The sequence below is a fragment of the Streptomyces sp. NPDC047081 genome (assembly GCF_040643775.1).
Taxonomy (GTDB): domain Bacteria; phylum Actinomycetota; class Actinomycetes; order Streptomycetales; family Streptomycetaceae; genus Streptomyces.
This window is the reverse complement of record NZ_JBEYUY010000017.1, coordinates 1-55,277: the sequence shown is the minus strand read 5'-3', so window position 1 is coordinate 55,277 and position 55,277 is coordinate 1. Positions and strand designations below refer to the sequence as shown.

The following is a 55,277-nucleotide window of genomic DNA, read 5'->3' as shown; positions in this document are numbered from 1 at the left end:
CCTGTTCGAGGTCTCCGGCACCCGTTCGGCCCTCAACTCCCTGAACCTGCACCGCCATTGGCGCGACGCCCGCACCCACACCCTGCACGACCCGACGCGCTGGAAGGTCCAGCACATCGGCCGATACGTGCTGAACGGCACCCGACCACCCCGCCACGGCCTCCTCTAGCTCCACCCGCGACACCTCTGATCGGAGACCCCACGTGTCCCTCACCTTCCACTGGTTCCTCCCCACCAACGGCGACAGCCGCCACGTGGTCGGCGGCGGCCACGGCACCCCCGCCACCGCCTCCGGCCGGGACCGGCCGCCGACGGTCGCCTACCTGAGCCAGATCGCCGGGGCCGCCGAGGACCTGGGCTTCGTCGGCGCGCTCACCCCCACGGGCGCCTGGTGCGAGGACGCGTGGCTGACCACCGCCATGGTCAGCCAGAACACCGAACGCCTGAAGTTCCTGGTCGCCTTCCGCCCCGGCTTCGTCTCGCCCACCCTCGCCGCGCAGATGGCGTCCACCTTCCAGCGGCAGTCCGGCGGGCGGCTGCTCCTCAACGTCGTCACGGGCGGCGAGAGCCACGAGCAGCGGGCCTACGGCGACTTCCTGGACAAGGACGCCCGGTACCGCCGTACCGGCGAATTCCTGGAGATCGTACGGGGGTTGTGGGAGGGGAAGACGGTCGACCTGAAGGGCCAGTACCTCCAGGTCGAGGACGCCAAGCTGGCCCGGGTGCCCGACCCGGTGCCCGAGGTGTACTTCGGCGGGTCCTCGCCGGTCGCCGGAGAGGTCGCCGCCAAGTACGTCGACTCCTACCTCACCTGGGGCGAGCCGCCCGCGCAGGTCGCCGAGAAGATCGCCTGGGTCCGGGGGCTCGCGGCCGAGCAGGGCCGCACCCTGCGCTTCGGCATCCGGCTGCACGTCATCACCCGCGACACCTCCGAGCAGGCCTGGGCCGAGGCCGACCGCCTCCTGGCCGGCTTCGATCCGGAGACCGTGAAGTCCGTGCAGGCGGGACTCGCCCGCAGTGAGTCCGAGGGCCAGCAGCGGATGCTGGCCCTGCACAGCGGCGGCAGCCGCGACGGCCTGGAGATCCACCCCAACCTCTGGGCGGGCATCGGCCTCGTACGCGGCGGCGCGGGCACGGCCCTCGTCGGCAGCCACGAGGAGGTCGCCGAGCGGATCAAGGAGTACCACGCCCTGGGCATCGACGAGTTCGTGCTCTCCGGCTACCCGCACCTGGAGGAGGCGTACTGGTTCGGCGAGGGCGTACTGCCGCGGCTGGCCGCGGAAGGCTTGTGGCAACACCCGTTCGCGAGGGAGGCCGCACCGTCGGCCCAGGTGCCGTTCGCGAGCTAGCGGATGCGTGCGCTGTCGACGCGTGGCGCGCTTGGATGTGGGGAAGCCCGAGCGTGCCGCGTCGGCAGAGAGGAACAGCTCCGTGAGCGATTGGCCGCTGACCAGGACCTTCCGCAGTTCGTCCGGAGCCGTCCACTGGGACAGCCTCGGCGACCCCGGCCGGGACCCGGTCGTCCTCCTGCACGGCACCCCCTTCTCCTCGTACGTCTGGCGCGCCGTGGCCCGCTCCCTGTCACGCCGCCACCAGGTGTTCGTGTGGGACATGCCGGGCTACGGGGCCTCGGAGAAGTTCGCGGGACAGGACGTCTCCCTGGCGGCACAGGCCAAGGTCTTCACCGAGCTGCTGGCGCACTGGGGTGTGGACCAACCCCTCGTGGTGGCCCACGACTTCGGCGGTGCCGTCTCCCTGCGCGCCCATCTGCTGCACGGAGCCCGCTACAGCGCCCTCGCTCTCGTCGACCCGGTCGCCCTCGCGCCCTGGGGCTCCCCGTTCTTCCGGCTGGTCGGCGCGCACTCCGACGTCTTCGAGCAGCTGCCGCCCGCACTGCACCGGGCCCTGGTGCGCGAGTACGTCGGCTCCGCCAGCAGCCCCGGTCTGCACCCCGCCGTCCTGGACCGGCTCGTCGAGCCCTGGCTGGGCGACCCGGGCCAGGCGGCTTTCTACCGGCAGATCGCCCAGGCCGACCAGCGGTACACCGACGAGATCCAGGACCGTTACGGCGAGATCGGCGTCCCGACCCTGGTCTGCTGGGGCCAGGACGACACCTGGATCCCCGCCGCCAAGGGACACGAACTCGTCGCCCGCATCCCGGGAGCACGCCTCGAACCCGTCGCGGGCGCCGGCCACCTGGTCCAGGAGGACGCACCGGCGGAACTCACCGCCGCGCTCATCACCTTCCTGGGCGCGCTCTAGGCCCGCGCGGCCAGCGCCCTGCGGACCGCGCGGGTCACGATCGGCGGCAGCAGGTCCCGGCCGAGGCGGCGGGCGCGGGAGGGGCGGTGGCGGGGTGCGGTCGCTGGCGTCGGCGGGGCCGGGGGCGCGACCGGCTCGGGTTCCGTGTAGTGGCGGGAGTGCGGGAAGGGCGGCGGCTGCAGGCCCTTGTGGGCGCGGGTGCGGACCAGGCAGTGGCCCGCGGCCTCCTGGACGCTCAGGCCGACGTCCGTGCGCTCCCTGAGCATGGCGAGGAGCTCCTCCTGGACCGGCTCCGGATCGCCCCAAGTGCCGTACAGCTTCTGTGTGCTGAGGCAGATCGGGCGCAGTCCGCGGTTGAGCACGGCCTCCCAGGTGGCGACCGAGACGCCGGGGGTGTGCTCGGAGCGGAAGTCGTCGAGGACGACGATGCCGTCGGGCAGGAGAAGGTGGTGGGCCGCGCCGATGTCGTCGCGGACGTGCTCGTACAGGTGCGAGGCGTCGATGTGGACGAAGCGGCAGCTGTCCGGCGCCAACTCCTGCGGGATCACGGAGGTGGGGGCCTCTATGACCCTGGGCAGTTCGTCGTGGAAGGAGAGGTAGTTGCGTTCGAAGGCCTGTCGGGTGAGCGAGGAGTACGACTTCGCCGTCTCGGCCCGGTTGGCCCCGTCCGGCGCCTCCCCGCCGAAGAGGTCGCAGACCGTGAACTCCTCGCCGTCCTGCCGGTGTCGGCCGAGCAGGATGGCGCTCTTGCCCATGTACGCGCCGAGCTCCAGCAGGTCGCCCCGCCGGCCACCGGCCTCCTGCCGTTCGAGGAACCAGGTGAACAGGAGCTGGTCCAGCGGCGGAAACCAGCCGGGGACGTCCTTCAGCTCGCCGGGCTGTTTCATGTCGGTTGCCTGTGCGGTCGCCATGAGGCGAGTCTGCTCACTGGGCGGGGCCCAAACCGACCCTCGGCTGAACGTCCAGTGAACAGCAGAGCGCGCCCTGGATGTCCGCCAGCGCGTCCAGATGCGCCCGCCGCACCTCGGCCGTCTGCCCCTGCACCAGCAGGAACAGGCCCTCCCGCGCGAGTCGCTGGGCCGGGCTGCCCAGGTCCATCGCGCGACCGCCCTGCGCGACGACCGCCGCCGAAGTGGCCGCGCGCATCAGGTCGTACGACCGCGTCTTGAGCGCCAGCCGCTCCTCGATGCGCTCGTGCGGTACGGGGTGCTCGGCCAGGGCGTACACCCGTCGCCGCACCTCGTCGAGGCGCCCGCGCAGCACCCGCGCCGGCTCCGCCTCCCCGGCCTGCTCCACCAGCCGGAGCGCCGCGTACGCGACCCCGAACACGGCGGGGGAGGCGTTGGTGTTGCGGGGCCGGTCCACCAGGGCGAACTTGTCCTGCGGGGTGCGCAGCACCACCGACTCCTCCGGCAGCCACAGCCCGTCCAGCTCCAGCGAGACCGTGCGGGCCGCGGTGAGCGCCGCCAGCCGCATCGGCGGCGAGGGCCGCAGCCCCGGCTGCTCGCGCGCCTCCGTGAAGGCGAACACCACCTCGTCCGCGTCGGTCACCCCGGCCAGCAGCATCACGTCGTTCAGGCCCCAGCCCGTGTACCAGGGCACCCTGCCGTCGAAGCGCCACCCGTCGCCCTCGGCCGTCGCCCGCACCGGCACCCGCGGGAAGGCGCGCACGTGCGCGAACGCGATGCCGGCCAGCAGCTCACCGGTCGCCAGCGGCCGCAACAGCCGCTTCCGGACCGGCAGTTCGGCCTTCGCCAGCATCTTGACCGGCGTGTGGTGCTGCGTCTGCACGAACCAGGTCGAGCAGCAGGCTCCCGCGAGGATCTCCATGATCTCCCGCGCCACCGCGTCGGGGGCGCCGGCACCGCCGTACTCCTTCGGAGCGCTCACCCCGAGCAGCCCCGACCGTCTGATCGCCGCGATGTGGCTCTCGGGCACGCCCTCCTGGTCGACCCTTTCCGCGTGCGGGGCGAGGAGGTCGTCCGCGAGGGCCTGGGCGGTGGCGACGAGCGGGTGCGGTGCGGTCATGGAACAGATTCTCCCGATCTCGTCGTGCGCGGTGTCGATCCGGGGGTGTGCCGTTCGTGTAGGAGGTGAGACAACAGCTACCTAGGAGGACGTGATGACGTACTACCTGCTCAGCGTGGTCACCCCGACCGACGGCACGCCGCCCGGGCCCGACGAGATGGCGGAGATCATGCGCAACGTCGAGGCCTTCAACCAGGAACTGCGCGACGCCGGCGCCTGGGTGTTCGCCGGCGGTCTGCACGGCCCGGAGACCGCGACCATGCTGCGGCCCAAGGGCGCCGACGTGCTGATCAGCGACGGTCCCTACGCCGAGGGGAAGGAGTACCTCGGCGGACTGAGCCTGATCAAGGCCGACGACCTGGACGCGGCCCTGGAGTGGGGCCGGAAGGCAGTGCGCGCCATCGGCCTGCCGGTCGAGGTCCGGCCCTTCGTGGACAGCCACTAGTGACCGAGCCCGACACCCCGGACGTCGAGGCCGTGTTCCGCGCGGAGTACGGCCGCGCGGTCGCCGTCCTCGTCCGCTTCCTCGGCGACATCGACCTCGCCGAGGAAGCGGTCCAGGACGCCTTCACCACGGCCGTGCAGCGCTGGCCGGAGACGGGCGTGCCGCCGAGCCCGGCCGGCTGGATCATCACCACCGCCCGCAACCGCGCGATCGACCGGCTGCGCAGAGAGGCCAAACGGGACGAGCGACACGCCGAGGCCACCCTGCTCAACACGCCCGACGCACCGGCCGAGGAGGGCCCCGTGCGCGACGACCGGCTCCGCCTGATCTTCACCTGCTGCCATCCCGCCCTCGCGACCCCGGCGCAGGTCGCCCTCACCCTGCGCCTGCTCGGCGGCCTCACCACCCCGCAGATCGCCCGCGCCTTCCTGGTCCCCGAACCGACGATGGCCCAGCGCCTGGTCCGCGCCAAGGCCAAGATCCGCAACGCCCGCATCCCGTACCGCGTCCCCCGGGACGCCGACCTCCCGGACCGGCTCAGAGGCGTCCTCGCCGTCGTCTACCTGATCTTCAACGAGGGTTACGGTGGCACACCCGAGCTGTGCGCGGAGGCCCTGCGCCTCGGCCGCCTCCTCGCGGAACTCATGCCGGACGAGCCCGAGGTCACCGGCCTGCTCGCGCTGATGCTGCTCGTCGACTCCCGCCGCGCCGCCCGCCAGGACGAGCAGGGCGAGCTGGTGCCGCTGCCCGAACAGGACCGCGCCCGCTGGGAGCCCGAGCAGATCGCCGAGGGGCAGGCCCTCGTCCGCCGCTGCCTGCGCCGCAACCAGCCCGGGCCCTACCAGATCCAGGCCGCCATCCAGGCAGTGCACAGCGACGCGCCGACCGCGGACGCCACCGACTGGGGGCAGATCCGGCAGCTCTACGACCAGCTGATGGCCCACGCCCCCAGCCCGGTCGTGGCCCTCAACCGCGCGGTCGCCGTCGCCGAGACCGACGGCCCGGGCCCGGCCCTCGACCTCGTCGACGCCCTGGACCTCGACGGCTACCACGTCTTCCACGCCGTACGCGCCGACCTGCTGCGCCGACTCGGCCGCGACAGCGAGGCGCTCGCCGCGTACGACGCGGCCATCGGACACACCGAGAGCCCTGCCGAGCGCGCCTACCTGGAGCGCCGTCGGCGGGAACTGGAGCGAGGGTGACGGCCCGGTCGCGGAAAGTAGTGCGGCGCTCGCCGGAATTTATTTTGGTGTATGAAAGGTTGGCATATACACCTGACAGTCGAGACCGCATCCGCGCGCCGCGAGGCCGCACCGCACCAGCAGCGAGGCACCGTGAACCAGCCCATCCCCGAGCAGCCCGCCGACGTCGTCGCCCGGCTGCGCGCCACCTTCCGCACCGGCCGCACCAAGCCCGTCGAATGGCGCACCGCCCAGCTGCGCAGCCTGCGCGACATGCTCACCGAGAACGGCCCCGACCTGGCCGCCGCCCTCCACGCCGACCTCGGCAAGAGTTCCGCCGAAGCCCACCGCACCGAGATCGACTTCACGATCCGCGAGATCGACCACACCCTCGACCACCTCGACGGCTGGCTGCGCCCCGAGCCCGCGCCCGTCCCGGCGCACCTCGGCACCGACGCGAGCGCCTGGACGCAGTACGACCCCCTCGGTGTCGTCCTCGTCATCGCCCCCTGGAACTACCCCGCCCAGCTCCTGCTCGCCCCGCTCGTCGGCGCCCTCGCCGCCGGCAACGCGGTCGTCGTCAAGCCCAGCGAGCTGGCCCCCGCCACCTCCGCCGCGATCGCCCGGCTGCTGCCCGCCCACCTCGACACCGACGCGGTCGCCGTAGTCGAGGGCGGCATCCCCGAGACCACCGCCCTGCTCGCCGAGCGCTTCGACCACATCTTCTACACCGGCAACGGCACCGTCGGCCGCATCGTCATGCGCGCCGCCGCCGAGCACCTCACCCCGGTCACCCTCGAACTCGGCGGCAAGTCCCCGGTGTTCGTCGACCGCGACGCCGACATCGACGTGGTCGCCGACCGGCTCGTGCGCGGCAAGTTCCTCAACGCGGGCCAGACCTGTGTCGCCCCCGACTACGTCCTGACCGACCCCGAGACGGCCGCCGCCCTGGAACCCGCCTTCAAGCGTGCCGTCGAGTCCCTCTACGGCACCGACCCGGCCGCCTCCGGCGAGTACGGCCGGATCATCAACGAGCGCCACTTCGACCGGCTCTCCGGCCTGCTGGACTCGGGTCGCGTGGTCGTCGGCGGCGGCAGCGACCGTACGACGAAGTACATCGCGCCGACCGTCCTCGCCGACGTCGACCCCAAGTCGCCCGTCATGCAGGAGGAGATCTTCGGCCCGATCCTGCCCGTCGTCACCGTGTCCGGCCTGGACGAGGCGATCGACTTCATCAACGACCGCGACAAGCCCCTCGCCCTGTACGTGTTCACCGAGTCCGACGCGACCAAGTCCCGGATCGCCGCCGAGACCTCCTCCGGCGGCCTCGGCCACGGCCTGCCGCTGGCCCACCTCACCGTCTCCGACCTGCCGTTCGGCGGGGTGGGGGAGAGCGGCATGGGCAGCTACCACGGCCGCTACTCGATCGAGACGTTCAGCCACCGCAAGGCGGTGCTGGAGAAGCCGCTGGGTTGACCTTGTATCGTCCGCTGCTTATATAAGCAGTAGCTGATATATTGCTCCGCATGCATGCCTTCGACGTGCTCGGCGATCCGATACGCCGACGGATCCTGGAGCTGCTGGCCGACGGAGAGATGACCTCCGGAGCGGTCTGCGAGGTCATCGGGGAGGAGTTCGGGATCTCGCAGCCCGGCGTGTCGCAGCATCTGAAGGTGCTGCGGGAGAACGGGTTCGCGACCGTACGCCCCGAAGGAACCCGGCGGCTGTACGCGGTCAACGCCGAACCCCTGCAGGACATCGACGCCTGGCTCGGCCGCTTCCGCCGCTTCTGGACCCCGCACCTGGACGCACTGGCCACCGAACTGGCCCGCGGCAAGCGAGAGCGCCGACTCCGCGGCGCCGAGGAAAACCCGAGGAGCACCTCATGACCGACGTGACCCATGACATCAACGACGTGCGCCGACAGGTCGGCAGGCGCGCCTTCAAGGCGGGCGAGGCGCGTGTCGTCACCGTCTCGAGGTCGTACGACGCCCCGCTCGACGACGTGTGGGACGCCTGTACGAACCCCGAGCGCATCCCCCGCTGGCTGATGCCGGTGTCGGGAGAGCTGCGGCTCGGCGGCCGTTACCAACTGGAGGGCAACGCCGGCGGAGTGGTCGAGCACTGCGACCCGCCCAAGACCTTCACCGCGACCTGGGAGTACGGCGGCGAGGTCAGCTGGATCGAGCTCCGCCTCACGCCCGAGGGCGGCGGCACGCGCTTCGAACTGGACCACATCGCGCACGTCGACGACACGAAGTGGGCGGAGTTCGGCCCGGGCGCCGTCGGCGTGGGCTGGGACCTGATGATCAGGGGTCTGTCCCTGCACCTCGGCAGCGGCGGCGCCACCGTCGACCCGAAGAAGTTCATGGCCTGGCTGGGCTCCGACGAGGGCCGTCGCTTCATGACCGACAGCAGCGAGGCCTGGTACGCGGCGAACCTCGCGGGCGGCGAGGACGAGAAGACGGCACGCGAGGCGGCGGACCGGACCATTGCCGCATACACGGGAGCCGACGGCGGCGGGGAGGGCGCCGAGGGCTGACTTCCCGATCGGGAAAGGGAGTTGGCTGGTCTATACCCTTGACTGGTACAGACCAAAGCGGTTGAGTGTGCCTCCACAACCCCCCACCACGGCCGTACCCCTTGTCGGGTGCGGCCGTGCTCCGTGAAGGAGTTGAACGCCTCTACTGCCGGCGACGCTTTCTACGCCATGGTGACATGCACCTGATCACCCGTCTGATCGTTCCGAACGTACTCGGAAGGGCATCACCATGCGCACCCCCCACGTCCTGCTCGCCACGGCCGCGGTGCTCGCCGCCGCGCTCGTGGCACCCTCGGCCGACGCGACCGTCGCGGTCCCGGCGCCGGGCTCCTACTACCTCCAGAGCGCCACGACCGGGCTCAACGCCGCCGACAACGCGGGAGCGGTCGAGCAGCACAGACCCAAGGGCGACGAGGACCGCCAGCAGTGGAGACTGACGGCGAGCGGATCCTCGTACGTCCTGGAGAGCACCGACACGGCCGGCAGTTGCCTCGGCCGCTCCGGCGACCAGGCCCGCACGGTGTCCTGCACCGCCGTCGACGCGGCCTGGGAGATCGCGCCCAGCGGTGACGACCAGTACACCCTCAAGGTCCCCGGCGCGGACCGCTATCTGACCGTGGCCGCCAAGCCGTCCGGCGCCAACTACCCCGCCCAGCTCGCCGTCGGCGCACCGGGCGTACTCGCCACCTGGTACCTCACCCCCGTCTCACCGGCGACCAGCCCCATGCCGCCCCAGGACCAGCGCACCCTGGACCAGGTCACCTTCCTCACCGCGCACAACGCCTACGCCAACGGCGTCGACGGCGGCTTCGCCCCACCCTTCGTCAACCTCGTCCCGAACCAGACGCGCGGCATCAACCAGCAACTCGCCGACGGGGTACGGGGATTCATGCTGGACATCCACCAGACCCCGGACGGCGCGATCCTCTGCCACAACAGCTGCACGCTCGTCAGCAAGCCCGTCGCCCTCTGGGTCGACCTCCAGCGCATGGTCGACTTCCTCAAGGCGCATCCCGACCAGTTCGTCACCGTCTTCCTGGAGGACTACGTCGATCCAGGCGTCCTGCGGTCCGAACTCGCCCGGGTCAGCGGCCTGTCCGACGTCCTCTACCGGCCCGACCACACCGGCGTCCGGCAGAACGGCTGGCCCAGGCTGGCCGACCTCATCGCGGCGAACCAGCGGCTGCTCATCTTCACCGACCACAGCCGCGCCGCCGACGAGTCCGCGGGCCTGACCCGGGACAGCTTCGGTGTGATGTACCAGCGCGAGTGGACCGTGGAGAACTACTGGTCCATGGGCTCCGGCATCGGCTCCTCCGACTGGTCCTGCTACAGCCGCTGGTACGGAGCCGACACCAACATCCCGCTGACCCGCACCGAGACCGGCTTCCGCCCGCTCTTCGTCATGAACCACTTCCGCGACGCCACCATCGCCGCGACGGCGACGACGGACAACACCAAGCTCGCCGACCGGGCCCAGCGGTTCTGCCAGCCGGCCGCCCGCAAGAAGCCGAACTTCCTCGCCGTCGACCGCTACGACCTCGGCAACCCGGCCTCCGCCGTCGCCACCCTGAACTCGTACACGTATCCGTAAAGTCCGCGCGGCACGCCATCCGTCGTGTGAAACTCCGCCGGTGACCTCCGAAACGATCACCGCGGACGCCGCGGGCACCTGGAAACTGGGCGACCTGACCGTCAGCCGCATCGGCTTCGGCGCGATGCGGCTGACGGGCAGCGCGGCCTTCCACCTCGGCACACCGAGCGACCGGCAGCGCTCCATCGCCGTGCTGCGCAGGGCGGTCGAGCTCGGCGTCGACCACATCGACACCGCCGCCTTCTACTTCTCGCAGCTGAGATCGGCCAACGAACTCATCAACAGCGCGCTCTCCCCGTACCCCGACGACCTCCTCATCGCCACCAAGGTCGGCCCCTACCGCGACTACCACGGCGAGTGGGGCACCTCGGCCCGGCCCGACCAGCTGCGCGGCCACGTCGAGGAGAACCTCCGCCAGCTCGGCCGGGACCATCTCGACCTGGTCTATCTGCGCCGGATGCACCAGGAGTCGGTCGCCGAGCACTTCGGCGCGCTCGCCGAACTGCGCGAGGCGGGGCTCGTACGGCACCTGGGGCTCTCCGACGTCGAGCCCCGGCACCTGGCCGAGGCGCAGGAGATCGCGCCCGTCGTGTCCGTGCAGAACCGGTACGGGCTCGGCGACCATGCGCCGGCCACCCGCGAGGTCCTGCGGCTCTGCGGTGAACAGGGCATCGCCTTCGTGCCGTTCTTCGCGGTCGCCGGGCAGGGCGGGGCGCGCGGTGCGACGACCGCCCACGACGAGGCGGTGCTCGCCGTCGCCCGCGCCCACGACGCGAGCCCCGCGCAGGTCCGCCTGGCCTGGACCCTGCACCAGGGCCCGCACGTCCTCGCCATCCCCGGCACCGGCAACCCCGACCACCTCGCCGAGAACATCGCGGCGGGCGCGCTGCGTCTGACGGACGAGGAGCTGGAACGTCTCAACACCCTGCACCGGGCGGCGGATTGACGCCGGCGGCGGTTGCCGCCCAGCACCGACACGGCGCACGGACGGCGGTCGCGGATCGTGTCGGCCATGACCGCACGTCGCTGGTGAGTTGTCGTACCCGATGGCTGCGATCGGAGTTCCGCAGGTGAACTCGTGCGCATCGCAGCGGGAGCGCGCGAGCCCGGGTACCCGGTGGCGTGAGAGCTTCCCTCGGGTGGCGAGGAGTAGTAGAAGCCAGAGTGGACACACCGGCCGTCCCGCGGATGGCCGACCGGGCGCCCCGTGCCGCCCTCGACCTTTCGGCGCGCGCGGCAGGGCCGGAGCTGGTGTGCTGGTTCAGGAACTTTTCGCACCTTCCCAGGAGCAGCGGATGAGTACCTATCGAGTCGCCGAGGTGACCGAGGCCGGCGGATCCCTGCGGATCGTCGAACGCGAGGTGCCGCGGCCGGGCCCGGGCCATGTGCGGATCGCCGTCGAGGCATGCGGGATCTGCCACAGCGACGCCGCCTTCGTGAACGCCGCACTGCCGGGCGTCACTTTCCCGGTGGTCGCCGGGCACGAGATCGCCGGGCGGATCGAGGAACTCGGCGACGGAGCGGGGGAGAAGGGCTGGCAGCCGGGCGACCGAGTGACCGTCGGCTGGTTCGGCGGCAGCTGCGGTCACTGCATCCCTTGCCGCCAGGGCGACTTCATCGTCTGCGACAACCTGAAGGTGCCGGGCTGGGCCTACGACGGCGGTTTCGCCGAGAAGACCATCGCGCCCGTCGACGCGCTGGCCCGCATCCCGGAGGCCTTCTCGGCCGTCGACGCCGGACCCATGGCCTGTGCCGGCGTCACCGTGTTCAACGGGCTGCGGCGCAGCTCCGCCCGCCCCGGCGACCTCGTCGGCGTCCTCGGCCTCGGCGGCCTCGGCCACCTGGGAGTGCAGTTCGCGGTCGCCATGGGGTACGAGACCGTGGCGATCGCCCGCGGCGCCGACAAGGCCGACTTCGCGAAGCAGCTCGGCGCCCACCACTACGTCGACAGCACCACGGACATCCCGGTCGCGGAAGCGCTGCGGTCCCTCGGCGGCGCCAAGGTGATCCTGGCCACCGCCAGCAACTCCGCCGCCATCACGGCGACCGTGGACGGGCTCTCCCACCGCGGCGAGCTCGTCGCCATCGGCGCCGATGCCGAGGCCCTGGGGATCAGCCCCAACCAGCTGCTCATGCGCGGCCGGATCATCCGCGGCCACCCCTCCGGCACCGCACAGGACGTCCAGGACACCCTGGCGTTCGCCGCGCTGCACGGCATCCGCCCGACGACCGAGACCGTCCCGCTGGACCAGGCCGACGAGGCCTACCGGAAGATGCTCGCCGGCGCCGCCCGCTTCCGCATGGTCCTCACCCCCTGACCGGCTCCCTCAGACCGCCCAGACGCCGTCCCGCATGAGATGGCGCCCCCGCAGCTCGTGCGTCCCGTGCCAGGCCTGAACGGCGCGGGGCCGCACCCGGAAGAACGCGTACGAGGCGCTGTCCGCAAGGGGATCCCACCCCGTCTTCGCCACGAACGCCTCGACCGCCCCGACGGGCACATCGTCCCGCCCGAACACCTCCACGTCCCCGTCGACCAACACCACGTCCTGCGTGTCCCCGAGCGCGAGCCGGGTCCGCCCGCCGTCGCGGAGATTGCGCCCGGTGGGATTGCTGTTCCGGGTGCACACCCACACGAACGCCCCGTCCCACACGAACCACAGAGCGACGAGACACGGCAGCCCGTCCCCGTCGGCGGTCGCCACCCAGACGTCCATCTCCCGCTCCAGCCGGGCCAGTACGTCCCGCTTGCGCTGCTCGGCCCCACGCGGCCCCCCGGCGATCTTCATGCCGACGACGCTACCGGCCCACACACCGGCGCACCTCGGGCCACGGTCCTCGTCCCCGGGCCCTAGGACGGCCCCGAGCCCAGCTTCGAGGGCCCCTGCGACGCCACCGACAGAGCGGACTGGCGCACGCGAGGTTTTACGTATAACCTCACCCGTCAACCGCCCCCTCCGAAAGGTCACGATGAGACGCATCGCCCTGGTCACCCTCGTCGTCGACGACTACGACGAGGCGATCCGCTTCTACACCGAGGCCCTCGGGTTCCGGCTCGTCGAGGACACCCCGCGCCCGGACGGCTCCCGCTGGGTCGTCGTCGAGCCCGGCAACGAAAATCAGGGCACCGGCCTGCTGCTGGCCCGGGCCAAGGGTGACGCCCAGAGCGGCCGGGTCGGCGACCAGACCGGCGGGCGGGTCGGGTTCTTCCTGCACACCGACGACTTCGCCCGCGACCACGCCCGTATGCTCGCCGCCGGAGTGACCTTCCTGGAGGAACCGCGCCACGAGCCCTACGGCTCGGTCGCCGTCTTCCAGGACCTGTACGGAAACCGCTGGGACCTGCTCCAGCCTGCCGACTGACCGACCCCCACCTGCTCCCCACCGCCCCGCCGAGGAAAGACCCGCCATGACCGCTACGCGTGTAGACGCCGACACGATCCGCCGCCTGCCCAAGGCCGTCCTGCACGACCACCTCGACGGCGGCCTGCGCCCCGCCACCGTCGTGGAGCTCGCGGCGGAGGCCGGCCACACCCTGCCCACCACCGACCCCGACGAGCTCGCCGCCTGGTACTTCGAGGCCGCCAACTCCGGTGACCTGGTGCGCTACATAGCCACCTTCGAGCACACCCTCGCCGTGATGCAGACCCGCGAGGGCCTGCTGCGCGTCGCCGAGGAGTACGTGCTCGACCTCGCGGCCGACGGCGTCGTCTACGCCGAGGTGCGCTACGCCCCCGAGCTGAACGTCAAGGGCGGGCTGACCCTGAACGAGGTCGTGGAGGCTGTCCAGGAAGGGCTCGCCGCGGGCATGGCCAAGGCGGCCGCCGCCGGCACGCCCGTCCGCGTCGGCACCCTGCTGTGCGGCATGCGGATGTTCGACCGCGTCCGCGAGGCCGCCGACCTGGCCGTCGCCTACCGTGACGCGGGCGTCGTCGGCTTCGACATCGCCGGCGCCGAGGACGGCTTCCCGCCCGCCGACCACCTCGACGCCTTCGAGCACCTGCGCCGCGAGAGCGTGCCGTTCACCATCCACGCGGGCGAGGCGCACGGTCTGCCCAGCATCCACCAGGCGCTCCAGGTGTGCGGCGCCCAGCGCATCGGCCACGGCGTGCGCATCACCGAGGACATCGTCGACGGCAAGCTCGGTCGCCTCGCCGGCTGGGTGCGCGACCGCCGGATCGCCCTGGAGATGTGCCCGACGTCCAACCTCCAGACCGGCGCGGCCACTTCCATCGCCGAGCACCCCATCACCGCACTCAAGGACCTCGGCTTCCGCGTCACCCTCAACACCGACAACCGTCTGGTGTCGGGCACGACGATGACGCGGGAGATGTCCCTGCTGGTCGAGCAGGCCGGCTGGGGCGTCGAGGACCTGCGCACGGTCACGGTGAACGCCCTGAAGAGCGCGTTCATCCCGTTCGACGAACGCAAGGCCCTCATCGAGGACGTCGTCCTGCCGGGTTACGCGGCCGCGCTCTGAAGCAGCCCACGCACATAGGCGGCCTGTCCGACATGCTGCAGATCGTCGGACAGGACGCTGACCAGCCGTACGCCCAGGGTGACCGGCGGATCCCAGCGCTCGTCGACGACGCGCTCCAGATCCCCGGCGGTCAGCTCCCGCAGGGCTCGCAGCGACTGCTCGTGGACGGCGTCGTAATAGCCGGTCAGCAGGTCGGCCGAGTCGACCCGCACCTTGGCGACCTTCGCCGGACTGTGGCCGTAGCCGGTGTCGTGGCGCGGCAGGTCGAGGTTGAAGCGCTTGTGCCAGTCCTGCGTCAGCCACACCTGTTCAAGCCCGAAGGCGTCGGCCACGTGGTCGTCCTGGACACGGGTGAGATGCCAGACCAGCCAGGCGATGGAGTTGGTGTCGGCGGTGGGGCGGGCGTCGAGGGCGTCCGGGCCGAGCCCCTGGACGGCGGCGTGGACTTCTTCCTGGATGCGGCTGAACCCGTCGATGAGGATGTCCTTGGCATGCATCCCTCCACCATCGCGCATCACAGTCCGTCGTGCGTCCCCTGTTCCAGAAGCGCCATCAGCGCCCGGGCCGCCGGACTCGTCGCCTGCGGCGGCGGCAGCAGGGCCACCGTCTCGTAGACCGCCTCACCGGTGCCCTTCACGGGCAGCGCGGTCAGCGCCTCGCGCTTGTGCCGGAAGTGCCGGGGTACGACGGCTATCCCGAGGTTCTCGTCGACCAGGTCCAGCAGACTGTGCACGTCGTTGACCTCCAGCGCGACGGTCCGCCGTACACCTGCCGCCGCGAAGGCCGTGTCGGTGGTGCGGCGCGGGCCCCAGTCCGGGTGGAAGTCGACGAACACCTCGCCGCCCAGCTCGTCCGGCGTCACGGCCGCGCCCACGCCCGCCAGCCGGTGGGTCGGATGGCACAGCACCGTCATCGGCTCCGCCGTCAGCGACACCGAGCGCAGCTGGTCGGTGTCCGCCTGCGTCCGGTAGGCGAAGGCCAGGTCCAGCCGCCCGGCCGCGACCTCCTCCGCCAGCGCGCCCGAACCCGCCTGCCGCAGCCGGATCTCCACATCCGGATGCCGGTGCCGGAACGCGGCCAGCAGCCGCGCGACATGCACCCCCGCGATGCACTGCTCGGTCCCCAGCGAGAGCGTGCCCCGCAGCACCCCCTGCACGGCCGCGACCGCCTCGTGCGCCGCCCGCACCTGCGCCAGGATCCGCTCCGCCTCGCACAGCAGCGCCCGCCCCGCCTCCGTCAGCGTCACGCGCCGGGTCGTCCGCACGAACAGCGGTGTCTGCAGCTCCCGCTCCAGCGCCCGGATCGAGGCCGACAGACCGGACTGGGACACCAGCAGCCGTTCGGCGGCCCGGGTGAAATGCTGGTCCTCGGCGACCGCGACGAAGTGCTGGAGATGGCGGAGTTCCATGATTGAGCAGCCTAGTCGCTGAGTTCCATCGCATTCTCCTGTTGGACCACTGCCCGCAGGTCGCGAAAGAGTGGGTGCTGGTCTCCCAGGAGCTCTGGTCTCCCCGGAGCGCCGGGAACCGGAAACCGTGTGCCAACCCCTCTGGAGTCGCGTTGTACACCGCACACCCCGACCGTTACGCGGACCTGCCCTACCGGCGCACCGGCCGCAGCGGCCTGAAGCTGCCCGCGATCTCGCTCGGCCTGTGGCACAACTTCGGGCCCGACCGCTCGGTCGAGACCCAGCGGGCCATCCTGCGCCGCGCCTTCGACCTCGGCGTCACCCACTTCGACCTGGCCAACAACTACGGCCCGCCGCCCGGCGCCGCCGAGTCCGCGCTCGGCGGGTTCCTGAAGACGGACTTCGGGCCGTACCGCGACGAGCTGGTGATCTCCACCAAGGCCGGCTATCTGATGTGGCCCGGCCCGTACGGCGAGTGGGGTTCGCGCAAGTACCTGCTGTCCTCGCTGGACCAGAGCCTCGCGCGGATGGGCCTGGACTACGTCGACATCTTCTACTCGCACCGCCCCGACCCGGAGACTCCCCTGGAGGAGACGATGGGCGCCCTGCACTCCGCGGTCCAGCAGGGCAAGGCGCTGTACGTCGGCATCTCCAACTACTCGGCGGAGCAGACCCGCGAGGCCGCCCGCATCCTCGGCGAGCTCGGCACCCCGCTGCTCATCCACCAGCCGCGCTACTCGATGCTCGACCGGCGCCCCGAGGAGGGCGGCCTCCTCGACGCCCTCGACGAGCTCCAGGTCGGCTCCATCGTCTTCTCCCCGCTGGAGCAGGGCCTCCTCTCCTCCCGCTACCTCGACGGCATCCCGGAGGGTTCGCGGGCGGCGAGCGACAGCCCGTTCCTGAACTCGGACGCGGTCACCGAGGACCTGGTGGCCAGACTCCGGGCCCTCGACGAGATCGCCAAGGGCCGCGGCCAGACCCTTGCACAGCTCGCCCTGGCCTGGGTCCTGCGCGGCGGCCGCGTCACCTCCGCGCTGGTCGGCGCGAGCAGCGCCCAGCAGATCGAGGACAGCGTCGCGGCCACCCGCAACCTCGACTTCGACGCGGACGAACTGGCCCGCATCGACGCGATCATCGAGCCGTGATCAGCCCCTCGCTGACCTCCCAGAGGCGGGCCGCCGCCTCTGGGTCCACAGCGTACGGCAGCACGCCGGGCGTCTGCTCGCTCTCGTACCAGGCGGCCTCGGTCTCGGGCGTCACCAGCGGGCTCACGTCGCAGTTCTCGCAGAAGACCCCGCCGAGACCGGCCAGTTGGGGGCTGGCCGCGCACCACACGCCGGTGGCCGCGCCCTGCTGCACCGTCTTCCACTGGCGCTCGGGGTCGATGACGGGCCTGCCGTCCTCGTCGACCGTGCCCGAGGCCCGGACGACCTCCGGGTCGAGGTGCTTGATCAGCCCGGTGTCGATGATGATGCCGGGGTGCACGGCGAAGGCCCGTACGCCCTCGGCCCGACCGCGCCGGTCCAGCTCCACGGCGAACAGCGCGTTGGCCGTCTTCGACTGGCCGTAGGCGACGAACGGCTCGTAGGGCCGGTGCCCGAAGTGCAGATCGTCGAAGTCGACACCGCCGAAGCGGATGCCCCGCGACGACACGACCACGACCCGCGCGCCATCGGCGGCGACCAGCGCGGGCCACAGGCGCCGTACCAACTGGAAGTGACCGAGGTGGTTGGTGGCGAACTGCACCTCGTACCCGCGCGCGTCCCGGGTCAGCGGAGTCGCCATGATCCCCGCGCTGTTGACGAGGATGTGCAGCGGACGCCCCGAGGCCAGGAACTTCTCCGCGAAGGCGTCGATCGATCCCGGGTCGAGCAGGTCCAGATACTCGACCTCCGCCCCGGGTACGTCCTTGAGCGCGGCCCGCGCCCGCTCCAGGTCGCGCGCCGGTACGACGACCTCGGCGCCGGCGGAGCGCAGGACGCGGGCGGTCTCCAGGCCGATGCCGGAGTAGCCGCCGGTGACGATCGCGACCTTGCCGGTCAGGTCGACGCCCTTGATCACCTCCTCGGTGGTGGAGGCGGCGCCGAAGCCGGAGGGGAGGGGCTGCTGTGCGGTGGACATGGTGCGTAACTCCTCTGTGTGAGCCGTCCATGCCACCGTAGGCACGCGGATCCGTACGATGAATGCTTGAGAATCCGCATTACTTGCGTGATAGTTCGAGCATGTCCGCGGACCCGCTCTCCGACGCCCTCGCCGTCGCCGACGCCCGCAGCGTGTTCTCCGGTGGTTTCACGGCCGGCGGCAGCTGGGCCATCCGGCTGGAGGGGCGCGACAAGCTGAAGGTCAACGCGGTCGTGCGGGGCCGGTGCCTGATGGTTCCGCCGGGCGGCGGGGAGCCCCTGTCGCTGGTCGAGGGCGACATCGTCGTCTCCGACGGCAGACGCCCGTACGTGCTGTGCAGCGCTCCCGGCATCGAGCCGGTCAGCTCCGACCAGGTCGAGATGGACCCCGGCACCCGCATGGGACGGCTCGGTGAGGGCGAGGAGGTCGCCTGCGTCTCCGGGCACATCGACCTCAGCCGGGACAGCGGCGAACTGCTGCGGCGGGCCCTGCCCGAGCTGATCCACGTACGGGCCGACGCGGCCGAGGCGCCGGTCCTGCGCTGGCTGACCGGTCAGCTGGTGACCGAGATGAAGACGCGCCGGTCCGGCGTCGAGTTCGCCTCGGACCAGCTCGCCCAGCTGATGTTCGTCCAGGTGCTCAGGGTCTGCCTCGCCGAGGCGGAGGGGCTGCCGCCCGGCTGGCTGCGCGCCCTGGCCGACGGGCGGCTGGCCCCGGCGCTGCGGCTGATGCACGGCGACCCGGCACACCCCTGGCAGCTGGAGGAGCTGGCCCGCGCCGCCGCGATGTCCCGGACCACCTTCGCCGTACGGTTCAAGGAGGCGGCCGGGGTGCCGCCCCTGACGTACCTCCTGAACTGGCGCATGAGCCTGGCCGCCCGCGCCCTGCGCCAGGACACGGCCCCGGTCGCGGCGCTCGCCCGCTCCGTCGGTTACACCTCCGAGAGCGCCTTCAGCAACGCCTTCAAGCGGACGGTCGGCGTAGCGCCCCGGCGCTACCGGGAGGCGACCAGGAGCTGAGCTGCTCCTCCTCCGCTCGCGGTGGCCGGACACTCGACAGACCACCGCGAGCGCGAAAACTCGTCGGCGGCGCTCAGGCCCCCGCGGGCACCCGGTCCAGGAAGCCCAGCACGGAGCGGATCCGGCTGTCGGAGTCCAGCGTGATCACGTCGAAACCGGCCACCGGCGCCGAACCGTCGGCCTCGTTCACCAGCTCCCAGGAGAAGCGCGCCGTGTCGTGGTGGCCGTCCACCGCGCCCGCCAAGCGGAAGGCGAAACCCGGGAACTGCTCATGGGCCGCGGCTACCACGGCCGCGATCTGCTCGTGCCCGCCGACGTCGGCCAGAGGGTCGGTGTAGGAGCCGTCCGCGGTCCAGGCGGCGGCCACCGCCTTGGCCAGCTCCTCGGGCTCGGCCGCGTTCCAGGCCTCGAAGTAGCGGGCGACGGCGATCTCGTGACGGTTGGTGTTCGCGGACATGGTCGATCAGCCTCCATCGAGGTCGTAACTGCTGGTCAGGACCGGGATTCACGCTCCGGCGACCCGGTACGACAACCATGCCCGCGGCGGCCCGTACGGTCGATTACCCCTCGGGTAATGGCGGCGGGCGCTGCATTTCGGCCAACAGCCCCTGTGAATATGCCAGGAGACTGGCCGGAAAGTCGTGGTGACAGTGTTTCAGTAGTGAACATACTCATCAGTCATAGGGACTTCACGGCGAGCGAAGAGCCCGTCACGCACAGCACATGAGCCGGAGGGAAAGCGAGGCCGCCGACCGGCGAACGAGCCACGGGGGAGTGTGGAACGTGCACGACGAGTTCTTATGCCACGTCACCGCGTACGGAGTCTGCGGCGGCGAGCGCATCGGGGTGCCCCTCGGCACCTACCGGGCCCCCACCCTCGCCCTCGCCCTGTGGTGGCTGCGCGATCGCGCCAACTGGATCGCCGACCGCCTCGACCCGCGGCCCGAGGCCGAGCACTTCCCGCCGAGCTCGCTCGTCCCCGTCGCCGACACCGTCCCGGACGTGCCCGCCGTGCTGCGCGTGTGGTGCGCCGACGACAGCCAACAGGAGCTGGTGGCGGACGAGTTGGCGGCCGGCCGGCTGGTGCGGCTGGCCATCAGCGACGAGACCACGGAGTACGAGCTGCTGGCCGAGTCCATCGACGCCCTGCGCATGCAGCGGGTCACCCCGGCGCTCTTCCTGCCGGTCGGCTGATCCGGGGCGAGGCCGCATCCCGCGCCAGGCGCACATGTGGACGAATCGGTAGAATTTCCCGCATGGCGGAGCGGCCGGTCATGCCGACTGCGCCCGAACTCGTCCTGGAGACCGAGTCGGGCTCCACGGTGATGAGCCCGAGCCACGACTACCACGTGGGCCGCGACCCGCTGTGCGACATCGTCATCGACGACGCCCGGGTCTCCTGGCACCACGCGGTGCTGCGGCCCGAGGACGACCACTGGACCATCGAGGACGAGAACAGCACCAACGGCACCTTCGCCGACGGCCGCCGCGTCCACGAGTGGGGCGTCGGCCCCGGCTCCGTCATCCGCTTCGGCAGCCCGGCCGACGGCCCCTGCGCCGTGCTGGCCAGCCTCCCGGTGCCGGTCCGTGAGCGCCCCTCGGGGGTCTCGATGCCGGGCCTGACCGGCACCTTCCGGCAGCCCACCACCGTACGGCCGCTGCCCACCCGCACCGTCCGCATCGGCCGGGCCGCCGACAACGACCTCGTCATCGACGACCTCGTCGTCTCCCGGCACCACGCCGAACTGCGCGCCCTGCCCGACGGCACGTACGAGATCGCCGACCTGGGCAGCCACAACGGCACCTTCCTCAACGGCGCGGCCGTCACCCTCGCCCCGCTCGGCCCCGGTGACGTCGTCGGCATCGGCCACTCGGCGTTCTGCCTGGTGGGCGACCAGTTGCAGGAGTACGTCGACACCGGCGAGGTCTCCCTCGACGTGCAGGACCTCGCGGTCGCCGTCGACCGCGGCCGCAAGACGCTGCTCGACCACGTGTCGTTCCCGGTGGGGGAGAAGTGCCTGCTCGCGGTCGTCGGCCCGAGCGGCGCCGGCAAGTCCACGCTCCTGGGCGCGCTGACCGGGCAGCGGCCCGCCGACCACGGCACGGTCCTCTACGACGGCCGCGACCTCTACCGCGACTACGCCGAGCTGCGCCAGCGCATCGGCCTGGTCCCGCAGGACGACATCCTGCACGCCCAGCTCACCGTCCGCAGCGCCCTGTCGTACGCCGCCGAACTCCGCTTCCCGCAGGACACCGCGAAGGCCGAGCGGCGGGCCCGGGTCGACGAGGTCATCCGCGAACTCGGTCTGGAGCAGCGCGCCGACCAGCCCGTGCACAGCCTCTCCGGCGGCCAGCGCAAGCGGGTCAGCGTCGCCCTGGAGCTGCTGACGAAGCCCTCCCTGCTCTTCCTCGACGAGCCGACCTCCGGTCTGGACCCCGGCATGGACCGCTCGGTGATGCACATGCTGCGCGGCCTCGCCGACGACGGCCGCACCGTCATCGTCGTCACCCACAGCGTGCTGAGCCTCGACGTGTGCGACCGGCTGCTCGTCCTCGCGCCCGGCGGCAAGGTCGCCTACTACGGCCCGCCCGAGGACGCCCTCGCCTACTTCGGCTTCGAGCAGTGGCCGGAGGCCTTCGAGGCCTTCGAGCGCGACCAGGACCGCGACTGGGCGGGCGACTTCCGCCTCTCGCCCTTCCACCGGCGCTACGTCACCGAGGCCACCGCCCAGCCCCGCGTGCCCCGCTCAGGCCCGGTCGTGATCACCCCGCCCGCCCGGCCGCGCAGCCGGGGCGCCCAGCTCGGCACGCTCGTCCGCCGCTACACCGCCGCCCTCGGCGCGGACCGGACCTTCCTCGTGATCATGATCGCCCTGCCGTTCGTGATGGGCGCCATGGCGCGGGCCCTCGCGGGCAGCAAGCTCACGCAGGAGACGGCGATGAACGCGCTGCTCATCCTGTGCGTCGGCGGAGTCCTCACCGGCGCGGCCAACGCCGTGCGCGAACTCGTCAAGGAACGCAGCATCTACCAACGCGAGCGAGCCGTGGGCCTGTCCAGATCGGCGTACCTGATGTCGAAGGTCGTCGTGCTCGGGACGGTCACCGTGCTGCAGGCGGTGGTGCTGACCCTGGTCGCGCTGCTCGGCGTCGACCTCAACGCGCCGGGCGGCGAGGGCGTGTTGATGCCGCCCCTGGTCGAAATCACCGTCGCCGTCGCCCTGTTGGCCTTCACCGCGATGATGCTCGGTCTGCTGGTCTCCGCGCTGGTGCGCAAGGAGGAGGTGACGATGCCGCTGCTCGTGCTGCTCGCCATCGTCCAAGTGGTCTTCTGCGGTGCCCTGCTGAAACTGCACGGGGTGCCCGGCCTGGAGCAGCTGTCCTGGCTGGTGCCCTCGAGGTGGGCGCTCGGCGCGATGGCCGGGACCGTCGGGCTGGCCCGGATCGTGCCGGGCGAGCTGACCGGCGACCCGCTGTTCAAGCACTCGGCCGGGGTGTGGCTGCTGAACATCGCCATGCTGGTGGTGCTGTCGGCGGTCTTCGGGTACGCCGTCTCCCGGCTGCTGCGCCGGCACGAACCCGCCGTGCTGCGGAAGTAGGCGCCCCGATGACCACTCCCGGCTTCCGGCCCACCCACGTCGTCCCCCAGCACGGCATGCCCGCCTGGGAGAGCCCCGACCCGGCCCGGCCCACCGTGCCCCTCGACCCGCTGCTGCCCGTCCAGCTCGTCGAGCGGCGCGGCGACTGGGCGCACGTCCTGTGCGCCAACGGCTGGTCCGCCTGGGTCGACGGCCGCTTCCTGGTCGCCGTACCACAGGACCCGCCCGCCACCGGCGGCCCCCAGGCCCGCACCGCCGATCCGCGCCCCCTGCTCGCCCGGGCCGAACAGACCCTCGCGCACTACCGGACGGCGCTCGAGGAGCTCGCGGGCGGCGGCCTCGACGGCGAGTCCTTCCGCGTCCGCACCCGCGGACTGCGCATCGGCATCGTCGTCGACGGCGAGTCCGTCTGGCTGTACGACACCGAGCGGGGGCGGTGGGTGTACGGCGACGGGAAACGCGTGAACACCTTCGCCGCCGACGACGGGCCCCGCGCGGCGGCCCCGGACCCCGGGCACGCCCCCACGCAGGTCGTGACGCCCGATGGCCCGTGACACGAGCCTGTTCTCCGGCCGCCCCTCCGAGCTGATCGGCCGACAGGTCGCCGGGTACCGGATCGAGCGCGAGATCGGGCGCGGCGGCATGGCCGTCGTCTACCGCGCCCGCGACCTGCGCCTCGAACGCACCGTCGCGCTCAAGCTGCTCGCCCCGGAACTCGCCCGCAACGACACGTTCCGGCTCCGCTTCACCCACGAGTCCCGGGCGGCCGCCGCGATCGACCACCCGCACATCGTGCCGGTGTACGAGGCCGGGGAGACCGACGGCGTCCTCTACATCGCCATGCGGTACGTCGAGGGCAGCGACCTGCGTCATCTCCTCGACCGGCGGGGCCCGCTCGCGCCCTCGGCCGCCCTGCGCATCGCCGCCCAGGTGGCCTCGGCGCTGGACGCGGCCCACGAGCACGGGCTGGTCCACCGGGATGTGAAGCCCGGCAACATCCTGGTCGCCCGCGGCACGGACAGCGACCACCCCGAGCACGCCTATCTCACGGACTTCGGCCTGACGAAGAAGTCCCTCTCCCTGACCGGCTTCACCAGCGTCGGCCAGTTCGTCGGCACCCTCGACTACGTGGCCCCCGAGCAGATCTCCGGCCGCCCGGTCGACGGGCGCTGCGACGTCTACGGCTTCGCGTGCGTCGTCTTCGAGTCCCTCGCGGGCCGCCCGCCGTTCCGCCGCGACGACGACATGGCCCTGCTGTGGGCCCACCAGTACGACGAACCGCCCCCACTGACGGAATTCCGCCCCGACCTCACCCCCGAGACCGACGCGGTGTTCGCGAGGGCCATGGCTAAGTCCCCGGACGACCGCCACGACTCCTGCCGCGCCTTCGTCACGGCCCTGCGCACGGCCACGACGGGCGAGACCCCCCTGGACCACCCGCCGACCGAGGTGGCCATGAGGGTGGCGGAGGAGCCCCCACAGCCCCCGCCCCGCTGGGCGGAGCCGGTCTTCAGACCTCCCGACCCACTCCGCTGAGCGGCACCCGCCGGGCCACGATCTTGCGTCGGCGGATACGCCAGCCCCCACCGACCCGCACCACGACGTCCTCGTACGTCACGGACCCGCGTTGGTCACGTGACGCGCCACCGGTTCGGTCCAGTTGCCCGTCGTCGACCCGGTGGCCGTGGAGTGCGGTCAACTCCGTGACGGCCAGGCGGTCTTCGAGAGCCGGCGCCATGTCGTGTCCCTTCCTCGACTCGGCGCACACTCCCATGGGCCGGGTCATCCGTCCCACTCCTTTTCGGCGGGCCCCCGCCGCCGTACCGGTCGTGCCAGCAGTGCGCCCAGGAAGCCCGTCACCAAGCCCCACACGGCCGCCAGGCCCAGGGCCGACCAGAGTTTCGGCTTGAGGAACAGGTCGCCGGACAGGTCGCCGCCGAGGTCGCCGATGCCCAGGACCGACAGGCCGTAGTGGGCGGAGATGCGGCACAGGAGGCAGATCATCAGGACCGTCAGGGTCAGGGCGACCGCCATGTGCAGGGCGTGCTGCCAGGCGCGGACGCGGGCGGGGGAGCGGGCCGCCATCACGAAGGCGGCGGCCAGGAGGAACACCGCGTCCACGGCCACGAGCCACCACACCCGGCCGTCGTAGTCGGAGAGGGTGCCGAGGTTGAGGGTGGAGACGTCCTTGGTGCGCAGGACCTCGTCCAGGACGTGCGGCATGGGCAGGCCGAACGGGCCCTGCACCCGGCCCGTCCAGGTCGCGCCGAGGCCGAGCGTGAACGCCAGCCAGACCAGGTTCGGCAGGCCCAGGAGGATCACGGCCAGTGTCTCGACCTGGTGGCCGCGCGCGATCGCGGTCACCAGCCCGATGGCCACGCCCAGCGCCACGTAGGCGAGCAGCAGGACGACCATCGCGTACGCGGCCGGGCGCACCGATTCCTGGAAGCGCAGCAGCCGCCCCGGCAGCGGCGCCCCGCGTGAGACCAGCAGGGCCAGCAGCAGGACGCCGGCCAGCCAGAGGAGGCCGAAGAGCAGGGTCTGCGGTACGTCCGTCTTGAAGCCGATCTTCGGGGACACGCCGAACAGGTCGCCGAGGTCGCTGGCCGTGCCGTTGCCGAGGGAGAGCGTGAAGTTCTGGCGCGCCGTGAGGGACAGGCCGAGCAGCGCGAGCACCCACAGCACGGCGATCCGGGCGGCCCAGCCCGCCAGCTCCGGCGCCCCGGCGACCGCCCGGTGCCGCAGCGGCCGTAGAAAACCCGCCGCCAGGACCAGCGCGCCGACCAGTGTGACGGAGAGAGGGATCACGGTCAGTCCGGCGTCCGACTTGGCCAGCCCGCCCGCGTTCCCCGACAGTTCGATGGTGCCGCCGACGGCCGTGACGACGGTCGCCGTGACGACCCGCGGGAACGCTCGGTCCGGCAGATCGCCCGCCCCGGCCGCCCACAGCCCCAGCGCTGCCACGACTCCCATGGCGAGCAGAGCGGCCAGCACCGCGGCCAGTGCCTGCACCCAGCCATGGCGGGCAACGGGCAGGTCGGAGGGGGTTCGCGGGCTCACTCTTGCCACGCTAAGCAGCACCCGCGGCCTCCGCCCGCCGGGAGGTCCGTCCGCGTCGGCTTGCGGGCCGCCCGGGACCGGAGCACACAATGGGGGAGCTATTCGGCATAGCTGTGTAACTCGGGGCAAGTCGCTGTAAACCCGCGTAGGGAAGAAGAGCTCGTGAGTGTCGAACCGCCGTCCTCCGGCCGCCCCACAGGACCCCCCTCCGGCCCGCTGTCGGGCCCCTCCCAGCCGCCCTCGGGCCCGCCCTCGCAGCCACCGGGCGGCAGCGGCGGCACGCCCTCGCCGGAACCCCACCGGCCCTGGTGGAAGTCCGCGCCCCGGGTCGCCGTGCTCACCACCGCGGTCGTCGCCGCCGTGGTGCTGGCCGTCGTGTTCACCCGTTCCGACGGCGGCTCCGGCTCCGGCGCCTCCGGTTCGGGCGAGGTCTTCCTGCAGTCCGCGAGCAAGACCGGCCCCGACCCGTTCACCGAGTCCACGGCCAAGGACAGCTCCGCCGCCCCCGTCTCCGCCGCCCCCGCCACCGAATCGGCCCCGGCGAACGCGGTACGGGGTGTCGACGGCGGCGCGGCCGGCCTGTACGGCGGCAGCCGCAACGTCTCCAGCTGCGACGTCGAGAAACAGATCAAGTACCTCCAGGCCGACCCGGCCAAGAACCAGGCCTTCGCCTCCGTCGAGGGCATCCAGCCGGACCGGGTCCCGGCCTACCTGCGCTCCCTCACCCCCGTCCAGCTGCGCATGGACACCCGCGTCACCAACCACGGCTACCGCAACGGCGCCGCCACCGGCTACCAGGCCGTCCTCCAGTCCGGCACCGCCGTCCTCGTCGACGGCCACGGCGTACCCCGCGCGCGCTGCGCCTGCGGCAACCCGCTGACCCCGCCCGTCGCCCAGCAGACCACGCCGAAGCGGACCGGCGACTCCTGGCCCTCGTACCGGCCCTCGAACGTCGTCGTGGTCACGCCCGCACCGCAGATCATCAACATCTTCGTGATCTACGACCCCGACGACGACGCGTGGATCGCCCGGCACCGCGGCGACACGGGCCATCAGGACCGGCCGACCAAGCCGCCGGTGCAGCCCTCGCCTTCGGTGAGCGTGACCACCCCGACCGCGCCGTCGAGTCCGTCGTCCACCTCGCCGTCCCCGTGCGTGTCCTCGCCCGGCGCGAGCCCGGGAACGCCCACGCCGTCCACGACCCCGTGCCCGCCGACGTCGACCGCCCCGTCCTCGTCCTCGCCGAGTTCGCAGTCGCCGTCCTCCAAGCCGCCGACGAGTAAGCCCGAAACGTCGCCGGAATCGTCCCCTCCGGAGCCACCATTGGCATCGGACACCACGGACACCGCGTCGGCCTCCACCACGTACAGTGCTCCGGTGTCGTCCGCGACCTCACCCTCGCTGTGAGCGTAAGCGGACACATCGGGCCGCGACGGGGACTGCGGGGCCCGGCTCGGGGTACGAGCACTGGTGCAGCAGCATCCGGCCGGTCCGGCTTCCGAGAGAGAAACGCATGAACGAGCACGTGGGCGGGGCAGTGATACCGACTGGTTTCGACGTGCCCGTGGAGCCGCTGAGGCGGGCGGCGCACTACACCGGGGAACCCGGCTGCATCGCCGAGGCGCGGGCCTTCGCCGCGCACTTCGTGGGCAGGCTGAGAACGGAGTGGTGCGCCGCGATCGGCGACCGGGCCGAGGACGAGGTCCTGCTGGTGGTGAGCGAGCTGGTCACCAACGCCGACCGGCACAGCAACGGCCCGTACATCCTGGAACTCGAAGGCACCGACGTCGCCGTGACGGTGTGCGTCTACGACAGCAGCGGGGCCCTGCCGCGCCGCTTTCCGCGCGATCCCGAGCGCGTCGGCCGGCACGGTCTGGAGATAGTGCACGCCCTGGCCAGGCGGGTCACCGTGGAACGGGTGCCGGTCGGCAAGCGGGTCTGCGCAGTGGTCGCCCTGAACGGCGAGTGACCGCCGCGATAACCCACGGCGGTCACCTGCTCGTACGGGTCAGGCGCAGCCGAGTTCGCCCAGCATGCCCTTGCGCAGGCGCGTGATGATCCGCTTGATCAGCCGGGACACGTGCATCTGCGAGCAGCCGAGCCGTTCGCCGATCTCCGCCTGGGTGGCCTCCTCCACGAACCGCATGTGCAGGATCTGCCGGTCCCGCTCGCCCAGCTCGGCCATCAGCGGGGCCAGCGACTGGAAGTCCTCGACCAGCCGCAGCCCGTCCTCCTCGACACCGATGAAGTCGGCGAGCACCGCCTCGCCGCCCTCGGGGCCGTCGCCGGTCAGGGCGGCGTCCAGCGACGAGGAGTTGTAGCCGTTGGCGGCGAGCTGTGCCTCGACGACCTCGTCCTCGGAGATGTTCATGAGCGTGGCGAGTTCGGCGACCGTCGGGTCCCGGTCCAGCCGGCTCGCGAGCTCCTCGCGCGCCTTGGCCAGCTCGACGCGGAGTTCCTGCAGCCGGCGCGGTACGTGCACGGCCCAGGTGGTGTCCCGGAAGAACCGCTTGATCTCGCCGACGATGTACGGCAGTGCGAACGAGGTGAACTCGACCTCGCGGGCCAGCTCGAACCGGTCTATCGCCTTGATCAGACCGATCATCCCGGTCTGGACGATGTCCTCCATGTCGTCGCCGCGCCCGCGGAAGCGGCCGGCGGCGAAGCGCACCAGTGAGATGTTCATCTCGATGAGCGTGTTGCGCGCGTACTGGTACTCGTGCGTGCCCTCCTCCAGCTCGGCGAGCCGCTGGAAGAACTGCCGGGACAGCTCGCGCGCGTCGCGCGGAGCCACCGCACTCGGTTGTTCGATGCCCGGGAGTGATCCGTCACCCGTGCCGGTACCGGGGGTCTTGTGGACGACCTGTGCCTCCGACCGATTCACGGCGGTATCCATTACCTCTCCCACGTAGGTCACAGTCAGACGTGTGTCTGCCTCGGTCCTCGTGATGCGGGTACCCCGCCTGCTCCGGCCCATGCGCGGCTCTCACATCGCGCCACGCGTGGCCACGATCAGTTCGTGGAGATAACGCTTGGTGACCCGGCCTTCGTAGCGGGTGTCGATCAGCCGCCGCAGGCAGTCCAGCAGGCCCTGCCTGGCCGTTTCCGCCAGCGCGCGGTGGCCGGAGTAGGTGAGCAGGACGTCGATGTACTGGTCGGTGGTGTAGGTGATGTCCCGCGTGTGACGGGTCGCCACGACCTCGTCGAACAGCGGGGAGGCCGTCAACTCGTCGGTGCCCGGGGGGATTTCGGCGGCGGGCCGCAGGCGTAGGCCGGGTGGGGTGGCCGGGTCCCAGCGTTCGTAGCAGTTCTGGGCCAGGGTGAAGAACTCCTCGGTGCCGCCGGCGACATGGTCGGTGCCGATCAGGGCGAGATGGCCGCCGGGGCGCAGTGCTCGGGCTCCCTTGACCACCCGTACCGCCGGGTCGATCCAGTGGAACGCGGTCGCGCTCACGACCAGGTCGAAGAGTGCCGTGGGGAGTCGCCACGTCTCGAAGTCCGCGGTCTGTACGTTGACCCGCGGGTACGCGCGCAGGCGCTTCCTGGCCACCGTCGCCATCGCGTCGCCCAGTTCCACCGCCGTGATGTGGCAGCCGAACTCCGCCAGTCCGACGGTGAGTTGGCCGGTACCCGGGCCGATCTCCAGGACGCGGGTCTCGGGGCCCAGGGCGGTCGCGCGGGCCAGTTCCCGCACCAGCGGGCCGGGATAGCGCGGCCGTGCCCGGTCGTACAGGTCGGCCGCCTCGTTGAACGTCTCCCGCAACACCTTCATCGCGCCCTCCGCCTCCAGGATTCCACCCAGGGCAGAATGCCGATCCCTTCCCTTCGCGGCGAGGAAATTTAGTCTGAGGGGGTGAGCAGCCAAGCGCCGAACGAAGCCCGCGTCATTCCCCTTCGCCGTCCGCAGACCGAGCGCCCCGCCGCCGCGCCTCCGGCCGCGCCGCCACAGAGGGAGCCCAGGGAGCCCCTGTGGCGGGACCTCGTCGGTGACGTGCTGCGGCGCGAGCGCCTCGCCCAGGAGCGCACCCTCAAGGACGTGGCCGACGCCGCCCGGATCTCCATGCCGTACCTCTCCGAGGTCGAGCGGGGCCGCAAGGAGGCCTCCTCCGAGGTCCTCGCGGCCGCCGCCCACGCCCTCGGCCTCGGTCTCGGCGACCTGCTCTCGCGGGCGCACGGCGAGATCGTCCGGATCGACAGCCGACGGGCCAACCGCGGCCGGAGCACGTCCACTTCGCCGTACAACGGACTGTGCCTGGTCGCCTGACGGCCTCGCGGAGCCGGCGCCTCAGACGGTCGCCAGGCGCCGGCTCAGCACCTCGTCGGCCAGCCCGTAGGCCACCGCCTCCTCGGCGGTGAACACCTTGTCGCGGTCCATGTCCGCGCGCAGGGTCGCGATGTCGTGGTGGGTGTGCCGGGACAGCACCTCCTCGACCTGCGCGCGGATCCGGATCATCTCCTTCGCCTGCAGGGTGAGATCGGAGATCGCGCCCCGGCTGCCGCCGCTGGCCGGCTGCCCGAGCAGCACGCGCGCGTGCTCCAGCACGATCCGCCGCCCCGGATCCCCGCCGGCCAGCAGCACGGCCGCGGTGGAGGCGGCCTGGCCGACGCAGATCGTCGAGATCGGCGCCTGTACGTACGTCATCGTGTCGTAGATCGCCATCAGCGAGGTGAACGATCCGCCGGGGGAGTTGATGTAGATCGCGATCTCGTTCTCGGGCGCCGCCGACTCCAGATGGAGGAGTTGCGCGATGACGACGTTGGCGACGCCGTCGTCGATCTCGGTGCCGAGGAAGATGATCCGCTCCGACAGCAGCCGGCTGAACACGTCGGAGGAGCGCTCGCCGTGCGCGGTCCGCTCGACGACGTACGGAATCGTGTAGTTCCCCATGTCACAGCCCCATCCGTCGCTTGTTGGCGGCCGGGCGGACGTCCGCGAGGGACTCCAGGACCTGGTCCACCATGCCGTAGTCCCGGGCCTGTTCGGCCGTGAACCAGCGGTCGCGGTCGCCGTCCCGCGCGATCGTCTCCGGAGTCTGGCCCGTGTTCTCGGCGAGCAGCCGCTCCATGGTCCGCTTGCTGTGCTCCAGGTTCTCCGCCTGGATCTCGATGTCGGCGGTGGTCCCGCCGATTCCCGCCGACCCCTGGTGCATCATGATCCGCGCGTTCGGCAGGGCGTACCGCTTGCCCGGTGTGCCGCCGCAGAGCAGGAACTGGCCCATGCTGGCCGCGAATCCCATGGCGAGCGTCGAGACGTCGTTCGGGATGAGCCGCATCGTGTCGTAGATGGCGAGTCCCGCGTACACCGAGCCGCCCGGGCTGTTGATGTACAGGCTGATGTCGGTGCGCGGATCCTCCGCGGACAGGATCAGCAACTGGGCGCAGACCCGGTTCGCGGAGACCTCGTCGACCTGGGTGCCGAGGACGACGATCCGCTGCCCGAGCAGCTGGGCGGCGAGCTGGTCGTCCAACCGGCTGGGCGGGGTGTCGCCCTCCTCGGCGCGGGGCGCGAGCATGCTGAGTGGAGTCATCGGTTCTCCCGTCGAGTGGTGATGCCGTCGACTCCACTCTCGGCCCGGACCGGCCCGGAGCAGCGGTTTCTCTGCCCGCGGCAGATTCGCCACCGGCAGAGCGGCCCCTCAGCCCTTCTCGCGCAGCTGCCGGAAGAACGCCCGCACGTCGCCGACCAGCAGGTCCGGCTCCTCCATGGCCGGGAAGTGACCGCCGCGGTCGAACTCGGTCCAGCGGACGAGATGCTCCGTCCGCTCCGCCTTGTGCCGCAGCGGCAGTTGCGGTTCGGCCGGGAACAGGGCGAGCGCCGTGGGCGCGGTGGACGGCTCGGTGGGCTGTGCGCCGCGCCCCTCGGCGTGCGCCCGCTCGTAGTAGATGCGGGCGGCCGAACCCGCCGTCCCGGTCAGCCAGTACAGCATCACGTTGGTGAGCATCCGGTCCCGGTCCACGGCCTCCTCGGGCAGCAGCGAGGAGTCCGTCCACTCCTGGAACTTCTCGACGATCCAGGCCAGTTGACCGACCGGCGAGTCCGACAGGGCGTACGCCACGGTCTGCGGCCGGGTCGCCTGCAGGACCGCGTACCCCGTGCCCTCGCGCGACCACTCGCTCCACCGGCGCCAGGACAGCAGGGTCCGCTCCTGCTCCTCGGTGCCGAGCCCGTCCAGCTCCTCCTGCGTAGGCTCCGTGGCCTGCTGCGCGCCCGGCAGCAGGTTCAGATGGACGCCGATCACCCGCTCGGAGTGGGCGCGCCCGAGCTCGCGCGAGATGGCCGCGCCCCAGTCGCCGCCCTGGGCGCCGAAACGCTCGTAACCGAGTCGTCCCATGAGCTCGGCCCACGCGTCGGCGACCCGGCCCGCCTCCCAGCCCGTGTCGGCGGGCGGCCCGGAGAGGCCGAAGCCGGGGATGCTCGGTACGACGACGTGGAACGCGTCGGCCGGGTCGCCGCCGTGCGCGGCCGGGTCGGTGAGCGGGCCGACCACGTCCAGGAACTCGACGACGGAGCCCGGCCAGCCGTGCGTGATGATCAGCGGGGTGGCGTCCGGCTCGGGGGAGCGGATGTGGGCGAAGTGCACGGTCGAGCCGTCGATCGTGGTGGTGAACTGCGGCCATTCGTTGAGCCGCGCCTCGGCGGCCCGCCAGTCGTAGGTGTGGCGCCAGTGCCGGACGAGCTCGCGCAGATAGTCCGCCGGTACGCCGTACGCCCACCCGGTGCCGGGCAGCTCGTCGGGCCAGCGGGCGCGGTCGAGGCGCTCGTGCAGGTCGTCGATGTCCTGCTGCGGGATGTCGATGCGGAAGGGGCGGATGCTGCCGGCGGCGGGTGACGTCATGGAGGCGAGCCTAGGTCCGGGGCGCGGGGCGGCCACATGGATTAACCGGCCGCCCCACCGATGAGTTTCGGGAGAAGGACCGGTCGACACAGATGACCGCGTTCCCACACCAGGAGGTGCCCATGACCACCGACGGATTCACCACGTGTCTCTGGTTCGACGGCCAGGCCGAGGAGGCCGCGCACTACTACGTCTCGGTCTTCAAGAACTCCAGCGTCGGCCGGGTGTCCCACTACACCGAGGGCGCCATGCAGCCGGCCGGCACGGTACTGACCGTCGAGTTCACGGCCAACGGCCACAAGTTCGTCGCGCTCAACGGCGGACCGCAGTTCAAGTTCACCGAGGCGATCTCCTTCCAGGTCTTCTGCGACAACCAGGAGGAGATCGACTACTACTGGACCAAGCTCACCGAGGGCGGCGGCGAGCCCGGCCCGTGCGGCTGGCTCAAGGACCGCTTCGGCGTCTCCTGGCAGATCATCCCCGAGCGCCTCGACGAGATGATCAGCGACCCGGACACCGCGAAGTCCTCCCGGGCGATGCAGGCCATGCTGAAGATGCACAAGCTCGACATCGCGGCCCTGGAGAAGGCGTACGCGGGCGAGTAGCCGTGCCCCGTGGGCCCGCCCGGGGACGGGCCCACGGCGCCCGGCGGACGCTCGCCGTTGCGACTCGCGGCACTCCGAGCAAAGCTCATAGGGTGGGCGAACCAACTGGTGAGAGTCGTACGCCCGACGGCGGCCCGCTGCTGGCGGCGCGTTTCGGCCTGCCCGCGGTGCCGAGGACGTTCGTGCGCAGACCGCGGCTGATCGCACGGCTCACGCAGGGTGTGCGAAGACCGGTGACCCTGGTCAACGGTTCGGCAGGGGCGGGCAAGACGCTGCTGGTCGCCGACTGGACCACCGGGCCACGGGTGCCGCGGCGGATCGCCTGGCTCACGGTCGAGGCCGAGGACAACAGCCCCGGCGTCTTCTGGACCTACGTACTGGAGGCGCTGCGGCGCCAGGAGCTCGCCCGCTCCGACGACGGCGTCGGCACCCCCGCGCGCTCCGACGAGGTGGACCACTCGATGCTCGCACGGCTCGCCGCCCTGCTGAGCCGACAGCAGCGGCCCGTAGTCCTGGTGCTGGACGAGTTCGAGCGCGTGGCCGCCTCCGCCGAGATCGCCGACGAGCTGAACTTCGTGCTACGCCATGCCGACGGCGGGCTGCGCCTGGTCGTGATCAGCCGGACCGAACCGCTTCTTCCGCTGCACCGCTATCGTGCCGCGGGCGAGGCCGTCGACATCCGCGGCGGCGACCTGGCCTTCCTGCCGCGGGAGACCGCCGAGCTGCTGGACCGGCACGGGATGTCCCTGTCGGACGAGGGCGTACGGGCCCTGACGACCCGCACCGGAGGCTGGGCGGCCGGGCTGCGGCTGAGCATCCTGGCGGCGCAGCAGGCCGAGGACCCCGAGGCGTTCCTCAAGGAGTTCGAGGCGGGGCAGAGCACGCTCGCCGACTTCCTGCTCGCCGAGGTTCTCGACGCCCAGCCGCCCGAGACACAGGACCTGCTGCTGCGCGCAAGCATCCTGGAACAGATCCGCCCGGAGCTCGCCGACGTGCTCACCGGCCGCGACGACGCGGCGCCCATCCTCGACCGCTTGCAGCACGCCAACGCCTTCGTGGAGTCCCTGGGGCACTCCCGCTACCGACTGCACCCGCTGTTCGCCGAGATCCTCCGCGTCCACCTCCGCGTGCGCCGACCGGGTCTGGAACCCGTGCTGCACCGGACGGCGGCCCAGTGGCTGAGCGGGGCGGGGCATCCGGCGGAGGCGCTGCCGCACGCCGCGGACGCGGGCGACTGGGAGTTCGCCGCGACCCTGTTCGTCGAGGAACTGGCGATCGGGCGGCTGCGCACCGGACTGGAGGTCGACCGGCTCGACCGGCTGTTCTCCCGGATGCCCCCGGAGGCCTCGGGACCCGCGGTGGACCTGGTGCGCGCGGCGCGCGAACTGGCCCGGCACGACATCGACCGCGGCCTGCTCCATCTGCGCAGAGTCGAGTCGCGGCTGGGCGAGGAGGACCAGGTCTCGGCCGCGCTCCGGCTCAGCTGCGCCACGCTGCGGGTGCTCGCCGCCCGGATGACGGGTTCGGCCGACGAGGCCGAGGCGGCGGCACAGGACGCGGAAGCGGCCCGGCCCGAGCTACCGCAGGAACTCGTGGACCGGCATCCCGAGCTCCCGGCACTGATGCTCACGGACCTCGGGTCGGCGCAGCTGTGGGAGGGCCGGTTCGACGCCGCACGGGCGACGCTTTCAGCCGCGGCCGAGGTCGCCGCCAGCCCCGTGACCGCGTTCCCCCGGCACGAGAGCCTCGGGCGACTCGCCCTGATCGACTTCCTGCGCGGCTGGCCGGCCCGTGCCGAGAGACATGCCCGCGAGGCCGTCGCCCAGGCCGAGCGCTCCGCCCTGCCGCCGACCGCCCGCACCGGAGTCGCCCATCTCGTCCTGGCCGCGGTCGCCATCGACCGTGACGAGCTCAGCGAGGCCCGCGGCCACCTCGACCGGGCCGCCGCCGCGTCCGCGGCCCTGCACGACCCCCTCGTGATGACCGGTCTGACCCTGCTCAAATCACGTCTGAGGCTGGCGGGAGGCGACCCCCAGGCCGCGCTGCGGGCTCTCGAAGGGCTGGACCAGGACGCCCAGGGCATCCGGCCCTCCCCCTGGGTGCACGACCGGGCCGTCCTCACCGTCGGCACCTCCCACCTGGCCGCGGGCCGGCCGCTGGCCGCACTGGAGGTCTTCCAACAGGACAAGGACCCGGCCCCCGAGAACCGGGTGGCCGAGGCCCGCGCCATGCTCGACGCGGGGCAGCAGGAAGCGGCGCTGGAGCTCCTGGCCGAACTCCCCACCGGACCAGGCGAGGGCCCCGCCGTCACCGTGCGGGCGCTGCTGGTACGGGCTCAGGCCGCCAAGCTGCTGGGCAACACCGACACGGCGGCACGGCTGATCGCACGGGCCCTCTTCCTCGCCCGGCCCGAGGGGCTGCGACGCCCCTTCCTGGAGACCGGACCCTGGCTGAGACGGCTCCTGCACCACCGCCCGGAGCTGGTGGCCCTGCACGACTGGCTCCCCCCGACCGTGCGGGGAGAGCTGCCGCGCGACCGGACCCCCGCCGAGCTGATCGAACCGCTCAGCCGGCGCGAACACGAGATTCTGGAGCGTCTGGCGCAGCTGATGTCGACCGAGGAGATCGCCGAGGACATCCACCTGTCGGTCAACACCGTCAAGACCCACCTCAAGAGCATCTACCGCAAACTCGGCGCCGGCCGACGCGGCGAGGCCGTGCGCCGGGCCCGGGAACTGCACGTCCTGTGAGGCGCGGCGGGTGCCGCGCCCGGGCCGTCAGTTGGGCAGCCGCCGCATCTCCACCACATGCAGCCCCAGCGACTGACAGCGTGCCAGCAGGCCGTACAGTTCCGCCTCGTCGGCCACCGGGCCCACCAGCACCGTCTGGTTCCGCACCACGAAGCTCTGCAGCTCGGGGAAGGCCTGGATGAGCGTCGGCGACATCTGCCCGTCGACCCGGATCTCGTACTGCATGGGCACGCTTCTCTCGCGGTCGTCCGACGGCCCGTGCCGCCCGGTGTCAGACGGAGGTGAGGACCTTGGACTTGGCGGTCTCGTACTCCGCGTCACTGAGGTCGCCGTGATCGTGCAGACTGGCGAGCTTGGCCAGCTCGTCGGCGCGGGTCGGAGCGGCGGCCGGCGCGTCGGCGGCGGCGCGCTGCACATAGCCGCGGAAGGCCTGCTCCTGCTCCTCGGCCCGGCGCATCGCGCGCTCACCCATGCCGCGTCCGCGGGCGATCAGGTAGACGAGGACACCCAGGAAGGGCAGCACACACACGAACAGGGTCCAGCCCGCCTTGCCCCAGCCGCCGAGGCCGTCGTCGCGGAAGATGTCGCCGATGACGCGGAACAGGAGCATGAACCACATGATCCACAGGAAGAACCACATCATGGTGAGGAACCCGTTGAGCAGGGGGTAGTCGTTCACGACGGCCTCCGGTCTGCGGCTCGCCACGGACATGGTGGCGAGGGAGCGGTTCTGACCCTGTTCACGGTGCGCCGGGCGGCCGGGGCCGTAATCACCCGGCGCGGGTGGCAGCCCCGGCCCCCGTGTCCGCGGCACGCGGTGCAGGGCGGCCGTGGCAGCGCGCCCACTTGCGTCCGCCGCCGCAGGGGCAGGGGGCGTTGTGGGGCCGGATGGCGTCGTCGGCCGCGTACCGCCGCATGATCAGGACCGGTGGCAGGCCCTGCCGCAGCAGTGCGGCCATCGTGGCCATGGGGCGGTCCACGTGGTGGAAGAACGCCTTGAACCCCGCGCAGAGGTGGTTCAGGCCCGGCTCCCCGTCCGGCGTCAGATCGAAGCGGTCCTTGGGACAGCCGCCGTGACAGGCGAAGCGGACGTCGCACTCGCGGCAGAACCGCGGGAGCGCGTCGCGCTTGGCGCGGCCGAACTCCCGCTGGCGCGGCGAGTCCACCAGCTCCAGCAGATGCCGCTGTTCGATGTTGCCCAGCAGATGGGCCGGTTCCACGAAGTGGTCGCAGGAGTAGACATCGCCGTTGTGCTCCAGAGCCAGGGCCCGCCCGCAGGTCTCGGAGTGCACGCACAGCGACGGCGGGACGCCGTACCAGTTGGCGAGCGCCACGTCGAACATCTGGACGTAGACGGTGCCGACGTCCCGCCGTACCCAGTCCTCGAACACGTCGATGAGGAAGCGCCCGTACTGCTCGCCGGTGACCGACCGCGCGGTGACCCGGTCGCCCTCCTGCCGGTACAGCGGCCGGTCCTTCGCGCGGTCGCCCCAGCCCGCGTCGGCGGCGGCCAGGTGCTGCTGCGTGGTGCGTTCCACGATCGGGATGAACTGCACGTGCCTGGCGCCGCATGCGTCGCGCAGGAAGGCGTACACCTCACGGCCGTGGGCCGCGTTGGCGTCGTGCAGCGTGGTCAGGGCGTTCCACTGCACGCCGTGCTCGCGCAGCAGTCGCAGCCCGCGCATGACCCGGTCGAAGGTGGGCCTGCCGCCCTTGTCGACCCGGTGGGCGTCGTGCATCGCGCGCGGACCGTCGACCGACAGCCCGACCAGGAAGTGGTTGTCGCGGAAGAAGCGCGCCCACTCGGTGTCGAGCAGAGTGCCGTTGGTCTGGATGGTGTTGACGATCCGCTGGCCGGGGCGGGTGTAGCGGCGCTGGTACATCAGCGAACGGCGGAAGAAGTCCAGGCCCATGAGGGTGGGCTCGCCGCCCTGCCAGGCCACGGTGACCTCGGGGGCGGGTCCGTGCGCCTCGATGAGCTGTCGGATGTAGCGGTCCAGCAGCTCGTCGGCCATGCGGAACCGGCTGCCCTCGTACAGCAGTTCCTTGGAGAGGAAGAAGCAGTACGTGCAGTCCAGGTTGCAGATCGCTCCGGCCGGTTTGGCCAGCAGGTGGAAGGGCCCCGGCTCGGCACCCGCGTCGGGCCGGGGAAAGGACGGGGTCGGCAGGGGGACCGCGGTCATGGCCCCAGGCTCGGGCGCGCCCCCACGAGCTGGATCACCCGGGCTGGGTGATGCGCGTGTGCCGCATGAACAGGGCCCGGTCAGCCGGCGTCACGGCCGTGTCCCTCCGCCCTCCCGGCGTCGCCCGCGACGCGTCCGGCGGCCGCCAGCAGGGCGATCAGCGCGAGGACGGCCAGCAGGATGAGGACCAGGAGCAGGATCGTCAGCACGGTCGGGTGGTTCCACAGGGCGAAGACCAGGGCGATGACGAGCAGCGCGCCGAGCGTGATCCACCGGCGGTAGGCCTGCGCCCACGCGCCGGCCCGCCCGGCCCCGACCTGGCGGGCGTGTGCCCACGACGCCGCGGAGTCGGCGGTGCGCTCGCCGGCCCGCCGCACGGCGACGGGCAGCCGGCCCGGACCGACGAGATAGGCGCCCAGCGCGATCACGACACCCAGCACGACGGCCGTGCGCAGGCTGACGCGCAGGAAACGCAGCAGGGTGTCGAAGACGGCGGCCGCGGCGGCCTGCGACTGGATCTGCGGCGGGAGGTGGTCCAGGTAGTAGCGCCGGGCGACGACGAGACCGATGGCCACGATCAGACAGGCGAAGGCGGCGCCCAGAGCGGTGCGGGCCAGGGCCCGCCGCCGGCGGCGGGCCAGCAGCACCGCCGCCGTCCCGATCAGCACGACGAGGACGGGGAACCAGTTTCCGACCACGTCCAGCAGGTGCGCGCCCTTTCGGATCTTGGCCAGCTGGTCCGAGTGGAAGAGCACCAGCTGCCGGTCCACCTCGGGGATCTTCTCGGCGGGGGTGAGCCCCGCGTCGACCAGCTTGTCCTTGACCCGGTCGACGGCGGTGCCCACGTCGAGGGTGACCGTCCCCTCGTCGACGCCGACCGCCCCGCGGCCCTGCCCGGTGAGGGCGTGCACGACGGCGCTGTGCGCGGCCCGGTTGGCGGAGGTCCACACGTTGGCGAAGGCCTCGCTGTGCACGACCCGGGTGACGACCCGGGTCACCGCCTGGTCCACGGCCGAGTCGAGCTGGGGGCCGAGCATCCGCACCGCGGCGGCCGCCCGGGGCGGCAGGCCCTGGGCCGTCAGCCAGTCGGAGATGTCCCCGGCGGCCTGGGTGCCGTCGACCCGCACGTCCACGGCGTCGGCGATCCTGCGTACGGCGGCGTCCTGCACGGCGGGCTCGGTCACGAGCGGTGACACCGTCGAGACGTACCGGTCGGTGTCGAGGGCGATGTCATGCACCCAGGTCGCCAGCAGGGCGACCGGCACGAGGACACAGGTCAGTACGGCGAGGATGCCCGACGAGATGCTCCGGGCGAGCCGACCGGGGGCGGAGCCGCGTTTCCGTACGGGCTTCTCGTCGGCGGAGTCGTCTTCGTCCGCGGGTCCGGAGGAGCCGGGTGTCGGCGGTGCGCCCATGGGACCTCCCGGCGCTCTCGGGGGCAGTGGATGCCTCCATTCCCGCCGCTCGGCGCGGCGCAGGCACGCCGTGGGAGGCCGAACGGGCGAATCCGGGCCGGTCGGCCACCCGCGATCCTCGCCGGCGGCGGTGTACACCCGCTCGGAGCGAGCCCGTGCCAGGCGGTCCCGCGCCTCGTCACCCAGGGCGGGTGACGACGGCGCGCCCCTGTCCGGACCAGGCTGGACGCAGCATTCGCGAGCCCAGGAGGAGCGCCATGGCCGCAGTGTTCCGGGGGAGGATCGAACAGGACATCCGGGACTCGGTGCCCGACTGGGAGCCGTACCGCCAGCCGCAGGCCCCCGAGGGCACACCGAACGTCCTCTGTCTCGTGTGGGACGACATCGGCTTCGGCACCTTCGACTTCTTCGGCGGCCGGGTCGAGGCCCCCGCGATGCGGCGCATCGCCGACGCCGGTGTGCGCTTCACCAACTTCCACACCACGGCCCTGTGCTCGCCGACCCGGTCCTGCCTGATGACCGGCCGCAACGCCACCAGCAACGGCATGGCCTGCGTCACCGAGGTCACCAGCGGCTTCCCGGGCTGCAACGGTCGTATCCCGCAGGAGAACGCCAACATCGCCGAGGTGCTCGTCGAGCGCGGCTGGAACACGTACTGCGTCGGCAAGTGGCACCTGTGCCCGTCCGAGGAGGCGAACATGGCCTCCTCCAAACGGCACTGGCCGCTGTCCCGGGGCTTCGAGCGGTTCTACGGCTTCCTCGGCGGCGAGACCGACCAGTACTACCCGGACCTGGTGTACGACAACCACCCCTACGAAGTGGAGCAGACCCCGGACCAGGGCTATCACCTGTCCAAGGACCTCGCGGACCGGGCCGTCCGGTTCATCCGCGACGCCAAGGTCATCGCACCCGAGAAGCCGTGGTTCATGTACCTGTGCCCGGGCGCGGGACACGCCCCCCACCACGTCCCGCGCGACTGGGCCGACAGCTACCGCGGGGTCTTCGACGACGGCTACGAGGTCTACCGCGAACTGACCCTGCGGCGCCAGATCGAGCTGGGCCTCATGCCCGAGGACACCGAGCTCACGCCGGTCAACCCGCACGGTGAACCGCACGCCCTCAGCCCCACGGGGATTCCCTGGCCGGCCGGCGAGTTCGTGCGCCCCTGGGAGACCCTGAGCGACGGCGAGAAGCGCCTGTTCGCCCGCATGGCGGAGGTCTTCGCCGGGTTCGTCTCCTACACGGACGCCCAACTCGGGCGGGTTCTCGACTACTTGGCGGAGTCGGGCCAGCTGGACAACACCATCGTCGTGGTGGTGTCCGACAACGGCGCAAGCGGTGAGGGAGGCCCCAACGGCTCCCTCAACGAGAACAACTTCTTCAACGGTGTGCCCGACCGCATCGAGGACAACATCCGGCGCCTGGGCGACCTGGGCAGCCCGAAGACCTACAACCACTATCCGACGGGCTGGGCCTGGGCCTTCGACACGCCCTTCAAGTACTGGAAGCGGTGGGCCTCCTACGAGGGCGGTGTCGCCGACCCCATGTTCCTGTCCTGGCCGGCCGGTCTGGGCGAGGTGGCCGGCGGGATACGCCACCAGTACCTGCACGCCATCGACATCGTGCCCACGCTCTACGACCTGCTCGGCGTCGAGCCGCCCGGCACCGTCAAGGGCCACGAGCAGACGTCCCTGCACGGCGCGAGCTTCCGCCCGGTGCTGGAGGACGCCGAGGCGCCCGACCCGCGCGACACCCAGTTCTACGTCATGCTCGGCACCCGCGGCATCTGGCACGACGGCTGGCACGCCTCCGCGCTCCACCCGCCCGCGCCGTCCGGCTGGAGCAGCTTCGACGACGACGTGTGGGAGCTGTACCGGCTGCGCGAGGACCGCTCCGAGGCCCGCGACCTGGCCGCCGAACACCCGGAGAAGCTGGCCGAGTTGAAGCGCCTGTGGGCACGGGAGGCCGAGCGGTACAACGGGCTGCCGCTGGACGACCGTACGGCGGCGGAGATCTTCTCCACGCCCCGGCCCCAGCTCTCCGCGCCCCGGGACCGGTACGTGTACTACCCCGACTGCGCCGACGTGCCGGAGTCGGTGGCGGTGAACATCCGCGGCCGCTCCTACACCGTGGCCGCCGACGTGCACATCGACACGCCCGAGGCGCGCGGGGTGCTGTTCGCGCAGGGCGGGCGGTTCGGCGGGCACAGCCTGTATCTGCTGGACGGCCGGCTGCACTACGTCTACAACTGGCTCGGCCGACTGGAGCAGAAGGTCGTCGCGCCGGACCGCATCGGCGTCGGGGAGCACATCCTCTCCGCGGCCTTCACCGCCGAGGACCGCACCGAGGAGGGCATCACCAGCGGCACGCTCGTCCTCCGCGTCGACGACGGGGAGGCAGGCCGCCTCGGCATCCGCACCCAGCCCGGGATGTTCTCCCTCGACGGCGAGGGGCTGTGCGTGGGACGCGACAGCGGCCAGGCCGTCTCGGACGACTACGAGGCGCCGTTCCGGTTCCTGGGCGGCACCGTCCGGCACGTCCTGGTGGACGTCAGCGGGCGGGCCTTCGCCGACCTGGAGAAGGAAGTCACCGGGGCCTTCATGCGCGACTAGCACGGCCGGCGGTGAGGAGCCCGTGATGAGTGCGCACGCGTGGGCGGGACTGGCGGTGGCGGGCGTCACCGCCGCGTATGCCCTCGGCTCGCACCGGCTGGCCCGGACCCCGCTCACCTCGGCGATCGTGTTCGTGGGTGCCGGAGTCCTCATCGGCCCGGCGGTTCTCGGGCTCGTCGACATCGGCCACGACACGGCCCTGATCACGGCGCTGCTCGAAGCGGCCCTGGTCCTGGTGCTGTTCACGGACGCCATGGCGGTGCGCCTGCGCGATCTGACCACCGGTGGCTTCCTGCCCGGCCGGCTGCTGGGGATCGGACTGCCGCTGAGCGTGGCGGCCGGCTGGCTGCTGGCGTGGCCGCTCCTGTCCGGCCTGACGCTCTGGGAACTGGCCCTGGTGGGCGCCGTCCTCGCCCCCACCGACGCCGCCCTGGGCAAGACGGCGATCTCCGACCCGCACGTGCCCGCCCTCGTACGGCAGGGGCTGAACGTGGAGAGCGGACTGAACGACGGCATGGTGCTGCCGTTCTTCGTCCTGTTCCTGGCGGCGATCCCCGGCACCTCCTACGCGCACGAAGGCATGGCCGGGGTGTTCTGGCGTGCCCTGCTGCTCAGCACCGTCCTGGGCCTGCTGATCGGCCACGTCTGCGGCCGGCTCCTGCGCGCCGCGCGCGGCAGGGGGTGGGTGGCCCGGGAATGGGGTCAGGTCTACGTCCTGGCCGTGGCGGCTGCCTCGTACGAGGCCGGTGTCGTCACCCGCGGCAGCGGCTTCATCGCCGCCTGGGTCGCCGGATTCGCCTTCGGACACGCCCTGCGGCGCCTGCCTGCGCCAGCCGGGCCGGAAGACCCGCAGCGCACGGCCGACTTCGCGGAGAACCTCGGCGGTCTGCTGGCCTCGATCAGCCTGATGATCTTCGGTGCGGGGGGAGCGCCCTGCGCGAGGGCACACCCGCACCCGAGGCCCCGGCACGCAGCCGCCTCGGCCGGCTCGACCGGCCCGTCCCCCGGATGCCCGGCCCCCGTTCGTCCGACGGGTGAGTCCCGCGTCCGCCCGGCCGGCTCAACGACCACGCACGCGTTGCGCGATCACCCCGGTGATCGCGCGAGCGATGCGCAGGATGCCGGGGGAGCGGGCCGGGCACGGCTTCGGGGTGGACGTCGTGGGGGCCAGGCAGAAGTGCAGGTAGTCCTTGTCGAGGTGGAGGGCGGTGCGGTCGCGGGACGGCTGGGTGCAGTAGTCGGGATGCTCGTGCTCGTAGGTGGTGCACGGCAGGTACTGGGCCCAGGTGTAGCGGGCGCCGGCGGGGCTGACGGTGGCGCCCGCGTCGGCGACCAGGTCGCCCGAGGCCGCGGCCTGCCGCTCGTACATGCCGTTCACCCGCCGCACCCGGTCGGGTGTGATCGGGTCGGGCCCCTGCAGCACCCACACGATCCGCGGCCGCCTGTCGCCGCCCGCGTCGGCGATCTGCTCGGTGAGGCGGGCCAGGTCGGCCTTGTAGCGGGTGAAGTACCGCTGCTGGGAGGCGTTGTAGGTGATGCCGTCCATGCACCAGGTGTAGCCCCAGGCGTTGCCCCAGAACTGGAGCACCACGTAGTCCGGGTGCAGCGAGCGCACGAGCGCGGCCGCCTTGTCCGCGTCCGGCACGAGCGACTTCGCGCCCGTGCCCTCCAGGTAGTCGCACAGAGTGGTGCCGGAGTACGGGGCGCTCCGGTACGTCGCGTTGAGGTCCCGGCGCAGCTGCTCGCCCAGCACGTTCTGGGCCTCCGTCGCGAGGGAGTCGCCCAGGTACAGCACGCGGGGCCCCACGGCCGGCACGTTCGCGGAAGCGGGCGCCCGCTGGTGGGTCGTCGTCGCGGACGCCCCGGGCACGGCGGGTGAGGGCGGCGCGGACTCCGGCCCGGACGACGGGTCGCCGCACGCGCCCAGCAGCAGTACTCCGGTCAGCAGCACGCCCACGATCCACGGTGTCCGCATGCAGCAACTCCCGCCCCGGCAACCGAAAACGGCTCCCCAGGCAAGCACAGCCGGGCACAAGGGGGAAGACGCGCAACCGAGTTCACGCCTCGCCCAGCCGCTCCAGAAGCTCCAGCAGGTCCGTCAGCGGCAGCGGTTTCGCGAGGTGGGCGTCGAAGCCGGCCGCCCGGGACAGGGCGCGGTCGGTGCCCTGGCTGAACCCGGACACCGCGATCAGGCGCAGCCGGTCGCCGTCGGGGCGTGCGCGTACGGCGCGGGCCACCGCGTAGCCGTCGATGTCGGGCAGACCCAGGTCGCACAGGACCACGTCGAAGGGCTCCTGCTCGGTCGCGGCCAGGGCGTCGTTGCCCCTGTGCACCGCCGTCACCCGGTGGCCCTGGCGCTCCAGCAGGGTGCGATAGGTCTCGGCGAGGTCGGCGTTGTCCTCGACGATCAGGATGGCCAGGTGGCTCGGCGCCGGGCGGGCGGCGGCCGGGCGCGGCTGCTTCGGGGCCGTGGCGTCGGTCGTGGGCAGCAGCACCGTGAACGAGGCGCCCTTGCCCGGCCCGTCGCTGTGCGCGGCGATCCGGCCGTCGTGCAGCTCCACCACCGTCCGTGCCACGGCGAGACCGAGACCGAGCCCCTCCGGCGTGTCGGGACCCGCCGGCGCGGCCCGCATGAACACCCCGAACAGCTCCTCGGCCTGGGCGGGTTCGAAGCCGATGCCGTCGTCCCGCACGGTCAGCCGGGCCCGGTCGTCCTCGGCGGTCAGCCCCACCTCGGTGTGCCCGCCGGGCCGGGTGTACTTCAGCGCGTTCGACAGCAGGTTCGTCAGCACCTGCGCGAGCCGCAGCCGGTCCCCGTCCACGACCACCGGCTCGGCCGGCAGGACCGCGCCCAGCGTGCGGCCCTCGTGCCCGAACAGCCCGCGGATGTCGGCGCACGCCCCGTCCACGACGGACCGCAGGTCGACCGGGTCCCGCACCAGTTCGAGCCGCCCGGTCACCGCGCGGGTGCCGTCCAGCAGGTCGTTGCTCATGCGTGTGAGCGTGCCCAGCTGACGCTCCAGCACGGCGAGCGCGGGATGGCCCTGCGGCATGTCGAGGGCGAGCAGCTCGGTGGCCGCGGTGGCGGCGGCCAGCGGGTTGCGCAGCTCGTGCGAGAGGGTGGCGATGAAGCGGTCCTTGGCCCGCTGCTCCTCCCGCAGCCGCCGTCCGGCCGCGTCCAGTTCGGCGTTGGCCCGGCTCAGCTGCTCGTTCACCTCACGGATCTCCCGCGCCCGCACGAACAGGTCGATCTCCATGCCCTCGGCCCGCATCTGCGCGTCGGCGACGGCCCGCCGCTGTTCCCGCCCGACCTTGCGCAGATGCACGAACTCCGTGACGTCCTCGACCCGGTGGATGATGTACGTGAGCCGCCCGTCGGCGTCCAGGACCGGTGTGTTGACCGGGCTCCAGTACCGCTCGGCGAACGTTCCCTCCTCGCCCGTGGGGATGTCGTAGCGCTGCAGCGCCATCGTGTCCGTGCGGCGGTTCTCCGCCACCGTCTCCAGCGAGCGGCGCAGATTGGCGACACCGTCGGCGGACGGGTCCTCGGGGTTGTCGGGGAACACGTCGAAAATGGGCCGGCCGACGATGCTCCGCTCGGTGCGGGTGGCCGTCAGGTAGGCGCGGTTGACCTCGACGATGGTGAAGTCGGGGGTGAGGACGAGCAGGGGGGACAGGGTCGCGTCGAACAGAGACCGGAAGTCCGGGTCCTCGGGCATGGTCGGACCTCCGGGGCCGCGGCGGGTGGCTCAGGGATCGAGGCGGTAGCCGTAGCCGCGCACGGTGACGATGCGCGGGACCGGCGGGGGCAGCAGCGCGAGCTTGCCGCGCAGCCGGTACACGTGCTCGACGACCGTCGCGGGCTGCTGCCAGGACGCGCCCCAGATGCGCTCCAGCAGCTGCTCCGAGGAGAAGACCCGGCCGGGTGCGGCGGCCAGCATCTCCAGCAGCGCGTACTCCTTGGGCCGCAGCGTCAGCAGGACGCCGTCGACGGAGGCCTGGCGCGCTCCGGTGTCGATGAGCAGCGAACCGGCCCGCAGGAGGGTCGGCACGTCCGGCGGCTGCGAGCGGCGCAGCACCGCGTGGATACGGGCCACCAGTTCCCGCTGCGAGAACGGCTTGACCAGGTAGTCGTCGGCGCCGATCTCCAGCCCCGCCACCCGGTCCGCCTCCGCGCCCCGCCCGGTGACCACGATGACCGGCAGCCGGCTCGTGGAGCGCAGCGCCCGCAGCAGCTCCAGGCCGGAGCCGTCCGGCAGCCCCAGGTCGAGGACCGCGAGATCGACGCCGCCCTCGTGCAGTACGGATTTGCCGGCGCGCGCGTCCATGGCCCAGGTGACGGTGAATCCCGCGCGCTCCAGATAGGAACGGCACATCAGTGCGAAGTCGGGTTCGTCCTCGATCAGCGCGAGGTGCGGCCGCATTCCGCATCACCCGGCCCATCTGCCGTTCGCTCGTTGTGAAGCTCATGAGCGGACGTTGATGTCCCGACCATGTGGCGAAGGTAGAACAGTAAAGGCCCACGGTTCAAGGGGGAGCCGCCCGGGGGGAGTTCCGGCGCGGGCGCGTACGGTGCGGGGATGCCACCACCGCCGTACGCACCCGCGCCGGAGCGTGCGCCCCGGCGCGCGGGGCGCACGCACGGAACGGACGGCACTTTGCACGAGAACATCCTGGAGCCCGTCACCACGGCATCGTGGCCGCCACCGCCCGACGACCACGGACTCCTGCGCGCCGCCGACGGCCTCCTGGTCGCCGAACTGCGCGGTGACATCGACCTGGCGACAGTCCCTCATCTGAGGTTCTGGCTGGACTCCGTCGCGGCCCTGTGCGCCCCGGCGTACGTGGTCGATCTGCGCGCCGTCACCTTCATCGACTCCGCCGGGCTGAGCCTGCTGCTGCGCATACGCCGCCGGGTGCTGCACGACGGCGGCCGGTTCGCCGTCGTGTGCGGCGCGCGCACCGTCCGGGTGCTGCGCGCCCACGGCAGCCTGGACGTGCTGGATCCGGCGGCCTCCGTGGACGAGGCGGTCGCCCGGCTCGCCGGATCCTGACCCGGTCTCAGACCCGGTCGGCCACGATCATCAGGTACTGGAAGCTGCCGTTCTTGTACGCGCTCAGGAACGTCTCCTCGATGCCCGTGACCAGGTGGTCCGCCTCCCGGCGCAGCTCCCAGTACGGGATGGTGTCCGCGGTGAGGTCCTGCACATGGACGGGCACGAGCCGGTTGCGGGCCATCGCCCGGAAGTACTCGGAGCGCGGGTGGATGTCGCAGATGTAGTGGGCGTTGATCAGCGACACCTCGCGCGAGGCGCGCCCGTACGTGTCGTTGTAGCAGCCGGTGACGACGACGTACCGTCCGCCGCGGCGCAGCAGCCGGGCGTGCTCGGCGAACAACAACTCCAGCTCGACGTACATCGTCGACTCGTTGTTCCAGGACGCCGCGTAGGCGCCGGACTGGAAGCCGGTGTCGAGCATGTTGCGGTGGTGGTAGCGGACCTTGTCGTCGATGCCGCGCTTGCGGGCCTGCTCGTTGGCGAAGGCGGCCTGCTTGGCGGAGATGGTCACGCCGTCGGCGTGGCAGCCGTACCGCAGGTTCGCCACCACGCTGCCGCCGCCGCGTCCGCAGCCGGCGTCGAAGACGCGGTCGACGGGGGTGAGCGGGCCGAGCCGGCCGGCGAGGAGCTCGGCCTGGGCGTGTTCGAGGCGGTGCAGTTCGGCGGTGATGCGCTCCCGGCGCAGGACGGGGTCGGGTTCGTCGAGGACGGAGCGGTCGGCGGCGCCGATGCCGTAGTGGTGGTGGTAGAGGTCGTCGAGCTTCCCGAGTTCGAGGTTGACCGGGTTCTCCTCGGCGTTCCAGTAGTCCGCGACGCGGGTCTGGTACATGGACTGGGTCGGCAGGTTCCTGGCGTCGGCGGGGGCGATGGTCAACGGTGACTCCTTGTCGTCCTGCTGATGGTTCATCGGGGCTGCGCCTACCAGTAGTTGGGGAGGTGGTAGCGGTGCGTGTTGGTGGAGTGCCACTCGTGGTTGCCGGCCACCCAGTCCGACAGACCCTGGGCGTAGCGCTCCACCAGGGGTGAGGCGGCGGCCAGGACGGCGGACTCCTCCTCGAAGGCGGTCATGATCTCGTTGTGGATCTCGATCGACTTCAGATAGGCGGCCTTGAGCCCGCACCGCTCGTTGGCGGCGACGACCTGCGGCAGGTTCAAGTGGTCCGGATCGCCGGCCAGTTCCTTGGTGAACGAGTACAGGTCGTTCATGACGGTCGTCGCGTTGCAGGCCAGCGCCGTGATCCGCTGGATCTCGGGACGGGCGTACACGGCCTCCGGCAGTTCGTAGCCGTCGACGGCGTCGACGATCGACAGACAGGGCCGGAAGTTGTTGAACTGCCGCATCACCAGGTACTCCCACACCCGGGGCACGTACCGCGTCTCCATCCAGGCGGCCTCGGCCAGGTACCCGAGGTGGAGCCGGGCGATGTCGTGGACGAAGCGGTCGGTCTGGCTGGGGGTCGCGAAGGCGGCGTAGTCCTTCATGGCCCAGTGGTACGAGCGCAGCGGACCGTCCGCCTGCACACCCTCGCGCCACTCCGCCTCCAGCGCGGGCGTGCCGTGGAAGGGATCGATCGCCGACTGGGCCAGGACCAGCGGGCCGCCGAGCCCCCGGCGCGACCCGCCGCGGCCCTCGTCCTCCTCGCAGTAGCAGCTGTCGACCAGGTTCTCGGCGAGCAGCAGCTGCCCGGCCACGGTCAGCCGCTCCAGATCGGCTGCCCCGGGATGCTGGAGGACGACGGCCCGCCCGAACTGGAAGCCGGAGAAGTCCCCCTTCCAGGCGGCCGGGAACAGGTCCAGGCCCCGTGCCCAGGCCTCCAGCCTGCGGTCGACCTCGGCGGCCTTCTCTGGGTCGGCCGGCGCCACGGACCGGTACTTGAGCCCGGGGATCGCCCCGCCGCGGCGGGTGCGCACGGTGGTGGCCAGGTTGGGCGGGCCGGGCAGGGACAGGGCGGGGGTGGTCGTGCTCATCGCGTTCTCCACCGGGTCAGTCGGCCGTCCGGCCGATCTGGACGTTCTCCAGGATCCCGGCCGCGTCGGGCACGAGGATGGCCATCGAGTAGTAGGCGGTGACGAGGTAGCTGATGATCGCGGCCGCGTCGATGCCCATGAACCGCACGTTCAGGCCCGGCTGGTACTCCTCCGGAATGCCCGTCTGGTACAGGCCGATCACGCCCTGGTCGGCCTCGCCGGTGCGCAGCGCGATGATGCTGCTGGTGTGCTGCGGACTGATCGGGATCTTGTTGCACGGGAAGATCGGCACACCCCGCCAGGCCGGGATCTCATGGCCGTTGACGCTCGCGGTGCCGGGCACCAGTCCGCGCCGGTTGCACTGCCGGAAGAACGCGGCGATCGCCTTCGGATGCGCGAGGAACACCTTGGTCTTGCGGCGCATGGCCAGCAGCTCGTCCATGTCGTCCGGTGTCGGCGGCCCGGTGAAGGTGCTGACCCGCTGCCCGTAGTCGACGTTGTGCAGCAGCCCGAACTCCCGGTTGTTGACCAGCTCCCACTCCTGGCGCTCGCGGATCTCCTCGATGGTCAGGCGCAGTTGCTGCTCGGTCTGGTTCATCGGGTCGTTGAACAGGTCGGCGACCCTGGTGTGCACCCGCAGCACGGTCTGGGTGAGCGACAACTCGTACTCGCGCGGGGCGAGTTCGTAGTTCACGAAGCCGCCGTTGATGGTCGGCTCGCCCACATGGCCGGCCTGCACGGGCACGTCGGCCTCGCCCTTGCGGTTCATCGGCAGCTTCTGCTGCTCGGCGAACGCCTCCAGATGCGCGGCCAGCGAGGGCACCCGGTCGGTGAACTCCCTGACGACGTCCCAGGGCAGCACCAGCAGCACGCCGGGCGTCTCCGCGCGCACCGAGCTCAGCCACAGCGGGTCGGGCTGGCCGATCGCCTCGTCGCCCATCTGGTCGCCGTCCGCGACGACGCCGAGGATCTCCTCCTCGCCGTACTTGCCGGCCGTGTACCGGGTGAACCTGCCGTGCACCACCAGGTACGTCTCCGTGACCGGCTGCCCGGCCTCGAACAGGACCTGGCCGGCGCGCACTTCGCGCACCCGGAAGCGGGTGGAGATCTCCCTGAGGACATCGATGTCCGGATAGCCGCGCAGCACCGGCAGTTCGGTGAGCGTCTCGGGGATGACCTTGACGTCGTCGGCGCCGTTCTGGTCGAACTGCACCCGGCCGCGCCCGATCCGCAGCTGGAGACGCCGGTTGACCCGGTAGGCGCCGCCCTTGACGTCCACCCACGGCAGGGCCTTGAGCAGCCATCGCGAACTGATGGCCTGCATCTGCGGTTCGGACTTGGTGGTCGTGGTGAGTTGGCGCGCCGCCTGGGTGCTGAGACTGGTGAGCTGGGCCTCGGCGGCGGGATCGTCGGTGGCGGGGCCGGTGGCGCTTTCGGGGGCGGACACATTCCCTCCCTGGGATGCACATGGCGATGTGACAGGTGCGCACCGCATGTACAAGGCAAACAGTCGTGACAGGGGGCCCGGTACGGCGTGAAGGGGGCGGTTTCGCGTCCCGGATCACCAAACCCGTCGATGGAGGCGCACTGTGCCGGGCGCGGTGATCGCGCGCCGGTCGCGCACCACCCGTACCGTTCAGCCGAGGTCGTTCACCAGTACGGCCGCCCCGTCGAACCGCCCCGCCTTCAGGTCCCGCAGCGCCTCGTCGGCCCGCGACAGGGGGTAGGTGTGCGTGGTGGCATGCACACCGTGCTCGGCGGCCAGAGCGAGGAACTCCCGCCCGTCGGCACGGGTGTTGGAGGTGACGCTGCGCACTTCCTTCTCGTAGAAGAGCTCGGTCTCGTAGCGCAGCGGCGGGACGTCACTGAGGTGGATGCCCGCGATGGACAGGACACCGCCGCGGTCGAGGGCACGCAGCGCGACGGGGACGAGATCACCGACAGGCGCGAAGAGGACCGCGCTGTCCAGGGGCTCGGGCGGCGTCGCGTACGCGTCCTGCGCCGAGCTCGCGCCCAGGTCCAGCGCCAGCCGCTGCGCCGCCGCCCCGCGCGTGAGGACGTGCACGGTGGCGCCCTCGGCGAGGGCCACCTGCGCGCACAGGTGGGCGCTGCCTCCGAAGCCGTACAGCCCGAGCCGTCCGCCCGGCGGCAGCGCGGCCCGTCGCAGCGCCCGGTACCCGATGATCCCGGCACACAGCAGCGGTGCGAGCGCGACGTCGTCGAGGGCACCCGGCAGCCGGTACGCGAAGACGGCCGGCACGGTCGTGTACTGCGCATAACCGCCGTCGGCGTCCCAGCCGGTGTACCGGGAGGCCGGGCACAGGTTCTCCGACCCGCGCACGCAGTACGCGCAGGTGCCGTCCGTACGCCGCAGCCACGCAACCCCCACCCGGTCGCCCACCGCGAACCCGTCGACGCCCGCCCCGAACCCGGCCACCACGCCCACCACCTCGTGCCCGGGCGTCACCCCGGGCCGGTGCACGGGCAGATCGCCCTCGGCGACATGCAGATCGGTCCGGCACACCCCGCACGCCCGCACCCGCACCAGCAGCTCGTCGTCCGCGGGCTCCGGGACCGGCTTGCGCACGAGCCGGAGACCGCCCTCCTCCACCGGCCCGGGCGTCACCACGGACCACGCGCGCATCGTCCCGTCCGTCATTCCGCACCCCGTCCGTGACCTCGAAAGCCTTGGAGAAGCCGCCGAGAAGGCTTTGGAGAAGCCTGCTGGAAGGCTTCGGAAACACTCCCCGTCCAGTCTGGAACGGACCGGGCGGTTCGGCGCGCGGTCCGCCCGACGGATGGCTAGCGTGAGGAAACGGACCAACCACCGATTCGGGAGAGGGCCGCAGTCATGGCCGTACAACCTTTGGGAACCCCCTGTTGGGCCGACGCGATGTTCGGTGACGTCGAGGGAGCGAAGAGCTTCTACGGCGACGTCCTCGGCTGGACCTTCGGCGAGGCGTCGTCGGAGTACGGGAACTACACCCAGGCCTACGCGGACGGCAAGGCGGTCGCCGCCGTCGTACCGCCGATGCCCGGCCAGGAGGGCCAGTCGCAGTGGTGCCTCTACTTCGCCTCGCCGGACGCCGCCGCCACCGCCGCCAAGATCCGTGAGAACGGCGGCCAGGTGCTGATGGAACCGATGCAGGTCGGCGAGTTCGGCACCATGTGCATCGCGAGCGAGCCGAGCGGCGCCGTGTTCGGCATCTGGCAGGCCGGCGTCCACGAGGGCTTCGAGGCGACCGCCGTGCCGGGCGCCTACGGCTGGGCCGAGGTCTTCACCCGCGAACCCGAGAAGGCGGACGCGTTCTTCAGCGCCGTCTTCCCGTACTCGGCGCAGCAGATCGTCGACGACAACGTCGACTTCCGCCTCTTCAACCTCGGCGACACCACGGTCCTCGGCCGTATGAAGATGGGCGACGAGTTCCCGCCCGAGGTGCCCTCCTACCTCAACGTCTACTTCGTCGTCCCCGACTGCGACGAGGCCGTCGCCAAGGCCACCAAGCTCGGCGGCACCCTGCGCTTCGGCCCCATGAGCAGCCCCTACGGCCGGTTCGCGGCGCTCAGCGACCCGCAGGGCGCGAACTTCTCGGTGATCGACCTCAGCAAGGCGGAGGGCGAGCTGCCGAAGACCAAGGACGTCTAGGACGTCTCCCGGGAGCCGTCGGAGGCCCCGTCCGTCCGTGGCATGATCGAGCCCATGCGTGAACGTGTGGTGGCCGCGTGCGACGGGGCCTCGAAGGGTAATCCCGGTCCGGCGGCCTGGGCGTGGGTGGTCGCCGACGACAGCGAGACCCCGGCCCGCTGGGAGGCCGGACCGCTCGGCAGGGCCACCAACAACGTCGCCGAACTCACCGCGCTGGAACGGCTGTTGGCCGCGACCGACCCGGACGTCCCGCTCGAGGTCCGGATGGACTCGCAGTACGCCATGAAGGCGGTCACCACCTGGCTGCCCGGCTGGAAGCGCAACGGCTGGAAGACGTCCGCCGGCAAGCCGGTCGCCAACCAGGACCTGGTGGTGCGTATCGACGAACTGCTCGACGGCCGCACCGTCGAATTCCGTTACGTCCCCGCCCACCAGGTCGACGGCGACCCGCTCAACGACTTCGCCGACCGGGCCGCCAGCCAGGCCGCCGTGGTCCAGGAGCCCGCGGGCAGCGACCTCGGCTCGCCGGAGCCGCCGCCCTCCCCGGACACCCCGAAGAAGTCCGCCGCCCCGCGCCGCAAGGCGGGTGCGGCGAAGCAGGGCGGCGGCTCCTCGTCCCGCACCATCAAGGCGAAGTTCCCCGGCCGCTGCCTGTGCGGGCGCTCCTACGCGGCCGGCGAGCCCATCGCCAAGAACGACCAGGGCTGGGGCCACCCGGAGTGCCGTACGGCGGCGGCCGGTTAGGCGCGCGGGCCGGCGGCGGCCGGTTCGTCGCGCGGGTCAGGTGACCACTCCGCGCCACTCGCCGGTCTCCTGACCGCGCCGTTCGATGAACTTCTTGAAGCGCTCCAGGTCGCCCTTGGTCTGCCGCTTCACGAACCCGAGCTTGTCGCCGACCTTCTCGGTGATGCTGTCCGGGTGGAAGTCCATCTGCAGCATGACCTTGGTGTGGCGGTCGTCGAGGCGGTGGAAGGTCACCGCCCCGGCCTGCCGGGCCTCGCCGGCCACGGTCGTCCAGGCGACCCGCTCGTCCGGGATCTGTTCCGTGATCTCCGCGTCGAACTCCCTGTGAACCCCGTTCACACTGGTCACCCAGTGGGTGAGCGTGTCGGTGCGCTGTTCGATGCGTTCCACGCCGCTCATGAACTCCGGGAACGTCTCGAACTGCGTCCACTGGTTGTAGGCGGTGTGCACCGGGACGCCGACCTCGATGGATTCCTCGACCTGCGACACGGGTGAACCCCTCCTTCGTTCGCTTCTCGGTTGCGTCCGGCGCGGGTACCCGAGCCGTGCCGGACAAACCGGCGCGTTCCGGCTGTCAGCCGGTGTCGGCGGCCCACAGCCTGTGGTCACCCCGCCAGGTGCTTGCCGAAGAACTCGGTGAGTTCGGCGACGGCGGCGGTGACGTACTCGTCCTTGTCGTACAGGTCGATATGGGTGGCACCGTCGATGACGAAGAGTTCCTTGGGTTCGGCCGCCCGCGCCACCGCTTCCCGGCTGAAGTACGCGCTCTCCGCCTCCGAACCGGCGATCATCAACAGGGGTCGGGGCGAGATCAGCTCGATCAACGCGTACGAGTCGTACTGGGCGAGCTGGTCGACGCTGCGCAGCACCCATCCCTGCACCGCACGAGGGTGGTGGCCGCGCGGGGTGCGGTAGAACTCGAACGTCTCGCGGAACTGCCGGGTAGCGGTCTCCAGCAGCTCCTCGGCGTTGTCGGGAATCCATGCCATGAGCTCCGGGTCCGCGCCGCGTGCCTCGGCGGTGCGCGCCGCACCGGCCTGGTCGAGCAGGGCCTTGAGGATCGCCGGGTCCTGGGTGCGGCCCAGTCCTTCACGGATCACCGAGCCCATGTCCACGGCGCTGACCGTGGCCACGCCCTTGATGCGGTGGTCGGTCTGCGCGGCGTAGGGGACGTAACCGCCGGAGGCGCAGATGCCCAGGGCTCCGATGCGGTCCGGGTCGATGTCGTCACGTGTGGTCAGGCAGGTCACGGCGGACTTGATGTCCTCGGCGCGCTGGAAGGGGTTCTCCATGCCGCGCGGCTCGCCCTCGCTCTCGCCCTGGCAGGCGGCGTCGAAGACGAGCGCGGCGAATCCGGCGCGGGCCAGGCGCTCGGCGTAGATGCTCGGGCTCTGCTCCTTCACGCCGCCTCCCGGGTGGGCGATGACGATGGCCGGCAGCCGACCGTCGACGTGGTCGTCAGGGGTGAAGAGAATCCCCGCGAGGGCGAGATGGTTGCTGCGGAAGGTGACGCTGGTCTTCACGGTCTGGGTCTCCTGGTACGAGTGGGGAAGTGCTGGGATCGCGAAAGCGCGGATTCCCCCGGCGGGGCGGTCCGTCCGCCGGCCACGTCATCGACACTCGCACCCGGAACCCTGTCGACGATCACGAAATTCCCCAGGTGGGGCGGGTTCCGCGTCACGTAATTCCCCACCCCCGCGGTCACGTAATTCCCCATGGGGACGACGG

General features: G+C 71.8%; 55 protein-coding genes and 1 pseudogene (1 of these 56 running past the window's edge). 29 read left to right on the top strand and 27 right to left on the bottom strand.

The genetic code is table 11. The features are described 5' to 3' along the window. The 3 genes from ABZ848_RS29250 to ABZ848_RS29240 form a co-directional block, all read left to right on the top strand. Positions 1-169, top strand: the 3' end of a protein-coding gene (locus ABZ848_RS29250; protein ID WP_360836677.1) for an SfnB family sulfur acquisition oxidoreductase. 1,016 nt of this gene lie to the left of the window's left edge; the window shows 169 of its 1,185 coding nt (coding positions 1,017-1,185); the start codon falls outside the window, past its left edge; it ends in the stop codon at positions 167-169. A gap of 34 nt (positions 170-203) precedes the next feature. Continuing rightward, on the top strand, positions 204-1,349 hold the full coding sequence (locus ABZ848_RS29245) for an LLM class flavin-dependent oxidoreductase (protein WP_360836675.1): 1,146 nt from the start codon (positions 204-206) through the stop codon (positions 1,347-1,349). Between the two features lie 82 nt (positions 1,350-1,431). Further along, positions 1,432-2,262 carry an alpha/beta hydrolase gene (locus ABZ848_RS29240; RefSeq protein ID WP_360836673.1) on the top strand — a complete coding sequence of 277 codons (831 nt, stop codon included), beginning with the start codon at positions 1,432-1,434 and terminating at the stop codon, positions 2,260-2,262. On the opposite strand, the gene ABZ848_RS29235 is transcribed toward ABZ848_RS29240, so the two are convergent. Then, on the bottom strand, positions 2,259-3,173 hold the full coding sequence (locus ABZ848_RS29235; RefSeq protein ID WP_360836671.1) for a class I SAM-dependent methyltransferase: 915 nt from the start codon (positions 3,171-3,173) through the stop codon (positions 2,259-2,261). The two genes, ABZ848_RS29240 and ABZ848_RS29235, sit on opposite strands and share 4 nt — an antisense overlap. 13 nt (positions 3,174-3,186) lie before the next feature. After that, on the bottom strand, positions 3,187-4,290 hold the full coding sequence (locus ABZ848_RS29230) for an acyl-CoA dehydrogenase family protein (RefSeq protein ID WP_360836670.1): 1,104 nt from the start codon (positions 4,288-4,290) through the stop codon (positions 3,187-3,189). A 94-nt stretch (positions 4,291-4,384) separates the two neighbouring features. On the opposite strand from ABZ848_RS29230, the gene ABZ848_RS29225 reads away from it, so the two are divergent. The 8 genes from ABZ848_RS29225 to ABZ848_RS29190 all read left to right on the top strand — a co-directional run bounded on the left by ABZ848_RS29225 (position 4,385) and on the right by ABZ848_RS29190 (position 12,370). Beyond that, positions 4,385-4,735 carry a YciI family protein gene (locus tag ABZ848_RS29225; protein WP_360836669.1) on the top strand — a complete coding sequence of 117 codons (351 nt, stop codon included), beginning with the start codon at positions 4,385-4,387 and terminating at the stop codon, positions 4,733-4,735. After that, the gene (locus ABZ848_RS29220) at positions 4,735-5,937 is read left to right on the top strand and encodes a sigma-70 family RNA polymerase sigma factor (RefSeq protein ID WP_360836667.1); all 1,203 of its coding nucleotides are present in this window, start codon (positions 4,735-4,737) and stop codon (positions 5,935-5,937) included. The genes ABZ848_RS29225 and ABZ848_RS29220 overlap by 1 nt, the downstream gene beginning before the upstream one ends. Positions 5,938-6,069: 132 nt before the next feature. Continuing rightward, positions 6,070-7,392: an aldehyde dehydrogenase family protein gene (locus ABZ848_RS29215; RefSeq protein WP_360836666.1), complete on the top strand. Its 1,323-nt coding sequence runs from the start codon at positions 6,070-6,072 to the stop codon at positions 7,390-7,392. 50 nt (positions 7,393-7,442) lie between these two features. Then, positions 7,443-7,805, top strand: coding sequence for a metalloregulator ArsR/SmtB family transcription factor (locus ABZ848_RS29210; RefSeq protein ID WP_360836665.1), 363 nt, complete (start codon positions 7,443-7,445; stop codon positions 7,803-7,805). Further along, complete coding sequence (locus ABZ848_RS29205; RefSeq protein ID WP_360836663.1) at positions 7,802-8,458, top strand: SRPBCC family protein; 657 nt, start codon at positions 7,802-7,804, stop codon at positions 8,456-8,458. The genes ABZ848_RS29210 and ABZ848_RS29205 overlap by 4 nt, the downstream gene beginning before the upstream one ends. 229 nt (positions 8,459-8,687) lie before the next feature. Beyond that, positions 8,688-10,052, top strand: coding sequence for a phospholipase (locus tag ABZ848_RS29200; protein ID WP_360836662.1), 1,365 nt, complete (start codon positions 8,688-8,690; stop codon positions 10,050-10,052). Positions 10,053-10,092: 40 nt separating this feature from the next. Then, positions 10,093-10,998, top strand: a complete 906-nt coding sequence (locus tag ABZ848_RS29195; RefSeq protein WP_360836660.1) for an aldo/keto reductase — start codon at positions 10,093-10,095, stop codon at positions 10,996-10,998. A gap of 349 nt (positions 10,999-11,347) precedes the next feature. Then, positions 11,348-12,370: an alcohol dehydrogenase catalytic domain-containing protein gene (locus tag ABZ848_RS29190; RefSeq protein ID WP_360836658.1), complete on the top strand. Its 1,023-nt coding sequence runs from the start codon at positions 11,348-11,350 to the stop codon at positions 12,368-12,370. A gap of 9 nt (positions 12,371-12,379) precedes the next feature. On the opposite strand, the gene ABZ848_RS29185 is transcribed toward ABZ848_RS29190, so the two are convergent. After that, positions 12,380-12,838 carry a pyridoxamine 5'-phosphate oxidase family protein gene (locus ABZ848_RS29185; RefSeq protein WP_360836657.1) on the bottom strand — a complete coding sequence of 153 codons (459 nt, stop codon included), beginning with the start codon at positions 12,836-12,838 and terminating at the stop codon, positions 12,380-12,382. A 181-nt stretch (positions 12,839-13,019) separates the two neighbouring features. Between ABZ848_RS29185 and ABZ848_RS29180 the strand changes: the two genes are divergently transcribed. Both ABZ848_RS29180 and ABZ848_RS29175 read left to right on the top strand, forming a co-directional pair. After that, positions 13,020-13,412, top strand: a complete 393-nt coding sequence (locus tag ABZ848_RS29180; protein WP_360836656.1) for a VOC family protein — start codon at positions 13,020-13,022, stop codon at positions 13,410-13,412. 46 nt (positions 13,413-13,458) lie between these two features. After that, entirely contained in the window at positions 13,459-14,529 is a 1,071-nt protein-coding gene (locus ABZ848_RS29175) for an adenosine deaminase (protein ID WP_360836655.1), read from the top strand. Here the strand turns inward: ABZ848_RS29175 and ABZ848_RS29170 are convergent. Further along, positions 14,511-15,026, bottom strand: coding sequence for a DUF664 domain-containing protein (locus ABZ848_RS29170; protein WP_360836654.1), 516 nt, complete (start codon positions 15,024-15,026; stop codon positions 14,511-14,513). The two genes, ABZ848_RS29175 and ABZ848_RS29170, sit on opposite strands and share 19 nt — an antisense overlap. A 17-nt stretch (positions 15,027-15,043) precedes the next feature. Further along, a complete protein-coding gene (locus ABZ848_RS29165) occupies positions 15,044-15,937 on the bottom strand; it encodes a LysR substrate-binding domain-containing protein (RefSeq protein ID WP_360836652.1) in 894 nt (297 codons plus the stop codon). Positions 15,938-16,089: 152 nt separating this feature from the next. On the opposite strand from ABZ848_RS29165, the gene mgrA reads away from it, so the two are divergent. Further along, complete coding sequence (gene mgrA, locus ABZ848_RS29160; protein WP_360836650.1) at positions 16,090-17,082, top strand: L-glyceraldehyde 3-phosphate reductase; 993 nt, start codon at positions 16,090-16,092, stop codon at positions 17,080-17,082. Here mgrA and ABZ848_RS29155 read toward each other — a convergent pair. After that, positions 17,069-18,058, bottom strand: a complete 990-nt coding sequence (locus tag ABZ848_RS29155; RefSeq protein WP_360836648.1) for an oxidoreductase — start codon at positions 18,056-18,058, stop codon at positions 17,069-17,071. The genes mgrA and ABZ848_RS29155 overlap by 14 nt on opposite strands. Before the next feature lie 101 nt (positions 18,059-18,159). On the opposite strand from ABZ848_RS29155, the gene ABZ848_RS29150 reads away from it, so the two are divergent. Continuing rightward, a complete protein-coding gene (locus tag ABZ848_RS29150; RefSeq protein ID WP_360836646.1) occupies positions 18,160-19,077 on the top strand; it encodes an AraC family transcriptional regulator in 918 nt (305 codons plus the stop codon). A 73-nt stretch (positions 19,078-19,150) separates the two neighbouring features. Here the strand turns inward: ABZ848_RS29150 and ABZ848_RS29145 are convergent, their stop codons facing one another. After that, complete coding sequence (locus ABZ848_RS29145; RefSeq protein ID WP_360836644.1) at positions 19,151-19,534, bottom strand: nuclear transport factor 2 family protein; 384 nt, start codon at positions 19,532-19,534, stop codon at positions 19,151-19,153. A gap of 326 nt (positions 19,535-19,860) precedes the next feature. Here ABZ848_RS29145 and ABZ848_RS29140 point away from each other — a divergent pair, with 326 nt between their 5' ends. The 4 genes from ABZ848_RS29140 (at position 19,861) to ABZ848_RS29125 (ending at position 24,209) form a co-directional block, all read left to right on the top strand. Continuing rightward, positions 19,861-20,271: a hypothetical protein gene (locus tag ABZ848_RS29140; protein WP_360836915.1), complete on the top strand. Its 411-nt coding sequence runs from the start codon at positions 19,861-19,863 to the stop codon at positions 20,269-20,271. 62 nt (positions 20,272-20,333) lie between these two features. Then, complete coding sequence (locus ABZ848_RS29135) at positions 20,334-22,673, top strand: FHA domain-containing protein (protein ID WP_360836642.1); 2,340 nt, start codon at positions 20,334-20,336, stop codon at positions 22,671-22,673. 8 nt (positions 22,674-22,681) lie between these two features. Continuing rightward, entirely contained in the window at positions 22,682-23,227 is a 546-nt protein-coding gene (locus ABZ848_RS29130) for a hypothetical protein (protein WP_360836640.1), read from the top strand. Next, positions 23,217-24,209: a serine/threonine-protein kinase gene (locus ABZ848_RS29125; RefSeq protein WP_360836638.1), complete on the top strand. Its 993-nt coding sequence runs from the start codon at positions 23,217-23,219 to the stop codon at positions 24,207-24,209. Before ABZ848_RS29130 ends, ABZ848_RS29125 begins: the two co-directional genes overlap by 11 nt. Here the strand turns inward: ABZ848_RS29125 and ABZ848_RS29120 are convergent. Together ABZ848_RS29120 and ABZ848_RS29115 are read right to left on the bottom strand one after the other, a co-directional pair. Next, entirely contained in the window at positions 24,184-24,459 is a 276-nt protein-coding gene (locus tag ABZ848_RS29120; RefSeq protein ID WP_360836636.1) for a hypothetical protein, read from the bottom strand. The two genes, ABZ848_RS29125 and ABZ848_RS29120, sit on opposite strands and share 26 nt — an antisense overlap. Continuing rightward, a complete protein-coding gene (locus ABZ848_RS29115) occupies positions 24,456-25,733 on the bottom strand; it encodes a streptophobe family protein (protein ID WP_360836635.1) in 1,278 nt (425 codons plus the stop codon). The genes ABZ848_RS29120 and ABZ848_RS29115 overlap by 4 nt, the downstream gene beginning before the upstream one ends. A 162-nt stretch (positions 25,734-25,895) precedes the next feature. Between ABZ848_RS29115 and ABZ848_RS29110 the strand changes: the two genes are divergently transcribed. Both ABZ848_RS29110 and ABZ848_RS29105 read left to right on the top strand, forming a co-directional pair. Beyond that, positions 25,896-27,140 carry a DUF6777 domain-containing protein gene (locus ABZ848_RS29110; protein WP_360836634.1) on the top strand — a complete coding sequence of 415 codons (1,245 nt, stop codon included), beginning with the start codon at positions 25,896-25,898 and terminating at the stop codon, positions 27,138-27,140. A 106-nt stretch (positions 27,141-27,246) separates the two neighbouring features. Beyond that, the gene (locus ABZ848_RS29105; RefSeq protein WP_360836633.1) at positions 27,247-27,702 is read left to right on the top strand and encodes an ATP-binding protein; all 456 of its coding nucleotides are present in this window, start codon (positions 27,247-27,249) and stop codon (positions 27,700-27,702) included. Positions 27,703-27,741: 39 nt separating this feature from the next. On the opposite strand, the gene ABZ848_RS29100 is transcribed toward ABZ848_RS29105, so the two are convergent. After that, positions 27,742-28,629 (bottom strand): RNA polymerase sigma factor SigF, encoded by an 888-nt coding sequence (locus ABZ848_RS29100; RefSeq protein ID WP_360836631.1) that lies wholly within the window; start codon positions 28,627-28,629, stop codon positions 27,742-27,744. A 90-nt stretch (positions 28,630-28,719) separates the two neighbouring features. Further along, positions 28,720-29,499 carry a methyltransferase domain-containing protein gene (locus ABZ848_RS29095; RefSeq protein ID WP_360836914.1) on the bottom strand — a complete coding sequence of 260 codons (780 nt, stop codon included), beginning with the start codon at positions 29,497-29,499 and terminating at the stop codon, positions 28,720-28,722. Positions 29,500-29,586: 87 nt separating this feature from the next. Between ABZ848_RS29095 and ABZ848_RS29090 the strand changes: the two genes are divergently transcribed. Beyond that, positions 29,587-29,997 carry a helix-turn-helix transcriptional regulator gene (locus ABZ848_RS29090; RefSeq protein ID WP_360836629.1) on the top strand — a complete coding sequence of 137 codons (411 nt, stop codon included), beginning with the start codon at positions 29,587-29,589 and terminating at the stop codon, positions 29,995-29,997. Positions 29,998-30,018: 21 nt separating this feature from the next. On the opposite strand, the gene ABZ848_RS29085 is transcribed toward ABZ848_RS29090, so the two are convergent. The 3 genes from ABZ848_RS29085 to ABZ848_RS29075 form a co-directional block, all read right to left on the bottom strand. After that, entirely contained in the window at positions 30,019-30,621 is a 603-nt protein-coding gene (locus ABZ848_RS29085; protein ID WP_360836627.1) for an ATP-dependent Clp protease proteolytic subunit, read from the bottom strand. Position 30,622: 1 nt separating this feature from the next. Then, positions 30,623-31,261 (bottom strand): ATP-dependent Clp protease proteolytic subunit, encoded by a 639-nt coding sequence (locus ABZ848_RS29080; RefSeq protein ID WP_360836626.1) that lies wholly within the window; start codon positions 31,259-31,261, stop codon positions 30,623-30,625. 108 nt (positions 31,262-31,369) lie between these two features. Further along, positions 31,370-32,569: an epoxide hydrolase family protein gene (locus ABZ848_RS29075; RefSeq protein ID WP_360836624.1), complete on the bottom strand. Its 1,200-nt coding sequence runs from the start codon at positions 32,567-32,569 to the stop codon at positions 31,370-31,372. Between the two features lie 122 nt (positions 32,570-32,691). Here ABZ848_RS29075 and ABZ848_RS29070 point away from each other — a divergent pair, with 122 nt between their 5' ends. Then, the gene (locus ABZ848_RS29070) at positions 32,692-33,174 is read left to right on the top strand and encodes a VOC family protein (RefSeq protein WP_242767108.1); all 483 of its coding nucleotides are present in this window, start codon (positions 32,692-32,694) and stop codon (positions 33,172-33,174) included. Between the two features lie 92 nt (positions 33,175-33,266). Then, a complete protein-coding gene (locus ABZ848_RS29065; RefSeq protein ID WP_360836623.1) occupies positions 33,267-35,924 on the top strand; it encodes a LuxR C-terminal-related transcriptional regulator in 2,658 nt (885 codons plus the stop codon). 27 nt (positions 35,925-35,951) lie between these two features. Here ABZ848_RS29065 and ABZ848_RS29060 read toward each other — a convergent pair whose 3' ends face one another. The 4 genes from ABZ848_RS29060 to ABZ848_RS29045 form a co-directional block, all read right to left on the bottom strand. Next, the gene (locus ABZ848_RS29060) at positions 35,952-36,149 is read right to left on the bottom strand and encodes a hypothetical protein (RefSeq protein ID WP_360836622.1); all 198 of its coding nucleotides are present in this window, start codon (positions 36,147-36,149) and stop codon (positions 35,952-35,954) included. A 46-nt stretch (positions 36,150-36,195) separates the two neighbouring features. Then, on the bottom strand, positions 36,196-36,636 hold the full coding sequence (locus tag ABZ848_RS29055; protein ID WP_360836620.1) for an SHOCT domain-containing protein: 441 nt from the start codon (positions 36,634-36,636) through the stop codon (positions 36,196-36,198). Positions 36,637-36,694: 58 nt separating this feature from the next. Next, positions 36,695-38,107, bottom strand: coding sequence for an anaerobic sulfatase maturase (locus tag ABZ848_RS29050; RefSeq protein ID WP_360836619.1), 1,413 nt, complete (start codon positions 38,105-38,107; stop codon positions 36,695-36,697). Between the two features lie 80 nt (positions 38,108-38,187). Further along, positions 38,188-39,522: a hypothetical protein gene (locus ABZ848_RS29045; protein ID WP_360836618.1), complete on the bottom strand. Its 1,335-nt coding sequence runs from the start codon at positions 39,520-39,522 to the stop codon at positions 38,188-38,190. A 257-nt stretch (positions 39,523-39,779) separates the two neighbouring features. Here ABZ848_RS29045 and ABZ848_RS29040 point away from each other — a divergent pair, with 257 nt between their 5' ends. Beyond that, positions 39,780-42,134 carry an arylsulfatase gene (locus tag ABZ848_RS29040; protein WP_360836617.1) on the top strand — a complete coding sequence of 785 codons (2,355 nt, stop codon included), beginning with the start codon at positions 39,780-39,782 and terminating at the stop codon, positions 42,132-42,134. A gap of 25 nt (positions 42,135-42,159) precedes the next feature. Further along, positions 42,160-42,888, top strand: a pseudogene (locus tag ABZ848_RS29035) (cation:proton antiporter); the annotation flags it as partial. A gap of 306 nt (positions 42,889-43,194) precedes the next feature. Here the strand turns inward: ABZ848_RS29035 and ABZ848_RS29030 are convergent. The 3 genes from ABZ848_RS29030 to ABZ848_RS29020 form a co-directional block, all read right to left on the bottom strand. Further along, a complete protein-coding gene (locus ABZ848_RS29030; protein WP_360836616.1) occupies positions 43,195-44,109 on the bottom strand; it encodes an SGNH/GDSL hydrolase family protein in 915 nt (304 codons plus the stop codon). Between the two features lie 82 nt (positions 44,110-44,191). Continuing rightward, positions 44,192-45,853, bottom strand: a complete 1,662-nt coding sequence (locus tag ABZ848_RS29025; protein WP_360836615.1) for an ATP-binding protein — start codon at positions 45,851-45,853, stop codon at positions 44,192-44,194. A 30-nt stretch (positions 45,854-45,883) separates the two neighbouring features. Continuing rightward, positions 45,884-46,558, bottom strand: coding sequence for a response regulator transcription factor (locus ABZ848_RS29020; RefSeq protein ID WP_360836614.1), 675 nt, complete (start codon positions 46,556-46,558; stop codon positions 45,884-45,886). Between the two features lie 156 nt (positions 46,559-46,714). Here ABZ848_RS29020 and ABZ848_RS29015 point away from each other — a divergent pair, with 156 nt between their 5' ends. Continuing rightward, positions 46,715-47,188 carry an anti-sigma factor antagonist gene (locus ABZ848_RS29015; protein ID WP_360836612.1) on the top strand — a complete coding sequence of 158 codons (474 nt, stop codon included), beginning with the start codon at positions 46,715-46,717 and terminating at the stop codon, positions 47,186-47,188. 7 nt (positions 47,189-47,195) lie between these two features. Here the strand turns inward: ABZ848_RS29015 and ABZ848_RS29010 are convergent, their stop codons facing one another. From ABZ848_RS29010 to ABZ848_RS28995, 4 genes are all read right to left on the bottom strand, one after another. Beyond that, a complete protein-coding gene (locus ABZ848_RS29010) occupies positions 47,196-48,020 on the bottom strand; it encodes a geranyl diphosphate 2-C-methyltransferase (RefSeq protein WP_360836913.1) in 825 nt (274 codons plus the stop codon). An 89-nt stretch (positions 48,021-48,109) separates the two neighbouring features. Further along, on the bottom strand, positions 48,110-49,159 hold the full coding sequence (locus tag ABZ848_RS29005) for a family 2 encapsulin nanocompartment cargo protein terpene cyclase (protein ID WP_360836610.1): 1,050 nt from the start codon (positions 49,157-49,159) through the stop codon (positions 48,110-48,112). Positions 49,160-49,175: 16 nt separating this feature from the next. Then, positions 49,176-50,606, bottom strand: a complete 1,431-nt coding sequence (locus ABZ848_RS29000; RefSeq protein WP_360836608.1) for a family 2B encapsulin nanocompartment shell protein — start codon at positions 50,604-50,606, stop codon at positions 49,176-49,178. A gap of 189 nt (positions 50,607-50,795) precedes the next feature. Beyond that, positions 50,796-51,803, bottom strand: a complete 1,008-nt coding sequence (locus tag ABZ848_RS28995) for a zinc-binding alcohol dehydrogenase family protein (RefSeq protein ID WP_360836912.1) — start codon at positions 51,801-51,803, stop codon at positions 50,796-50,798. A 207-nt stretch (positions 51,804-52,010) separates the two neighbouring features. On the opposite strand from ABZ848_RS28995, the gene ABZ848_RS28990 reads away from it, so the two are divergent. Continuing rightward, the gene (locus ABZ848_RS28990; protein WP_360836606.1) at positions 52,011-52,805 is read left to right on the top strand and encodes a VOC family protein; all 795 of its coding nucleotides are present in this window, start codon (positions 52,011-52,013) and stop codon (positions 52,803-52,805) included. Between the two features lie 42 nt (positions 52,806-52,847). After that, the gene (locus ABZ848_RS28985; protein WP_360836605.1) at positions 52,848-53,549 is read left to right on the top strand and encodes a ribonuclease H; all 702 of its coding nucleotides are present in this window, start codon (positions 52,848-52,850) and stop codon (positions 53,547-53,549) included. 36 nt (positions 53,550-53,585) lie between these two features. Here ABZ848_RS28985 and ABZ848_RS28980 read toward each other — a convergent pair whose 3' ends face one another. Together ABZ848_RS28980 and ABZ848_RS28975 are read right to left on the bottom strand one after the other, a co-directional pair. Continuing rightward, the gene (locus tag ABZ848_RS28980; RefSeq protein ID WP_360836603.1) at positions 53,586-54,038 is read right to left on the bottom strand and encodes an SRPBCC family protein; all 453 of its coding nucleotides are present in this window, start codon (positions 54,036-54,038) and stop codon (positions 53,586-53,588) included. 116 nt (positions 54,039-54,154) lie between these two features. Next, entirely contained in the window at positions 54,155-55,072 is a 918-nt protein-coding gene (locus tag ABZ848_RS28975) for an alpha/beta hydrolase (RefSeq protein ID WP_360836601.1), read from the bottom strand. Positions 55,073-55,277 lie beyond the last annotated feature (205 nt).

Coding starts and splice junctions, on each gene's coding strand:
- ABZ848_RS29235 (WP_360836671.1), bottom strand. CDS start 3,173: ATGGCGACCGCACAGGCAACCGACATGAAACAGCCCGGCGAGCTGAAG.
- ABZ848_RS29230 (WP_360836670.1), bottom strand. CDS start 4,290: ATGACCGCACCGCACCCGCTCGTCGCCACCGCCCAGGCCCTCGCGGAC.
- ABZ848_RS29225 (WP_360836669.1), top strand. CDS start 4,385: ATGACGTACTACCTGCTCAGCGTGGTCACCCCGACCGACGGCACGCCG.
- ABZ848_RS29210 (WP_360836665.1), top strand. CDS start 7,443: ATGCATGCCTTCGACGTGCTCGGCGATCCGATACGCCGACGGATCCTG.
- ABZ848_RS29205 (WP_360836663.1), top strand. CDS start 7,802: ATGACCGACGTGACCCATGACATCAACGACGTGCGCCGACAGGTCGGC.
- ABZ848_RS29200 (WP_360836662.1), top strand. CDS start 8,688: ATGCGCACCCCCCACGTCCTGCTCGCCACGGCCGCGGTGCTCGCCGCC.
- ABZ848_RS29190 (WP_360836658.1), top strand. CDS start 11,348: ATGAGTACCTATCGAGTCGCCGAGGTGACCGAGGCCGGCGGATCCCTG.
- ABZ848_RS29185 (WP_360836657.1), bottom strand. CDS start 12,838: ATGAAGATCGCCGGGGGGCCGCGTGGGGCCGAGCAGCGCAAGCGGGAC.
- ABZ848_RS29180 (WP_360836656.1), top strand. CDS start 13,020: ATGAGACGCATCGCCCTGGTCACCCTCGTCGTCGACGACTACGACGAG.
- ABZ848_RS29175 (WP_360836655.1), top strand. CDS start 13,459: ATGACCGCTACGCGTGTAGACGCCGACACGATCCGCCGCCTGCCCAAG.
- ABZ848_RS29170 (WP_360836654.1), bottom strand. CDS start 15,026: ATGCATGCCAAGGACATCCTCATCGACGGGTTCAGCCGCATCCAGGAA.
- ABZ848_RS29165 (WP_360836652.1), bottom strand. CDS start 15,937: ATGGAACTCCGCCATCTCCAGCACTTCGTCGCGGTCGCCGAGGACCAG.
- ABZ848_RS29155 (WP_360836648.1), bottom strand. CDS start 18,058: ATGTCCACCGCACAGCAGCCCCTCCCCTCCGGCTTCGGCGCCGCCTCC.
- ABZ848_RS29150 (WP_360836646.1), top strand. CDS start 18,160: ATGTCCGCGGACCCGCTCTCCGACGCCCTCGCCGTCGCCGACGCCCGC.
- ABZ848_RS29145 (WP_360836644.1), bottom strand. CDS start 19,534: ATGTCCGCGAACACCAACCGTCACGAGATCGCCGTCGCCCGCTACTTC.
- ABZ848_RS29135 (WP_360836642.1), top strand. CDS start 20,334: ATGGCGGAGCGGCCGGTCATGCCGACTGCGCCCGAACTCGTCCTGGAG.
- ABZ848_RS29130 (WP_360836640.1), top strand. CDS start 22,682: ATGACCACTCCCGGCTTCCGGCCCACCCACGTCGTCCCCCAGCACGGC.
- ABZ848_RS29125 (WP_360836638.1), top strand. CDS start 23,217: ATGGCCCGTGACACGAGCCTGTTCTCCGGCCGCCCCTCCGAGCTGATC.
- ABZ848_RS29120 (WP_360836636.1), bottom strand. CDS start 24,459: ATGACCCGGCCCATGGGAGTGTGCGCCGAGTCGAGGAAGGGACACGAC.
- ABZ848_RS29105 (WP_360836633.1), top strand. CDS start 27,247: ATGAACGAGCACGTGGGCGGGGCAGTGATACCGACTGGTTTCGACGTG.
- ABZ848_RS29100 (WP_360836631.1), bottom strand. CDS start 28,629: ATGGATACCGCCGTGAATCGGTCGGAGGCACAGGTCGTCCACAAGACC.
- ABZ848_RS29085 (WP_360836627.1), bottom strand. CDS start 30,621: ATGGGGAACTACACGATTCCGTACGTCGTCGAGCGGACCGCGCACGGC.
- ABZ848_RS29080 (WP_360836626.1), bottom strand. CDS start 31,261: ATGACTCCACTCAGCATGCTCGCGCCCCGCGCCGAGGAGGGCGACACC.
- ABZ848_RS29075 (WP_360836624.1), bottom strand. CDS start 32,569: ATGACGTCACCCGCCGCCGGCAGCATCCGCCCCTTCCGCATCGACATC.
- ABZ848_RS29070 (WP_242767108.1), top strand. CDS start 32,692: ATGACCACCGACGGATTCACCACGTGTCTCTGGTTCGACGGCCAGGCC.
- ABZ848_RS29060 (WP_360836622.1), bottom strand. CDS start 36,149: ATGCAGTACGAGATCCGGGTCGACGGGCAGATGTCGCCGACGCTCATC.
- ABZ848_RS29055 (WP_360836620.1), bottom strand. CDS start 36,636: ATGTCCGTGGCGAGCCGCAGACCGGAGGCCGTCGTGAACGACTACCCC.
- ABZ848_RS29050 (WP_360836619.1), bottom strand. CDS start 38,107: ATGACCGCGGTCCCCCTGCCGACCCCGTCCTTTCCCCGGCCCGACGCG.
- ABZ848_RS29045 (WP_360836618.1), bottom strand. CDS start 39,522: ATGGGCGCACCGCCGACACCCGGCTCCTCCGGACCCGCGGACGAAGAC.
- ABZ848_RS29040 (WP_360836617.1), top strand. CDS start 39,780: ATGGCCGCAGTGTTCCGGGGGAGGATCGAACAGGACATCCGGGACTCG.
- ABZ848_RS29030 (WP_360836616.1), bottom strand. CDS start 44,109: ATGCGGACACCGTGGATCGTGGGCGTGCTGCTGACCGGAGTACTGCTG.
- ABZ848_RS29025 (WP_360836615.1), bottom strand. CDS start 45,853: ATGCCCGAGGACCCGGACTTCCGGTCTCTGTTCGACGCGACCCTGTCC.
- ABZ848_RS29020 (WP_360836614.1), bottom strand. CDS start 46,558: ATGCGGCCGCACCTCGCGCTGATCGAGGACGAACCCGACTTCGCACTG.
- ABZ848_RS29015 (WP_360836612.1), top strand. CDS start 46,715: ATGCCACCACCGCCGTACGCACCCGCGCCGGAGCGTGCGCCCCGGCGC.
- ABZ848_RS29010 (WP_360836913.1), bottom strand. CDS start 48,020: ATGTACCAGACCCGCGTCGCGGACTACTGGAACGCCGAGGAGAACCCG.
- ABZ848_RS29005 (WP_360836610.1), bottom strand. CDS start 49,159: ATGAGCACGACCACCCCCGCCCTGTCCCTGCCCGGCCCGCCCAACCTG.
- ABZ848_RS28995 (WP_360836912.1), bottom strand. CDS start 51,803: ATGCGCGCGTGGTCCGTGGTGACGCCCGGGCCGGTGGAGGAGGGCGGT.
- ABZ848_RS28990 (WP_360836606.1), top strand. CDS start 52,011: ATGGCCGTACAACCTTTGGGAACCCCCTGTTGGGCCGACGCGATGTTC.
- ABZ848_RS28985 (WP_360836605.1), top strand. CDS start 52,848: ATGATCGAGCCCATGCGTGAACGTGTGGTGGCCGCGTGCGACGGGGCC.